Raw genomic sequence first — 55,345 nt, forward strand, 5'->3', positions numbered from 1 at the left:
ACGCTCGCACACCGCGATCGCCGCGACCTCGAACTCGCCCCGCACCTCGTCGGGCAGCCCGGTTCCCGCTTTGACGACCGCGTCGACGTGGTCGCGGGTGATCCGCCGCTCCTGCCACGCGGAGAACACGGTCGGGTAGTCGTCGACGACCGTCAGCGCATGGTCGATGTCGGCCTGCAGGCGCCTGTCGGTCCGCCGGGCAAGCCCTGCGGCTTCGGCTGCGACCGACCGCAGCTCCATGTCCGACGCCATCCCACGAACCCCGTCACGACGCGCCTCACGAAGCGCCGACCGCCCGAGCTCGGCCAAAGCGCGCACCGACGCGACCTCCGCGTCATGCACCAGCACCAACGTCTCGCCGTAAGCCGCGATCGCGTGGGCGTGCGGCGAGACCTCCACCCCGCCCGAGCCACCACCTGCGTTCGCTGACATGTTCCCATTGTGGCAGCGGGGTCAGACACTCGCATCGAACAAACATACGATACGCGAAACTCGTCAGAGCGCACCCTGGGGAGGAATCGCCGACCGGCTCAGCCGCCCGCCCGACCGCACCCGTCGATCTCGGAACAACGGTGTTCGACAGCACGAGCGACGTCGTTCACCGCGCGCCACAGCGTCGTCGATGCCTCCGTCGGCGACGGGCTCGCATCCCCGCCGAGACGGCGCTTCAGGAGTTCCTTCGCTTCAGCGCGTTCGATGTCGGCGGGAAGCGCGAAAGCGAGAACGTCTAAGTCGCGCTCGGCATATCCATCGACGGTCGCTCGTACTCTGCCCAGCTGCGCATCGTCGCTCTCGAGGTGCAGGTGAGTGCGGAGCGCGGGGTCGTACGGCGTCGCACCGACGTAGGTGATGTCGCCTGTCGCCGCGTCGGCCCAGACGTAGATCCATGAGCCGGACGGCTGCACGCGCCCGCGGCGGACCGCGACGATCCACGGCTGCCCGATCGTCATAGGGAGTCCTCGGTTCTGCCCGCCTGTCCGGTCGCGGTCGGGCTCATGTCGGCATCCGAGGGCTCGTCTGCCGCCGGGGCGGCCGGCCGCGCGGTGAGGCGCAGTTCGAAGGTGGTCGAGCCGGGCTCGCTCTGCACGGTGAGCGAGCCTCCGTGCGCGGCGACGATCGCGCGTGCGATCGACAGGCCCAGCCCCGTGCCGCCGGTCTGACGCGCGCGGGAGCGATCACCGCGTGAGAAGCGTTCGAAGATCTCGTCCGCCACCGCGGGGTCGATACCCGGGCCGTCGTCGTGCACCGACAGGATCGCCGTGCCGTCCGCAACGCGGACCGAGGTGGTGACGGTGGTCCCCGCCGGGGTGTGCACGCGGGCGTTCGCCAAGAGGTTCGCGACGACCTGCGTGATGCGGGTGGCATCCGCCGCCACGATGACCGGCTCGTCGCCCACGTCCAGTCGCCACTCGTGATCCTGACCCGCGGCCTGCGCATCGGCGACAGCGTCGACCGCAAGCGCGGTCAGGTCGACGGTGCCGTAGACGAGTTCCTGGCCTTCATCGAGTCGCGCGAGCAGCAGTAGATCCTCGACGAGGCTGGTCATGCGGAGTGACTGCGCCTGGATGCGCTCGAGGGCGGCCGTCGTCGTCTCTTCGACCCCGGGCATGCCCTGGCGCATCGCGCGCAACGAGAGCTCCGAGTATCCGCGGATCGACGCGAGCGGGGTGCGCAGCTCGTGGCTGGCGTCGGCGACGAACGACCGCATGCGCTCCTCGTTGCGCTGGCGTGCGATGAGGGATGCGTCGACGTGGTCGAGCAGCGTGTTGAGGGCAGCGCCCACGCGGCCGATCTCATCGTGGTCGTCGGTCTCCTCTGCGGGCACGCGCTCGGTGATGGAGACAGCGCCCTGCGCGAGGGGGAGCGACGCGACCCTCGTCGCGGTATCAGCCACCACACGCAACGGCCGGAGTGAGCGCTGGATGACAACCGCGATCGCGGCGCTGAGAAGCAGCAGACCGCCGATCGTGACGATCGCGATCGTCGTGACGACGGTGGCGACGCTCTTGTCGACCTGCGCCAGCGGCAGGGCGCCCAGCCCCGTGATGTCGCCCGCCTTGAACGACACGACGCGGAAGGCGCCGAGATCGCCGATCGCGATCGTCGCCGGGAGGGCGCTGAGGTCGGTCGAAGCCAGATCGTTCAGCTCCGCGGCGCTGAGGCTGCGCACGCCCTCGTCGCCGTCGAAGGTCGCGCCGGTGACCGGACCGCGCGGGTCCTGCACGAGCAGCGTGTAACCGTAGGGGAGTCCCGGTGTGCCCGCGATCGTCTCTTCCGCGGACCGCGATCGCACGACGTACCCGCTGCTGTCGAACAGCTTGAGGCTTCGGGTGAGCGACTCGGTGTTCGTGTCGACGGTGGAGACCAGAACGGTCCCGATGGTGGTGGCGAGTCCGACCGCGCTCGCGATCAGCGTCAACGCGACGACGCTGACCACCGTGAGCATCAGCCGCGTCTGCAGTGTCCAGCGCTTGCGGGGGAGCCGATCGGCGCGCCCGCGCGCACCGGCGCTGTCCGAGCCGAAGGTCACTGCGGCGCTTTGATCATGTAGCCCACGCCCCGGACGGTGTGGATGAGCGGCTCGCGTCCCGCATCGATCTTCTTGCGCAGGTACGAGATATAGAGCTCGACGACCGAGGAGCGGCCGCCGAAGTCGTAGTTCCACACGCGGTCGAGAATCTGCGCCTTCGATACGACGCGTCGCTGGTTGCGCATGAGGTAGCGCAGGAGCTCGAACTCGGTGGCGGTGAGCTCGATGCTCGTCCCGCCGCGTTCGATCTCGTGCGAGTCCTCGTTGAGCGTGAGGTCCCCGACACGGAGCACGGGGTCGGCGCCACCGGCTGTCGCGGTTCCGGCGCGCCGCATGAGACCCCGCAGCCGTGCGACGACCTCCTCGAGACTGAAGGGCTTCGTGACGTAATCGTCGCCGCCCGCTGTGAGCCCAGCGACGCGGTCGCCCACGGAATCCTTCGCGGTGAGGAACAGCACGGGAACATCGTCGCCGGACTGACGAAGGCGCTGCAGCACCGACATCCCGTCGAGGTCGGGCATCATGATGTCGAGCACCATGGCGTCCGGCTCGAATTCCCGGGCGAGCGAGAGCGCCTCGAAGCCGGATGCCGCGGAGCGGACCTCCCAGCCCTCCATCTTCAGTGCCATCGAGAGCAGATCGGTGAGCATCTGCTCGTCGTCGACGACGAGGATGCGCAGCGGGGAGCCGTCGGGACGCTGCAGTGCCGTGGGAGCGGGAGTGGTCATGAGCCCATTGTGAGGCGTTCGCTATGGAGAAGCTATGGACGATACTATGTGCGCGCTGTGAGCTCGGGATGTGGCATACGGTGACGTCATGACGAACGTTGAGGCGGCGGTGTATGTCGACGGGTCGCGGATCGGCGACGGTCTCGCGTCGCGCGACGCCGCGGTGCTCGCGCGCGAACGGGGCGGCTTCGCGTGGGTGGCGTTGATCGACGTCGACGACGCGCAGATCGAGTATCACGCGGTCGAGCTGGGGGTACCTCCCATCGCGGTCAAGGAAGCCCTCCGCCCGCATCAGCGGTCGATCTTCGAGCGGTACGGCGACCACGCCTTCGTAGTGCTGCAGCCCGCGCATTACGACGATGCCTCCGAGACGGTCCGCTGCGACGAGATCGACGTGTTCCTCGCACCGCACCTCATCGTGACCGTGACGCGCTCGGATCGCATCGACCTCAGCGAGCTCCAGGGTCGTCTCGACAGCCACCCGGACCTGCTCCGCCGCGGCCCGGCATCCGTCATGTGGGTACTCGCGGAACTCGTCACGACCGGTTACCGCGCCGTGCTCGACGGCGTCGAGAACGACATCGACGAGATCGAGGATCAGCTGTTCGGCGACGACCCTGGAGTGTCGAGGCGCATCTTCGACCTGCAGCGGGAGGTGATCGACCTCGCTCACGCCACGACGCCACTGCCGGACGTCCTGACGCGGCTCGGTTCGACCCTCACGGATGCCGCGGCCGGCGCCGAACCGGCCGGATGGGACGACGTCCGCGGCCGCGCGCAGTACGTGGCGGAGCGCGTGCAGTCGATGCGACACACGCTCGACGACGCGTTGACGATCCACGCGACCCTCGTCAACCAGCGGCTGGACGAGAAGATGGCTGACCTCACCGTCGTCCAGGTGCGCCAGAACGAACAGGTCAAGAAGATCTCGTCGTGGGCGGCGATCGGATTCGCCCCGACGTTCGTCGCGAGCGTCTACGGCATGAACTTCAGATTCATGCCCGAGCTGGACCAGCCGTGGGGCTACCCGATGGCGCTCGGGCTGATGGTGCTCCTGAGCGCCGGTCTCTACGGGATCTTCAAGCGCAACGACTGGCTCTGACGTCTCGTCGTCGCGTACGGCGAAGGCCCCGCCGAGCGCAGATGCTCGACGGGGCCTCGTGACCTCAGGAGTGGGGTCAGTGCGTGTCTTCGGCCTCGACCTCGGAACGGTCTCCCGACCACAGCGTGTGGAAGGTGCCGTCCTTGTCGATGCGCTTGTAGGTGTGCGCACCGAAGAAGTCGCGCTGCCCCTGGATGAGGGCTGCCGGCAGGCGCTCCGCACGCAGGCCGTCGTAGTACGACAGCGACGAGCTGAAGGCGGGAGCGGGGATGCCGGCGCCGGCCGCGGCCTGCACGACGTGGCGCCACGCGTCCTGGGCGCGGCCGAGCGCCTCGACGAAGTACGGCGCGGTCAGCAGGACGGGGAGCTCGTCGCCGGTCGCGTACGCGTCGGCGATACGGTTGAGGAACTGCGCGCGGATGATGCAGCCGCCGCGCCAGATCTTCGACACCGCGCCGAGGTCGATGTTCCAGCCGTACTGGGCAGCGCCGGCACGGATCTCGTCGAAGCCCTGCGAGTAGGCGACGATCTTGGAGGCGTAGAGCGCGAGGCGCACCTGCTCGATGAAGGCGTCGGCGTCCTCGACCGTGAACGACGCGTCGTCAGGGCCGGGCAGCGAGCCGGACACGTCGCGCTGCTCGCGGTGGCTCGAGAGCGAACGCGCGAAGACGGCCTCCGCGATGCCCGAGACGGGCACGCCGAGGTCGAGCGCGGTCTGCACGGTCCACGCGCCGGTGCCCTTGGCACCGGCCTGGTCGACGATCACGTCGACGAGGGGCTGACCGGTGGCGGCATCCGTCTGACGCAGCACCTCGGCGGTGATCTCGATGAGGTACGACTCGAGCTCGCCGCGGTTCCACTCGGCGAAGATGTCGGCGATCTCAGCGGGCGATTTGCCGGTGCCGCGGCGGATGAGGTCGTAGGCCTCGGCGATGAGCTGCATGTCGGCGTACTCGATGCCGTTGTGCACCATCTTCACGAAGTGGCCGGCGCCGTCGTGGCCGACGTGCGTCACGCACGGCTCGCCCTCGGCGACCGCGGCGATCGACTTCAGGATGGGGCCGAGGGTCACCCACGACTCGTCGGGGCCTCCGGGCATGAGCGAGGGCCCGAGGAGGGCACCCTCCTCACCACCGGAGACGCCCATGCCGACGAAGTTGAAGCCGGCCTCGCGGACCGCCTTCTCACGACGGATGGTGTCGGTGAACAGCGAGTTGCCGCCGTCGACGATGATGTCGCCCGGCTCGAACACCCGCATGAGCTCGTCGATGACGGCGTCGGTGGGGCGACCCGCCTTGACCATGATGATCGCGGTGCGCGGCTTCTGCAGGTTCGCCGCGAACTCCTCGTACGAGAAGGCGGGGATGAAGCCCGCCTCGGGGTGGGTCTCGATGAGCTCGTCGGTCTTCGAACGCGACCGGTTGAACACGGCGACCGTGTTTCCTTCGCGGCTCGCGAGGTTCCGGGCCAGGTTCGAGCCCATGACGGCGAGTCCGACCACACCGATGTTCGCGGAGCCGGACCCGGCCTCGGCGGGAGCGCTGCTCTCGTCGGGGGTCGGGCGGTCGACCTCCTCGGGACGTGGGGCGCCCTCGTGGACCGTGGCCGCTTCGTGCGGCGCCTGATCCTGATCGGTCGAGGGTCCTGTCGGTGAGGGGGTCGACGCCATGCGTAGCTCCAGGTTCGCGTGCGGGTGGGGTGGCCAGGTGCTGCGAGAGAGCCCGGCTCTCTCGCCACTTTATCCGTTCGGCAGGCCGGCCGGAGCGGCTTGCGACGAGGCGTCGACACGTGCGACCGCTTCGGATGCGGTGCGGGCGATGGCGGCGGCATCGCGTGCTCGGACGGCGGTCCGCGGCAGCATCCACGAACCGCCGACGGCGGTCACCTGCGGGTGCGCGAGATAGGCGTCGAGGTTCGTGGCGTCGATGCCGCCGGTCGGCACGAACCGCAGGTCGCCGAAGGGGCCGGCGAGAGCACGCAGGGCGGGGAGGCCGCCCGAGGTCTCGGCGGGGAAGAACTTGACCGTGGTGATCCCGGCGGCGAGCGCCCCCATGATCTCGCTCGCGCTGACGGCTCCGGGAATGAGGGGAACCCCGAGGTCGGCGGCGCGGTCGGCGACCGCGGGGTGGAAGCCGGGGGAGACGAGGAAGCGCGCACCGGCGGCGACAGCGGTGTCGACCTGGGCGGGCGAGACGACCGTGCCCGCGCCGACGAGCACGTCGCCTCGTTCGGCGATGGCTTCGATGGCGGCCGGTGCTGCGGGGGTGCGGAAGGTGATCTCGGCCACCGGGAGCCCGCCCTCGGCGAGCGCAGCGGCGATGAACAGGCCCTCGTCGGCGGTGTCGGCCACGACGACCGGAACGAGGCGGTGGCGGGCGATCTGATCGAGAACAGCGACCATGATGTTTCTCCTCGGGGTGTCCATCGTCGGCCGAATGATCATATCATTGGGTCTCGGCGACGCTGCTGCCCGCCGGACACCCGACGATGGGCCCCTATGAAGATCCTCGCTCTCGAAGCCAGCACCACCTCGGCGAAGACCATGCTCTTCGACACGGACACCGGCGCGGTCGCCGTCCGCAGCCGCCGGTTCGAAGTCGATGGGCCCGATTCGGCCGTCCGAGATGCCGACGCGATCTACATCCAGCTCATGGCCCTCGGTCGCGAGGCCGCAGCCGGCCAGCGGATCGACCTCATCGTGCTCAGTGGCACGTGGCACGGCCTCACCCTTCGCTCCGACGACCTCTCGGCGGTCACCCCGGTGATGGAGTGGCCCTACACCGGCGCGCAGGACCTCAGCGCCGCCCTCCGTGCGGACGACGACTTCACGTGGTGGTTCTACGAGCGCACGGGCTGCATGGTCAATGCCATCTATCCCGTGTTCAAACTTCAGCACCTCCGTGCGCAGGGGCTCGACATCGACGGGCTGCTGGCCCTCGACCAGGCCAGCCTCATCTTCGCGCGGATGACGGGTGAGGTCTGGACGAACGACTCCCTGGCCTCAGGCAGCGGGCTGCTCTCCGCCACCGATGCGACGTGGGACAGCGAGGTCATCGACCGGTTCGATCTCGGTCGCGTCCGGCTGCCCGAGCTGCACGACACCACTGCCACGGCGCCCCTATCGGCCGAGGCCGCGGTGCTCCTCGGACTCGCCGCGGGCATCCCGGTGCTCACCCCCGGCCCGGACGGCGGCTTGAACCAGATCGGCGACCTCGCGACCGAGCCCGGCGAGATGACCTTCTCGATGGGGACGAGCGGCGCGCTCCGCGTCGCGTCGCGTCATCCGGCGTTCTCGCCCACGCTGAGCACCTGGTCGTACCGCTCGCCGCTCGGTGCGCTCAGTGGCGCAGCGACCTCGGGATGCGGCAACTGCGTCGACTGGGCGCGCGACCGCCTGTTCGGGGCTTCGACCGACTACCTCGACATCGAGCCGTCGCTGTCGACCGACCGGGTCGACCTGCCCGTCTTCCTGCCCTTCCTGTTCGGCGAGCGGAGCCCGGGCTGGCAGGACCAGCGCCGCGGCGGCTTCGTCGATCTCGCGCCGGCACACTCGCGCGTGGACATGTACCAGTCGGTGCTCGAGGGCATCGTGTACTCGCTCTACCACTGCTACAAGGAGCTCACCGCCCTCGGCGGGACGCCTCGTCGCATCGTCCTCTCCGGCGGCGTCCTGTCGTCGCCGTTCTGGACGCAGCTCACGGCCGACGTGTTCGGGGTCGAGATGCAGGTCTCGGCGCAGCAGCACACCTCGATCGTCGGTGCGGTGCGGATGGGGATGCTCGCGAGCGGGCTCGACCTGCGGCATCCGGCCTTCGACGACGTCGAGGTGCGGACGATCACGCCTCGTGAGCAGCACCGAGATCGATACGACGAGGGGTTCGCCCGGTACCTCGATCAGTATCAGCGCACGGTGCCCGGGTCGCAGGGAGCCGCGCGATGAGAGTCCTGGTGACACCGACCTCCCTGTGCCGCGATCCGGAGGGCGCGTCGCTCCGCAGGCTCCGTGACGAGGTCGGCGAGGTCGTCCTCAATCCCCACGGACGCCCGCTCACCGCGGCGGAGCTCGTCCCGCTCGTCGCCGACGTCGACGGCATCATCGCCGGGCTCGACGACTATGACGCCGCCGTGTTCGAGGCTGCGCCCCGTCTGCGCGTCCTCGCGCGCTACGGCGTCGGCGTGGACCGGGTCGACCTGGACGCCGCGGCGGCGCGGGGCGTCGTCGTGACGCGGACGCCCGGCGCCAACGCGATCGCGGTAGCCGAGCTCGCGATCGGCCTCGTGCTCGCCGCAGCGCGGGGCATCCCGCGGCTCGACGAGGCGGTGCGTGCGGGGGAGTGGCCGCGCCTCGAGGGCAAGGAGCTCACGGGCGGCACCGCCGGGGTCGTGGGCTTCGGGGCGATCGGCCGCCTGGTCGCCGAGCGTGCGCGGGGCCTCGGCATGACGGCGATCGCGTACGACCCGATGCTGCCCGACGAGGCGTTCGCGCAGGCCGGGGTCGAGCGGGTCGGCATCGACGAGCTGTGCCGCCGCAGCGATGTGGTGAGCCTGCACGTCCCGCTGCTGCCCGAGACCCGTCATCTGCTCGATGCGCGCCGACTGACCCTGCTGCCGCCGGGAGCGATCGTCGTCAACACCGCGCGTGGCGGCCTGCTCGACGAAGCCGCGGCGCGCCGCGCACTCGACGAGGGGCGCCTCCACGGGGTCGCCGTGGATGTCTACGAGACCGAGCCGCCGTCCAGTTCGCCGCTCGTCGGGCATCCCGGCGTGGTGGCGACGCCGCATGCGGGCGGGCACACGAGCGGTGCGGTGCAGCGGATGACGGATCAGTCGATCGATGCGCTGCTGGCCGCGCTGCGCGGCGAGCAGCCCGACGGCCTGGTCACACCAGCGCCCGGACCTCGCTGAGGACCGCGTCGACGTAGCCACGGGTGTGGCGCTCCGCACCGTCGGCGTCGCCGCGCGCGATCGCCGCGGCGGTGCGCACGTGGTTGTCGAGCGCCGCTTCGTAGGGGATCGCGGGAGTGAGTCCCACGTCGGAGCGCCCGGCGATGACGGCGGCGATCGCCGCCTTGTTCGCGGCGAGCATGAGGTTGCCGCTCATGTCGAGGATGAGGTCGTGGAACTGGATGTCGACCTCGAGGTACTCCGGCGATGCGCCCTCGCCGCTGCGACCGAGCTCCTCGAGACGCGCCGCGAGGCCGAGGAGCTGCGAGCGCTGCACGTCGGTGCCGCGCTGGGCGGCCAGTCGTGCGGCGATCGGCTCAACGGCGGACCGCAGCTCGTTCACCACGACGATCTGGTGGTCGCGGCGCGGTGATGCGAGCTGCCAGCCGATGAGGCGGGTATCGAGCGCGCTCCACTCGTTCGTCGGCGTCACGGTGAGACCGACGCGCCGGCGCGACGAGAGCATCCCCATCGCCTCCAGCACCCGAACCGCTTCGCGGATGACGGTGCGAGAGACCCCGAACTCGGCTTCGAGGTCGGCCAGAGTGCACACCGATCCGGGGGCGAGCTCGCCCGAGGCGATGCGCAGGCCGAGCGAGTCGAGCACGGATCCGTGGGATGCCTGCGCCATGACGCCTCCGATAAATACGATCAGTGGTTGTAAAAAATACGATCATTGTGCGAGGATCGCTCTGCTCCGCTGCCGTGGCACGGGGCAGCTCGAATCCTAACGCGGGACGATCCGCGGGGCTCAGCCCGCGGTCGTCCGCTTCCCGACATCAACGGAGATACCGATGGAAGACTGGACCCAGACCCTGGGCGCCGGACCGCTGCTGCTCATCGCAGTCGGCGCGATCGCCCTCATCCTGTTCCTGATCATCGTCTGCAAGGTCCACGCCTTCCTGACGCTGATCATCGTCTCGCTGGTCACCGCGTTCGTCGCGCAGGTGCCGGTCTCGGCGATCGCGAAGACGCTCACCGACGGATTCGGTGGGACACTCGCCGGAGTCGCCCTCCTCGTCGCCCTCGGCGCGATGCTGGGCAGGCTCATCGAGCACTCCGGCGGCGCCAAGGCGCTCGCCGACAAGTTCGTCGAGGTCTTCGGCGAGAAGCGAGCACCCTTCGCGCTCGGCATCGCGTCGCTCATCCTCGGCTTCCCGATGTTCTTCGACGCGGGCCTGGTGATGATGCTCCCGATCATCTTCGCGATCGCCCGCCGCGTCTCGAAGGCGAACGTCCTGCTCTTCGGCATCCCCGCCGCCGCGGCGTTCTCCGTCATGCACGTCTTCCTGCCGCCGCACCCCGGCCCCGTCACGGCGACCGAGGCGTACGGAGCCAACCTCGGTCTCGTCCTTCTCCTCGGCCTCGTCGTCGTCTTCCCCGTCTGGTACGTCTCCGGTTACCTGTGGGGCAAGTTCATCGCCGCGCGCATCCCGCTGCCGGTGCCGGCTCTCTTCGGCGAGAAGGATGACGACCAGCCGGCGAACCCGCCGCGTCCGCTGACGATCGTCCTGCTCCTGCTCCTGCCGATGTTCCTCATCTTCATGAACACGGGGCTCACGACCCTCGCCTCCGCCGGCGCCGTGTCGACGGACGACCTGTGGGTCCAGGTGCTGGTGCTCCTCGGCAACTCCTTCGTGGCTCTGCTCATCACCGTCATCGTCGCGACCTTCGTGCTGGGCACGCGCCGCGGTGAGAACGGCACGGCGCTCGAGAAGGTCGTCGACTCGGCCCTCGGCCCGGTGTCCTCGGTCATCCTCATCACCGGCGCCGGCGGCATGTTCGGCGGCGTCCTGCGCGCCTCGGGCATCGGTGACGCGCTCGCCGACACGCTGTCCGACCTCGGCCTGCCGATCATCGTGGCCGCATACGTCATCGCCGTCATCATCCGCCTCGCGCAGGGGTCGGCCACCGTCGCTCTGGTGACGGCAGCAGGCCTCGCGGCGCCGGCTGTCGCTGCGGGTGACTTCAACCCGCTCCAGGTGGCCGCCATCGTCCTGGCCACCGCGGCCGGCTCGGTGTTCGCCGGACACGTCAACGACTCGGGCTTCTGGCTCGTGGGCCGCCTCATGGGCATGGACGTGAAGACGACCCTGAAGACGTGGACCGTGCAGCAGGCCATCGAGTCCGTGACCGCGTTCGTGCTCGTGCTCGGTCTGTTCGGGCTCGCGTCCCTCATCTGAGCCGCTGCTGACGGCTCTGCCCTGACGACAAGGAGTTCCGATGTCCTCTCTGTTCGATGTGACCGGACGCGTCGCCCTCGTGACGGGCTCGTCGCGCGGGCTCGGGCGCTCCCTCGCGCTCGCGCTCGCCCGCGAAGGCGCACGTGTCGTCGTGCACGGCCGTGATGCCGAGGCGGTCGAGCGCACGCGGCGTGAGGCCGCCGAAGCCGGTTCGCCGGAACCGGTGGCGGCGGTCTTCGACGTCACGGATGCCGCTGCCGTCGAGGCGGGCGTCGCGGCCATCGTCGCCGAGGTCGGGGTGCCCGACATCCTCGTCAACAACGCGGGGATTCAGCGGCGCGCCCCCTTCGCGGAGTTCTCGGTGTCCGACTGGGACGAGATCGTCGCGGCCAACCTCAACGGCGTCTTCTACGTCGCGCGTTTCGTGGCGCCAGGAATGGTCGAGCGCGGGTCGGGGAAGATCGTCAACATCGCCTCTGTGCAGTCGGCGCTGGCGCGCCAGACGATCGCGCCGTACTCGGCGACGAAGGGCGCGGTAGCGCAGCTCACGAAGGGGATGGCGGCCGACCTCGCTCGGCACAACGTGCAGGTGAACGCGCTGTCACCCGGCTACTTCGCAACCGAGATGAACCGCGCCCTCGTCGACGACGCCGATTTCAGTGCGTGGCTCACGCAGCGCACCCCGGCACAGCGCTGGGGCGACTTCAGCGAGCTCGACGGGGCCCTGCTCTTCCTCTGCTCGGATGCCTCGAGCTTCGTGTCGGGGCAGAACATCTTCGTCGACGGCGGCATGACCGCCGTCGTCTGATCCGGAAGGACCGCCATGCACGCAGCGCACATCCATGGAAAACAGCACATCGAGATCTCGGACGTCCCCGCGCCGTCGCCCGGCGAGGGGGAGGTGCGGATCCGCGTCGACTACGTCGGCATCTGCGGGTCGGACCTGCACTACTACTACGAGGGCGCCAATGGAGCCTTCGTCGTGCGAGAGCCCCTCATCCCCGGGCACGAGCTCAGCGGCCGCATCGATCTCGACCCCACGGGGCAGTGGGAGCCCGGCACGCCGGTGACGCTTCACCCCGCCACCTTCGGGCGGAAGGTCGAGGCGATCGCCGACGACCCGCACCTCTGGCCGGGCGGAGCGTATCTGGGCAGCGCCTCGACGACGCCGCACACGCAGGGCGCCCTCGCCGAGCTCATCGTCGCGGACCGCGCCATGGTGCGGCCGCTTCCGTCGACGCTGCCGACCCGGCGGGCGGTGCTGGCCGAGCCGCTCGCGGTCGCCCTGCACGGGCTGGGGAAAGCGGGCGAGATCTCGGGTGCGCGGGTTCTCGTGACCGGGGCCGGGCCCATCGGGCTGCTGGCGGTGGCCGCCGCGATCGCCGCAGGTGCGGGGGAGGTGCACGCGACGGACGTGCTCGCCGGCCCGCTCGAGCGCGCACGACGACTCGGTGCGACGACGACGTTCGACGTGACGACCGAGCAGCCGCCGGCAGACGCCTACGACGTCGTGCTGGAGTGCTCGGGCGTCGCGGCGTCGGTGTCCGCCGCGTTGCGCGCGGTGCGGCCGGCGGGGCGCGTCGTGCAGGTGGGCATGGTCCCCAACGAGCCGCGACCGGTCAACCTGGCGCCCTTCATCTCAAAGGAGGTCGTCTACGTCGGCACGTTCCGCTTCAAGGACGAGATCGACGAGGCGGTGCGCCTCCTCGACGAGCGACCCGAGATCGAGCAGGTGATCACCCACGTCGTCGACGCCGCCGACATCGTCGAGGCGTTCGCGACGGCGAAGGACTCGGAGGCGTCCGGCAAGGTCGTCGTCGCGGTCTGGCCCGCCTGAGCCGACACGAAAGCGCGAGGCTGACGGAGACGATCGACCCGAGCGTCATCGCTCCGATGACCCACAGAAGCACGTGAGAGAACCAGCCGTATTCCATTTTTCCTCCGGGCGTAGACGACGTCTCACCCACCCTACCCAGCGCTGGTAGAGTAGGGGTGTACTTCGGCGAGGGATGCCGCGTGCCCGCTGTGCGGGAACCGGGATCCGTGATCGACGAGGGTGTGTGCAGGACGTTTCCTCTCCACGCGCTCGCGTTCGCGTCGAACCCGCATACCGCTGAGCAGGGCCCCGGGCCCACAAGGAGAAACGCATGTCCACCGAGACCGACACCAAGGTCGTTGCAGAGACGCGCACCAACTTCGGCAAGGGCTTCGCCCGCCGTCTGCGTGCCGCCGGTCAGATCCCCGCCGTCATCTACGGGCACGGCACCGACCCCGTGCACGTCGCCCTGCCGGGCCACCAGATGCTGCTGCTCGTCCGCCGCGCGAACGCCGTCATCGAGCTGACCATCGACGGCAAGGAGCAGCTGGTCCTCGTCAAGGACGTCCAGCGCGACCCCGTGCGCCAGATCATCGAGCACATCGACCTCCTCGTCGTGAAGAAGGGCGAGAAGGTCCAGGTCGACGTTCCCGTCGTCGTGACCGGCGAGCCGTTCTCGGGCACCATCGCGACGCAGGACGCGTCGTCGATCACGCTCGAGGCCGAGGCCACCCACATCCCCACCAACGTCGAGGTCGACGTCGAAGGCCTCGAGGACGGCGCGCGCATCACGGCCGCGGACCTGACGCTGCCCCGCGGCGCCACGCTGGTGACCGACCCCGAGACGCTCGTCGTCGCCGTGTCGGTCCCCGCAGCGACGCTCGCCGCCGTCGACGAGATCGAGGCCGCCGACGAGGCGACCGCCGCCGAGCAGTCCGACGAGGCTGAGGGCGACGAGAAGTCCGAGTAATACTCACCCCTGCGGAGCCCGTTCTCACCTCGTGAGGACGGGCTCCGTCGTTCGAAAGGCGCGCCATGGCGGATACCTGGCTCATCATCGGTCTCGGCAATCCGGGGCCGCGCTACGAGGCGACCCGGCACAACATCGGCCAGATGGTCATCGACGAACTGGCGAGCCGACGCGGTGAGACGCTTCGTTCGCACAAGGCCAACGCCTGGGCAGCCGAGTCCTGGCTCCGGCCCGGTGCTGCCAAGATGGTGCTGGCCAAGCCGAAGACGTTCATGAACGTCTCGGGAGGCCCCGCGGCTGCGCTGGCCTCCTTCTACGGCGTCGACCCGGACCACGTCGTCGTGGTCCATGACGAGCTCGACATCCCCTTCGACACCATCAAGCTCAAGACGGGCGGCGGCCACGGCGGCCACAACGGCGTCCGTGACATCGCCAAGGCGCTCGGCACCCCCGAGTTCGCGCGTGTCCGCGTCGGGATCGGGCGGCCCACGGGGTCCCAGGATCCGGCCGACTGGGTGCTCGACCCGTTCTCGGCGGCCGAGCGCAAGACGCTCGGCATCCTCGTCTCGGATGCTGCCGACGCGGTCGAGGCGGTCGTGGGTGAGGGGCTCCTCGCCGCGCAGCAGCGCTTTCACGCACCGCGCTGAGCACGCTGCCCGGGCACGGCGAGGCGCCCGTGTCGGCGGCCGGCGGTAGGCTTCTGTGGTGACAGTTCCCGGGATCGTGCGCGCCCTTTCGCAGGCTGACTCCTTCCGGGAGGCGGTGACATCCGGTGCGGTCGGCAGCGTCGACTACTCGCTGGCCGACGGCCTCGACGCCCCGCTCCTCGCCGCGCTGCTCGAGCAGCGCCGGAGCGAGGGCCGACCCGCTGTCGTCCTCGCCGTCGCGCCCACCGGTCGTCGCGCCGAGACGCTCGGTGCTGCGCTGCAGTGTCTCGTCCCCGAGGCCGAGATCGTTCACTTCCCCGCCTGGGAGACCCTGCCGCACGAACGTCTGAGCCCGAGCCCCGAGACGGTGGGGCGTCGGCTCGCCGTGCTCCGCCGTGCAGCGGCCCATGATGGCGGCACGCCGTTGATCATCACCGCCTCGGTGCGCGCCGCTCTGCAGCCGCTTGCCGCGGGCCTGACCGACGCCGAGCCGATCTCGCTCACGGTGGGCACACGCGGGAGCGACCTCGAGCATGTCGTCCGCCGTCTCGTCGAACTCGCCTATCACCGTGTCGACATGGTCTCCCGCCGCGGCGAGTTCGCCGTGCGCGGCGGCATCCTCGACGTCTTTCCGGCCGCGGCCGACCACCCGCTGCGCATCGACTTCTTCGGTGACGAGGTCGACCAGATCCGCGCGTTCTCCATCGCCGACCAGCGGTCGCTCCCGGGCGAGGTCGAGAAGGCCGAGCTGCTTCCGGCCCGCGAGCTGCTCCTGACGCCGGCCGTTCGCGAGCGCGCCGCGGCGATGGCACCGACGTTCCCCAGCCTGACCGGCATGCTCGAGAAGATGTCGCAGGGCATCCCCGTCGAGGGGATGGAGTCGCTCCTGCCCGCGCTCGCGGAGGGGGTCGTGCCGCTCGTCGACTACCTGCCCCGAGGCTCCGCGATCGCGCTGGTCGATCCCGAGCGCTCGCGCACCCGGGCGCGCACGCTCGGCGAGACGAACCGTGAGTTCCTCGAGGCGGCCTGGAGCGCGGCCACCGCCGGGGCGGACAGCCCGGTCGATCTCGGCGCGGGCGACTTCCTGACGCTCCCCGCGCTGCGCGAGGCGATGCGTGAACGCTCCGGCGTGTGGTGGACGCTCAGCGCGTTCGACTCGGGAGCAGCGGATGCCGCGGACGAGGGGCTGACCGACACGGGCGACGACCTGCGCATCGACGGCAGTGCGGTGCCTTCTTTCCAGGGCAACGTCGACGGCGCCACTGCTCATATCGGTGACCTCCTCTCGCGTGGCTGGCGCGTCGTGGTGTGCGCGTCCGGTCCCGGGCTCGTCGACCGTGCCCGCGACGTGCTCGCCGAGCGCGGCATCGCCGCACGCACGAGCGAGGGGATCGCCGAGATCGCCGACGAGGCCGTCGCGGTCTGCGTCGTGGCGTCGCTCGAGCGGGGCTTCGAGTCCGCCGAGGCGAAGCTCGCCGTCCTCACCGAGAGCGAGTTCTACGGGCGCACGATCGGCAATGACGGCCGCGTGGTGAAGAAGCTCGCGACGCGACGGCGCAACGTCGTCGATCCGTTGCAGCTCAAGCCCGGCGACGTCGTCGTCCACTCGACCCACGGCATCGGAAAGTTCGTCGAGCTCGTGCAGCGCGAGGTCTCGAGCGGCGGACGCAACGCGGTGAAGACGCAGCGCGAGTACCTCGTGCTCGAGTACGCGCCCGCCAAACGCGGCTATCCCGGCGACAAGCTCTTCGTGCCGACCGATCAGCTCGACCAGCTCTCGCGCTACGTCGGTGGTGAGGCACCGGTGCTCTCGAAGATGGGCGGCAGCGACTGGGCGGCCGCGAAGGGCAAGGCGCGCAAGGCCGTCCGTGACATCGCCGTCGAGCTCGTCAAGCTGTACTCGGCCCGCATGGCGTCGAAGGGTCACGCGTTCGGGCCCGACACCCCGTGGCAGCGCGAGCTCGAAGAGGCGTTCCCGTTCGCGGAGACGCCCGACCAGCTGCAGACGATCGACGAGATCAAGGCCGACATGGAGAAGCCGATCCCGATGGATCGCCTGCTCTCGGGCGACGTCGGGTTCGGCAAGACCGAGGTCGCCGTCCGCGCCGCCTTCAAGGCGATCCAGGAGGGGAAGCAGGTCGCGATGCTGGTCCCGACCACGCTTCTCGCGAAGCAGCACCTCGAGACATTCACCGAGCGCTTCGCCGGATTCCCGGTCAAGGTGCGCCCCCTGTCGCGGTTCCAGACCGCGAAGCAGGCCCGCGAGACGGTCGACGGGCTCGCCGACGGCACCGTCGACATGGTCATCGGCACTCACCGCATCCTGACCGAAAAGGTCGCCTTCAAGGATCTCGGGCTCCTCATCATCGACGAGGAGCAGCGGTTCGGCGTCGAACACAAGGACTCACTGAAGAAGCTGAAGACCGGCGTCGACATCCTCGCGATGAGCGCGACGCCGATCCCGCGCACGCTCGAGATGGCGGTGACCGGCATCCGCGAGATGTCGACTCTGGCGACCCCGCCCGAGGAGCGGCATCCGATCCTGACCTATGTCGGACCCCGCAGCGACAAGCAGATCGCGGCGGCCATCCGACGCGAGCTGCTGCGCGAGGGCCAGGTGTTCTTCGTGCACAACCGCGTGCAGTCGATCCAGCGGGTCGCGGCGCAGCTCGGTGAGCTGGTGCCCGAGGCGCGCATCGCCGTCGCGCACGGCCAGATGGGGGAGCACCAGCTCGAGCAGGTCGTGGACGATTTCTGGGAGCGGCGTGCCGACGTCCTCGTCTCGACGACGATCGTCGAGACCGGACTCGACATCTCGAACGCCAACACCATCATCATCGACCGTGCCGACAAGTACGGGCTGAGCCAGCTGCACCAGCTGCGCGGCCGGGTCGGGCGCGGGCGCGAGCGCGCTTACGCGTACTTCCTGTACGACGAGAACAAGCCGCTGAGCGAGACCGCCGCCGACCGGCTCGAGACGATCGCGGTCAACAACGACCTCGGCTCGGGCATGCAGGTCGCGCTGAAAGACCTCGAGCTGCGTGGCGCGGGCAACCTGCTGGGCGCCGAGCAGGCCGGTCACATCGCCGGTGTCGGATTCGACCTCTACCTGCGGATGATCGGCGAGGCCGTCTCGACCTTCCGGGGCGAGGAGGTCGACGGGCCGGCCGAGCTGCGGCTCGAGCTCCCCGTGGCGGCGCGCATCCCCGAGGACTACATCGACAGCGAGCGCCTGCGCCTCGAGGCCTATCAGAAGCTGTCGGCTGCGGCAGCGGTCAGCGCGAAGGACGACGCGATCGATCTCGTCGTCGAGGAGCTGACCGACCGGTACGGCCGCCCGCCGGCCGAAGTGGAGGGACTGCTCGCGGTCGCTCGTCTGCGTCGACGGGCCGCCCAGTCGGGGCTCACCGACGTCGTCGCGATGGGGCCGAACCTGCGGGTCGCGCCGGCGCGCCTGCCCGAGTCGATGCGCATCCGACTGCAGCGGCTGTACCCCAAGGCCAAGCTCCTCGCCGGCGGCGAAGCCCTCGTGGTCCCGCTGCCGACGGCAGGCGGCACCGTGCTCGGCGATGCGGATCTCATCGCCTGGACGGGTCAGCTGCTCGAGCAGCTCTTCCCCGTCGCCGCGCCGACGACGCCCGCCGCGACGTCCTGACGCGTCTCGGCCTCCTCGTCGGGGGCGCGCGTCAGAGGGTGATGCGGCCCGTCGCCAGCAGCACGACGGCGCACACGGCACCGAGCACAGACGCGCCGAAGATCACCCATTCGATGCGCGTGAAGACGCGAGCTCCAGCGCGCCGACGCGCCGCGGCGAAGAGTGCTGTGCCCGGCACGATGATCAGCAGCGAGAGCAGGAGGTAGTGCGCGCCGGCAGCGATCAAGAGGAACGTCGTGTACGCCGTCGCGATCACGGCGACGACGAGGTCGCGCATCCGCGCACGATCGCCCGGGCGGTAGGTCTCGCCGGTGACGGTGAGCTTGAGTGCATACCCAGCCGAGAGGACGAACGGGATCAGCACGAGGACACTCGTCAGATCGAGTGCCACCGAGAACGCGTTCTCGGCGAAGAGGACCACGACCAGCAGCACCTGCACCAGCGTCGTCGACAGGAGGAGCGCACCGACCGGCGTGTCGTCGGCATTGGTCCGCGAGAGGAATCTCGGGAGATCGCCCGACCGCGACGCCTCCAGCAGGACCTCCGCGGCCATCAGGGTCCACGACAGGTACGCGCCGAGCACGGCGACGATGAGGGATGCGCCGATGAAGACCGCACCGGCCGGGCCGACGATCGTCTCCAGGACTCCGCCCAGCGACGGCTCGGGCAGAGCGGCGATCTCCTCCCGCGGCAGCACGCCGAACGAGACGATGGTCACCGACGCGAACACCGCGAGCACGCTGAGGAAGCCGAGGAGGGTCGCGCGGCCCACGTCGCGGCGCGACCGGGCGTGCCGCGAGTTGACGCTCGCGCCCTCGAGACCGATGAAGACGAAGACGGTGACGAGCATCGTGGCGCGGATCTGGTCCCACAGCGGAGCGCCCGACGGGCCCGCCCAGTTGGCGGCGAACACCGCGGGATCGAAGACGGTGGCGCAGAGGATGACGAACACGACGATCGGCAGCGTCTTCGCGATGCTGACGACGCGGTTGACGGCGGCCGCCGATCGCACTCCGCGGCGGATCAGGATGAAGAACAGCCAGAGCCCCGCCGACGACACGGCCACGGCTGCCACCGTGTCGCCTGCGCCGAGGGCCGGGAACACCGCTCCGAGGGTGGAGGTGATGAACACCCAGTAGAAGACGTTGCCCGCGCACGCGCTGGCCCAGTAGCCGAACGCCGAGAAGTATCCGAGGTACCTCCCGAAACCGGCTCGCGCGTAGCTGTAGACGCCCGCGTCGAGATCCGGCCGACGATTGGCCAGAAGCTGGAACGCGAAGGCGAGCGCGAGCATGCCCCCGCCCGCGACCGCCCACGCGATGAGCGTCCCGGCGACCCCGGTCTCGGCCGCGAAACCAGCGGGGAGCGAGAACACGCCCGCTCCCACCATCGACCCGATGACGAACGTCGACAGGGTGAGCATCGACACGGTCGCCGGACGGGCTCCGGGGCGCGTGAGAGCGGACTCCATGGGGGAGGAGGGATCGGAAGGCACGGGGTGAAAGCCTAACCCGGCTCGCGCCCCGCCCGGCCCCGCGGCAGCGTCAGATGACGCCCTGGGCGAGCATCGCGCGTGCCACGCGCTCGAACCCGGCCGCATTCGCCCCGACGACGTAGTCGCCCGGGTGGCCGTAGCGCTCCGCGGCCGCGAATGCGGCGTCATGGACGTTCTTCATGATCTCGCGGAGCTTGTTCTCGCTGTCGGCGAAGCCCCACCGCTGGCGCGACGCATTCTGGCTCATCTCCAGCGCGGATGTCGCGACACCGCCCGCGTTCGCCGCCTTACCGGGGCCGAAGAGCACTCCGGCCGCACGGAACGCGTCGACAGCCTCGGGGGTCGAGGGCATGTTGGCTCCCTCGACGACGACCCGGACGCCGCTGTCGACGAGCGCGCGGGCGTCGTCTCCGTCGAGCTCGTTCTGCGTCGCGGACGGGATGGCGACGTCGACCGCGGTGCGCCACGGGCGGCCACCTTCGATGAACGTCGCGCGGGGCCGGTGATCCAGGTACGCCGAGATGCGTCGGCGGTCGATCTCCTTGACCTGCTTGAGCACGGCGAGGTCGATCCCGTCCTCGTCGACGATGGTGCCCGACGAGTCGGATGCCGTGATCGGGGTCGCACCGAGCTGGTACGCCTTCTCGATGGCGTACGTCGCGACGTTGCCCGAGCCCGACACCGCGACGCGCTTGCCCTCGAGCGAGTCGCCCGCGACGGCGAGCATCTCCTGCGCGAAGAAGACCGCGCCGTAGCCCGTCGCCTCGGTGCGGACCTCGGCCCCGCCCCACTGCACGCCCTTGCCCGTGAACATGCCCGACTCGTGGCGGTTGGTGATCTTGCGGTACTGCCCGAAGAGATACCCGATCTCGCGCGCACCCACGCCGATGTCGCCGGCAGGGACGTCGGTGTGCTCGCCGAGGTGGCGGTACAGCTCGTTCATGAACGACTGGCAGAAGCGCATGATCTCGGCATCCGAGCGACCGTGCGGGTCGAAGTCGCTGCCGCCCTTGGCGCCGCCGATGCCCTGACCGGTGAGGGCGTTCTTGAAGATCTGCTCGAAGCCGAGGAACTTCACGATCGACAGGTTCACGGTCGGGTGGAAGCGCAGCCCGCCCTTGTACGGTCCGAGCACTGACGAGAACTGCACGCGATAGCCGCGGTTGACGCGAACGGTGCCGGCGTCGTCGAGCCACGGCACGCGGAACATGATCTGTCGCTCGGGCTCGACCAGACGTTCGAGGATGCCGTCGCGCGCGAGCTCGGGCTGGACCTCCACGACCGGCGCGATCGCCTCGAGCACCTCGTGCACGGCCTGCTGGAACTCGGGCTCGTGCGGATTGCGCTGGAGGACGGTGTCGAAGACCGGCTGAACGGAGGAGGGCAGGGGAGCGTGGTGTTCGGTCATGGTGGAGCTTTCTGGCCGAGCGGGCGGGACCCGATCCACGCTAGCGGGCACGACGGTGCCCGCCCGGCCATATGACGATCACCCGGTGTTCTGGAGGCCAGCCGCGACGCCGTTGACGGTGATGAGCAGCAGGCGCTGCCACTCGGGCGGGATGGGTGCGTCCTGCTCGGTCGAGCGGAGCACACGCAGCGCCCGCAGCTGCAGGAGCGAGAGGGCGTCGACGTACGGGCTGCGCATCTTCACTGCGCGCTGGAGCACGGGCTTGTTGGCGAGCAGACCGTCGCCTCCCGCGATGCGCACGACCCAGTCGCGGGTGAGCAGCATCTCGTCGACGACGAGCTGTGCGAGATCATCGCGGTCGGCGAGCGCGAGGTGTCGACGAGCCATGCGCGGGTCGGCCTTCGCGAGGCTCATCGCCACGTTGTCGATGACCGTGCGCAGCAGGGGCCACTGCTGGTACGCCTCACGCAACAGCGCTTCGTCCCCGACCGCCTCGAGCGCGGTTCCGAGCCCGAACCAGCCCGCGAGGTTGATACGCGCCTGCGTCCAGGCGAAGACCCACGGGATCGCGCGCAGGTCTTCGAGCGACTCGACGGACAACCCGCGGCGCGCCGGGCGCGAGCCCAGGGCGAGGAGGCCGATCTCCTCCATCGGCGTGACGGCGGCGAACCACGGGGCGAACCCGGGTGCCTTCACGAGGGAGAAGAAGCGCTGGCGCGAGGCGGCATCCATCGTCGCCGCCACGTCGGCATACCGCTCGGCGGCTCGGCTGTTGCGCTCTTCGATCGACGGCGCGGAAGCGAGCAGGATCGCGGCGGCCACCTGATCGATGTGGCGCAGGGCGATGTCGGGGTCGCCGTAGCGGGCGAAGATGACCTCACCCTGCTCGGTGAGCTTGAAGCGGCCGTCGACGGAGTGCGGCGGCTGCGCGAGGATGGCGGAGTTGGCGGGCCCGCCGCCGCGGCCGAGAGCGCCGCCGCGGCCGTGGAAGAGAGTGAGCTCGATGCGCTGCTCCTGCGCCCATGCCGCGATGCGTGCCTGCGCCTCGTAGAGGGCGAGGTTGGCTGCGACCGGTCCGACGTCCTTCGACGAGTCGGAGTAGCCCAGCATGACCTCCAGACGCCGGGCGGTCGCGTCGAGGCGCGCGGCGAACGCCGGGTGGTCGACGATCTCGGCGAGAATTCCGGGCGCCGCCTGCAGATCGGCGAAGGTCTCGAACAGCGGGATGACGTCGAGTACCGGCGGGGTCCCGTCGGGACCGACGGCGTGACGCGCGAGGGCGTGCACGTTCGCGAGATCGTCCGCCGACTGCGTGAACGACACGATGTAGCGTCCCGCGGCCCGCGGGCCGAAGCGCTTCTGCACCTGCGAGATGGTGCGGAAGACCTCCAGGACCTCGTTCGCGAGATCGCTCAGCTCGCCGCCCGCCTCGCACTCGGCGAGGACCTTGGCGTGGACGGCGGAGTGCTGCCTGACCTCGAGCTCCGCGAGGTGGAAGCCGAAGGTCTCGACGGCCCAGATCAGCTGCTGGAGCGCGCCGAAGGCCTGGCGCTTGGCGCCGGCCTCGTCGAGCGAGCTCTGCACGACACGCAGGTCGGCGAGGAACTCCTCGGGGTCGCTGTAGGCGAGGTCGGCGTTGCGCGCACGGGTGGCGCGGATGCGGCGTGCGAGCAGCATCATGACGCGCTTGTGGTGCTCCCCGGGGGCGCGCTTCACGGCGTTGGCGGCGCCCTCGTCGTCGGACGCGGCGAGGCGATCCCACAGTGCTCGCAGCGCGGGACTCGGGGGCGTCGTGTCTCCCGACATAGTCAATCCGCGGCCGACGCGCTCGGTGCTGCGCTCAAGGCCGAGGAGCACGTGCTCGGCGGCGATGCCGGCGGCCTTTTTCGTGACCGACGCGGTGACGAAGGGGTTCCCGTCACGGTCGCCGCCGACCCATGTACCCAGACGCACGAACGGCGCCACCACCGGGGGACGGCTGCCGGCGACCTCGCCCTGCAGGGCGTCGTCGAGACGACGGTAGACCAGCGGGATCGTCGTGTAGAGGGTGTCGTCGAACACGGCCATGACGGCGCGGACCTCGTCGGTCGGCGTCGGCTTCTCGGCGCGCAGCGGCGACGTGCGCCAGAGCGTGTCGATCTCCTCGAGCATGCGGCGGCGGGCCCGTCGGTGCTCGGCGCCACCGGCAGCGGAGTTCTCGAGCGTCTCGAGCAGGGTCACGAGCCTCCGGATGCTCTGCGAGACCGCGCGGCGACGTGCCTCCGTGGGGTGCGCCGTGAAGACGGGGTGGAAGCGCAGTTCGCGCAGCCGGCGCGCCGCTTCGTCCTCGCCCACCTCGGACGACAGCTGCGCGTATGCGGCGGGGATGGAGTCGCTCGCGCTGTCCTGGTCGGAGATGCCCGCGCGCTCGCGCAGCAGACGGACACGCTGGTGTTCCTCGGCGAGGTTCACGAGGTGGAAGTACACGGTGAAGGCGCGCGCGACTTCGTCCGCACGCGAGACGCTGAACGACTCGGCGATCGCCGCCGCGCGCTCGAACGCTTCGGGCGAGTCATCGGTGTACGCCTGGATCGTGGCGCCTCGCAGGCGCTCGACGTCGTCGAAGAGGCCGGGCGAGCCGCTCTCTCGCAGCACCTGGCCCAGCATCGAGCCGAGCATCCGGACATCGGCGCGCATCGCCTCGGGAATCTCTTGCTCGGCCTCGTATCGGCCGACGAGATCGATGGCTTCGGTTCGGGTCAGCTCGCGCATGCCTCCAAAGTACTGGCACGCGCGACCGCGCTTTGACACGGGCGTCATACACGCGGCGTCGGGCGCCGCTGTGTTACGGCGGGGCTAGCCTGGGACCGCCCCGTACGAAGGAGCCCGATGTCCGATCCGCTGCGTGACGCCGCCGAGACGATGCGCGCCGTGCGCGAGCGATGCGTGTGGACGGCGCAAATCTCTCATCGCGATCTCGTCCCGTACCTCATCGAGGAGTCGGCAGAGGTGGTGGATGCCGTCGAAGCGGGCACCGCGGCTGACCTTCGCGAAGAGCTCGGCGACCTTCTGTGGCAGGTGCTCTTCCACGCTGAGATCGCGTCGCGGTCGGCATCCGACCCGTTCGACATCGACGACGTCGCCCGGGGTCTGACCGAGAAGATGGTGCGGCGGCATCCCCACGTTTTCGGCGACGCGACGGCCGAGACTCCCGAGCAGGTGCTCGTGCTCTGGAACGCCGCGAAGTCGGCCGAGAAGCGCGCGCGCACGAGTGTGCTCGACGGAGTGTCCGCCCACATGCCGACGCTCGCCCTGGCCCAGAAGATGCTCGCCAAGTCGGAGTCCATCCTGTCGGCCGCACCGGCGCCACCCGCGGAACCGCCCGCCGACGAAGCCGGGCTCGGTGACGCACTGCTCGCGCTCGTCGCTCACGGCCGCGCCCAGGGCTGGGATGCCGAGCGCGCCCTCCGCGAACGACTGCGCACCCTGGGCGCCGACATCCGCGAGGCCGAGGGCACCAGTGGCGCCGCCGCCGACCTGGAAGGATAGGACGGTGCCCACCGTGAACCCGCCGCGCGGCATGCGCGACTTCCTTCCCGCCGACAAAGCCCGCCGCGAGCGCGTTCTCGCCGTCGTCCGCGAGCGCTACCGAGCGCACGGCTTCGACGAGATCGAGACACCCGTCATGGAGGAGTACGGACGTCTGCACGCCGGAATCGGCGGCGACAACGAGAAGCTCGCTTACAACGTGCTCGCGCGCGGACTCGACGCCGACGGCATCCGCGCCGCGGCGGACGACCCTGCCGCGCTCACCGATCTGGGGCTGCGCTACGACCTGACGGTGCCGCTCGCCCGCTTCTACGCCTCGCACCGTGCCGAGCTGCCCACGGTGTTCCGCGCAATCCAGATCGCGCCGGTGTGGCGCGCCGAGCGGCCGCAGAAGGGTCGCTACCGGCAGTTCGTGCAGTGCGACATCGACATCATCGGCGACGCGACCTCGCGAGCGGAGGCCGAGCTGATGACGGCGAGCCTCGACGCTCTCGACGCGCTCGGGCTGACCGGTGCGTCGGTGCGCATCAACGACCGGCGCGTGCTCGATGCGATGCTCGCGACGTTCGGGTTCGCCGAGTCCGAGCGCCCGGGAGTGCTCATCACGATCGACAAGCTCGACAAGCTCGGGACGGACGGCGTCGTAGCCGAGCTGCGCGAGCGTGGTGCCACCCCGGCCGCCGCGGACGCGTTCGAGGCGTTCCTCCGCCGCCCGCAGTCGGATGCCGCGGCCTTCGACGCCGACGGCATCCGCTCGCGACTTCCCGAGGGCGTCGGCGACGACGTGATCTCGCACCTCGTCGGCATCGGCGAGGCCGTGCGGTCGGCGCGGGGCGGGTCGACCGAGGTGCCGCTCGTCTTCGACCCGTTCCTCGTGCGGGGCATGGGCTATTACACCGGCACGATCTTCGAGCTGGCGCACCCCTCGGTGTCGTACTCGCTCGGCGGGGGCGGCCGCTACGACGGCATGATCGGCCGGTTCCTCGGCTCGGACGTGCCGGCCGTGGGCTTCTCGCTGGGGTTCGAGCGGCTCGTCGACCTGCTGGGCTCGTCGGCGGGCGATGACCGCACCGGCGTCGTGCTCGTCCACGATCGTGACGTGCCGCTGCCCGAACTCCTCGCCGCGAAGGCACACCTTCTCGCGACCGGTTCGCGAGTGCGGCTCGAGCAGCGCCCGAAGAACCTCAAGGCGCTGCTCGAGCGCGCCGCTGCCGACGGCTACGCCGCCTTCGTCGCGCTGCGTGCGGGGGAGGACGTCGGATCGGTCGAGCCACGCCCCATCGACTGAGGGACTCCCGACGTCGTTCGCGCGAGCGTCGGACACTCTTCCGCGCCCGTTCACTCGACGGTGTTGTGCTGGCGTCATGACCACACCTGTCGTGCGCATCGCCGCGGCCGTCGGCGGCGCCGTTCTCTCGGCTGGAGCAGTCGCGCTCGCCTCGGGCGTCGTGCTGGCGCGGCAGGCCGCGCTCGCGCGGGAGCGGATCGGCAAGCCCCTGGGTGAGTTCGCCCTCGACGCCGACCGGCTGTGGCGCCGCTCCTATGCGGGCGAGCCGGTGCGTCTGGTCATGCTCGGCGACTCGCTCGCCGCGGGCCTCGGGGCCGAGCGTCGGAAAGACACTCTCGGCGGACGGCTCGCGCGCGGACTGGCGAAGCGGGCGCGCCGCCCCGTGCGGCTCCGGACCGGCGCCGTCGTGGGCGCGGAGTCATCGACGCTGCCGGACCAGATCGCAGCCCTCGGCGACGATGCCGCAGCCGATGTCGCGGTGATCGTGGTCGGCGGCAACGACGTCACGCACCGCATCCCCGCCGCTGACGCGGCTCGCAGCCTCGCCGACGCCGTCGAGACGTTGCGCGCTCGGGGGTGTGCGGTCGTGGTGGGCACCTGTCCGGACCTCGGGGCCCTCCGACCGGTCCCGCAGCCGCTGCGGAGCTTCGCATCGCGCGCGTCGCGGGCGCTCGCGCAGGCTCAGGAGACCGCGGCGCGGGCAGCCGGCGCGCGGGTCGTCTCACTCCGCCGCGCTGTGGGACCGGTGTTCGTCGACAATCCGGACGAGATGTTCTCCCTCGACCGATTCCACCCGAGCGCACTCGGGTACCGGCGCACCGCTGACGCGCTGCTCCCGGCGGTCGCCGCCGCCCTCGACGAGGTGATGACGGAGCGGATGCTGGCGCGCGCGGACGCCGTGCGGTTGGCTGAGAGCATGACGACCGACCCCACTCCCGACAGCTGGCGGCGTACCGACGCGTACCTGACGGCGACTCTCGTGACGCCCGATCCGGATCTGGATGCCGCCCTCACCGATCAACGCGAGGCCGGGCTTCCCGCCATCGAGGTCTCACCGCTCAGTGCCAAGCTCCTGCAGCTGCTCATCCGGATCGGTGGCGTTCGCCGGGTCCTCGAGATCGGCACGCTCGGCGGCTTCTCGACGATCGCGATGGCGCGCGTCCTGCCGGCGGACGGACGGCTGCTGACCATCGAGGCCGAGCCCCGGAACGCGGAGGTCGCCCGAGCGAGCATCGCGCGCGCCGGCGTCGACGACCGCGTCGAGGTGCGCGTCGGACGCGGCGCGGACGTGCTCCCCGACGTCGACGAGGAGTTCGATCTGGTCTTCATCGACGCCGACAAGGAATCCAACACGATCTACCTCGATCACGCCGCGCGGCTGACCCGGCCCGGCGCGATCGTCGTCGTCGACAACGTCGTGCGTGCGGGCCGCGTCAGCGACCCGGCGACGGAGGACGAGCAGGTGGCCGGCACCCGCCGAGGACTCGAGATGCTCGCCCGTGATCCGCGCTTCGAGGCGACCGCGCTGCAGACGCTCGATCTCAAGGGTTGGGACGGGCTCGCGATCGCACTGCGGGTCGACCCCGCGTCATAGTCCCGGCAGACCCGGTGGCGGCGGCTCCGGTCATCACTAGACTCAGAGTGGACCGACGACGCTCCACGACTCACCCTCCACAAGCAAGGAGTACCCCTGTGGCACTGATCGAGGCTGTAGGCGCACGCGAGATTCTGGATTCGCGTGGCAACCCGACCGTCGAAGTGGAGGTGCTCCTCGACGACGGCATCGTCCAGCGCGCGGCCGTCCCCTCCGGCGCATCCACCGGCGCGTTCGAGGCGTACGAGCTCCGCGACGGCGACAAGAGCCGCTACGGCGGCAAGGGCGTGCTCAAGGCCGTCACCGCCGTCATCGACGAGCTCGGCCCCGCCATCGAGGGCGTCGACGCGAGCGAGCAGCGCATCATCGACGAGATCCTCATCGAGACCGACGGCACCGAGAACAAGTCGCGCACCGGCGCGAACGCCATCCTCGGCGTCTCGCTCGCCGTGGCCAAGGCGGCCGCCGATTCGGCCGACCTGCCGCTGTTCCGCTACCTCGGTGGCCCGAACGCGCACGTCCTGCCCGTGCCGCTGTTCAACGTCATCAACGGCGGCGAGCACGCCGACAACGGCATCGACATGCAGGAGTTCTTCCTCGCGCCGATCGGCGCCGAGACCTTCAGCGAGTCGCTGCGCTGGGGTACCGAGGTCTACCACGTCCTCAAGGGCGAGCTGAAGGCCGCCGGCTACGCCACCGGTCTCGGCGACGAGGGCGGCTTCGCGCCCGACCTGCCCAGCAACCGCGAGGGCCTCGAGTTCCTCGTCAAGGCGATCGAGAAGGCCGGTTTCAAGCCCGGCTCCGAGATCGCCCTCGGCCTCGATGTCGCGGCGACCGAGTTCTTCAACGACGGCGTCTACCGCCTCGACAACAAGGACTGGAACGCCGAGCAGCTGACGGACTACTACGTGCAGCTCGTCAACGACTTCCCGATCGTCACGATCGAGGACGCCCTCGCCGAGGACGACTGGGACAACTGGACCGCCCTCACCGAGAAGCTCGGCGACAAGGTGCAGCTGGTCGGCGACGACCTCTTCGTCACCAACCCGGCGCGCCTGGCCGACGGCATCCGCCGCAAGGCCGCCAACTCGCTGCTCGTGAAGGTCAACCAGATCGGCACGCTGTCCGAGACGCTCGACGCGATCGCGGTCGCTCACCGTGCGGGCTACACGACGATGCTCTCGCACCGTTCGGGTGAGACCGAGGACACGACCATCGCCGACCTGTCCGTGGCGGTCAACGCCGGTCAGATCAAGAGCGGCGCGCCCGCGCGATCGGAGCGTGTGGCGAAGTACAATCAGCTTCTGCGCATCGAGGAGGAGCTGGGTGACGCCGCGGAGTTCATCGGCCGCGCTGCGTTCCCGCGATTCCAGGGCTGATCTGCGCTGAAACGTGACGAGAGGGGGAGCCGTGGTCAAGACGACGGCTCCCTCTCCTCGTTCCCGGCGGCGGGTGGACGTCCGCGAGTGGATGGGCGGCATCCGCGTGTCGGGCTTCGCCTTCATCATGCTCGGGCTCGTCGTGCTGGCCGCGTGCGTGCTCGTCCCCTCGGTCAGCACCTACCTCGATCAGCGCGCTCAGATCGCAGCGCTGGAGGAATCGGTCCGCGTCAGCCAGGAAGAGGTCGACGCCCTCTCCGCGGAGCGCGAGCAGTGGCGTGATCCGGCCTTCATCATGACGCAGGCGCGCGAGCGCCTGTACTACGTCCGTCCCGGCGAGGTCGTCTACCTCATCGACGACGATCTGCCGGCATCCGCCCTGCCCGATGATCCGGCCGCAGTCTCGAGCGACGTCGAACGCACCCGCACCGACTGGATGTCGCAGTTCGTGCGCTCGGTCGTGACCAGCGGATCCGCTCGAACGGCAGCCACCGGCCCCTGAGGACCGCTGCCGTGCCGCCCCAGGAGTCGGCCAGCGGCGGACGGTAGCCTGTCAGAGTGACTGCTCCCGCTCTGACGCCCGCGACCGACGCCGACCTCGAGGTCATGCGCGAGCAGCTGGGACGCCCGATGCGCGGCGTGGTGGGGATCGCGGCGCGTTGCGTGTGCGGCAACCCGACGGTCGTGTCGACGGAGCCGCGGCTGCCCGATGGCACGCCGTTCCCGACGTTCTACTACCTGACCCACCCCGGTGCCACCGCCGCGATGTCGGCCCTCGAGGCGACCCACGTCATGCGCGAGCTCTCCGACCTGCTGGCCGACGACTCCGACATCGCCGCGGCCTATCAGCGTGCCCACGAGAAGTACCTCGCCGACCGCACCACGTACGGTGAGGTCGAAGAGATCGCGGGGATCTCCGCCGGGGGCATGCCGACGCGCGTCAAGTGCCTGCATGCCGTCGCAGCCCACGCCCTCGCGGCGGGGCCGGGGGTCAACCCCATCGGCGACCTCGCGCTGGAGCGATCCACCTGGTCGCCCGAGCGGTGCACGTGCGCGAACCCCCGGGTGGCCGCGTGACGCGGCGCGTCGGGCGGCTTCTGCGCGCGGCCGTCGTCGGCGTGCTCGTCGTCACCACGGCGACGGCCGGTGCGGTGGTGCCTCCGACAGACCCCGCGCGTCAGGCGGAGTACTGGCTCGACGACTACGGCATCCGCACGGCGTGGCAGACCACGCGCGGTGCAGGTACGACGATCGCGGTCATCGACACCGGCATCGGACGCGGACCGGCCGAGTTCGAGGGGGCGGTCACCGCCGGAGCGGACTTCTCGGGCTCGGGCAGCGCCGACGGCCGCACTCCTGTGGGAGGCGACGACCGCGACCACGGCAGCTGGGTCGCCTCGCTCGCGGCATCCCGCGGCACCGGCCCGGACACCGGGATGATCGGCGTGGCTCCCGAGGCGAAGCTGCTGTCGCTCTCGATCGGCTTCGGCGGCAGCTCCGACATCCCGTTCGCCACGCAGGTCGCCGATGCCATGACGTGGGCCGTCGATCACGGGGCCGACATCATCAACCTGTCGTTCACGACGAACCTGCTCGAATGGGATCCGTCGTGGGACACGGCCTTCCAGTACGCCTACGACCACGACGTCGTGGTCGTCGTGGCCGCGGGCAACCGGGGGACCGGAACCGACCGCGTCGGAGCGCCGGCGACGATTCCGGGTGTGCTCACGGTGGGCGGCGTCGACCGAGGCGGGGTCGCGAGCCAGGAGGCCTCGACGCAGGGCATCACGATCGGCATCTCCGCGCCGAGTGAGGGACTGCTCGGGGTTTCCGCCGACGGACGCATCGTCGTATGGGACGGCACCAGTGGCGCAGCCCCCATCGTCGCGGGCGTCGCGGCCCTGGTGCGCTCGGCGCACCCCGGGCTCGACGCGAACAACGTCATCAACCGCATCATCAAGACCGCGCGCGCGGTGCCCGGCGTCTCGGCGAAGCCCGACCCGCTCTACGGCTACGGACTGTTGGATGCCGCTGCCGCGGTGAACACCGCCGTTCCGGCGGTTTCGGAGAACCCGATGGGTGATCTCGCCGAGTGGGTGCGCATCTACCGTCGGGCAGAGCAGGCGCCGGCGCCGCAACCCTCGACATCGCCGGTCGCGCTTCCGGAGCTCCCGGCCGCGGATCCGCCGTCCGAGGCCGGTTCGCCGCTGCTGCCGAGCCTGAACACGCTCCTGTACGGGACCGTCCCGCTCGTGGGTGTGACCATCGCCGCTATACTGGTGGCGCTCGGCGTCACTGCTGCTGTCCGGCGCATCCGATCGGCCCGCGCGTCGCGCTAGCCGAGCCCCCGATCAAGGAGTTCTTCCGAACGTGTCCACATCTGTGCCCCAGATCCTCGTCGTCGGTGGCGGCTACGCCGGCTTCTACACTGCGTGGAAGCTCGAGAAGCACCTCCGCAAGGGTGAGGCCGAGGTCACCATCGTCGACCCGCTGCCGTACATGACCTACCAGCCGTTCCTCCCCGAGGTCGCGGCCGGTGAGATCGAAGGCCGCCACGTCGTCGTCGGCCTCCGTCGTCATCTCAAGCGCACGAACGTCGTCAACGCGAAGGTCACGAAGATCGACCACGCGAACAAGGTCGCCACGATCACCCCCGCTCAGGGCGAGCCGTGGGAGCACCGTTACGACCAGATCGTCGTGACCGCCGGTGCTGTCTCGCGCACGTTCCCGATCCCGGGCATCGCGGACAACGCGATCGGCCTGAAGACGGTCGAAGAGGCCATGGCCATCCGCGACCGCATCCTCACGAACTTCGACCGCGCCGCGAACCTGCCCGCCGGTCCCGAGCGCGACCGCCTGCTGACCGTCGTCGTGGTCGGCGGCGGCTTCGCGGGCATCGAGGTGTTCGCCGAGCTGCGCGCGATGGCGTCGTCGCTTCTCAAGAGCTACCCCCAGCTCCGTTTCGAGGACACGCACTTCCACCTCATCGAGGCGATGGGCCGCATCATGCCCGAGGTCTCCCTCGAGACCAGCCAGTGGGTCCTCAAGGACCTCGCGAAGAAGGGTGCCAACGTGCACCTCGACACGCAGGTGCAGGGCGCCGAGGGCGGCAACGTCGCGCTGTCGACGGGTGAGGTCATTCCCACCGACGTCATCATCTGGACCGCCGGCGTCATGGCGAACCCGACGGTCGTCCGCGGCAGCGACCTTCCCGTCGAGGAGCGCGGCCGCATCCGCACGCGCGCCGACCTGCGCGTCGGGACGCCCGAGGAGATCGTCGAGGGCGCCTGGGCTGCCGGTGACATCTCGGCCGTTCCCGACCTCACCGGCGGCGGCGTGGGCGGGTACTGCGTGCCCAATGCGCAGCACGCCGTACGCCAGGCAAAGCTGCTCGCGAAGAACCTCGTCGCGGTTCTCCGCGGTGAGACGCCTCGCGAGTACTTCCACAAGAACCTCGGCGCAGTCGCCGGTCTCGGCCTCGGCAACGGTGTCTTCCAGTCCGGCAAGATCGCGATCAAGGGCTTCTTCGCCTGGGTCGCGCACCGCGGCTACCACGGCCTCGCGATGCCGTCGTGGGAGCGCAAGTGGCGCGTCGTCGGCGACTGGTGGATGAACTTCTGGCTCGGCCGCGACAACGTCGCGCTCCAGGGCACGCTCACCCCGCGCGCCGCGTTCGAGGAGTTCGCCGCGCGTCCGCGTCCCGCTCAGCCGGCCGCGGAGAACCCGCAGCCGCCGATCGACCCGAAGAGCGTCGCGAAGGACGAGGGCGCCGCAGCGGTCGCTCCCGCCGAGAAGGACAACAAGGTCGACGCGAACTGATTTCTCCCGTCACGACGAGGCCCCCGCACCGCACGGTGACGGGGGCCTCGTCGTTTCTGCGCAGTGCGCTCAGTTGGCAGGTTGCGCCGCTTCGTGGGGTGCGAGTGGGCGTGTGCTGCCAGGTGAAGGGTCACCCCTGGGCCCGAGCGGCCACCCGGGGGCCGGTAACGTGGGACCGGGCCCCCGTAGCCCAATGGCAGAGGCAGGCGACTTAAAATCGCTTCAGTGTGGGTTCGAGTCCCACCGGGGGTACGTCGGGGATCTTCGGGCCCCGCTGTGCGACGGCGGCGGTCACCGACGCGAGCACCGTGACGAGGCCGGCGGTTTGGAGGGCGCTCAGCGTCTCGCCGGCGACGAGCAGCCCGAGCAGGACCGCCACGACGGGGCTCAACAGCCCCAGGAACGCCGGAAGGCGCGTCGGCAGCGCCCGCACGCCGCGGAACCACAGCACGTAGGCGAGCGCCGTGCCGATGAGCGTGAGGTACGCGCAGGCCCCGAGTTCGGGCGCGGTGGGAAGCGCGTCCGGCAGCGGCTCGAGGAACGCCGTGAGCACCGCGAGCAGGATCCCGCCCGTGACGAGCTGCCACGCTGTGATCGTGAGCGGCGGCTGCCCCGCGCCCCAGCGCTTCGTCAGGACTGTGCCGACGGCCATCGAGACTGCGCCGCCGAGCGCCGCGGCGATACCGATCGGGTCGAGGTCGGCGCCTCCGGGCGCGACGATCATCCCGACGCCGATGACACCGGCGACTCCGGCGATCGACGTCAGCACGGTCAGCCGCTCGAAGAGGATCCACCAGCCGAGCATCGCGACGATGAGCGGCTGGATCCCGCCGACGACGGCGGCGACGCCGCCGGGTAGCCGGTCGGCGGCGACGAAGAGGCACCCGAAGAAAACCGTGAAGTTGAGGGCGCCGAGGATCCAGGCGCGCCACCACCACGACCCGGTTGGCAGCCGCCGGGCCACGAGGAGCAGGATCAGCCCGGCCGGCAGCGCGCGCACGGTCGCGACGAGCAGCGGATGCCCCGGCGGAAGGAACGTCGTCGTGGTCAGGTACGTGGTTCCCCAGACCAGGGGCGCGATGGCGGTCAGGGGAACGAATGCGATCCGATTGCTAAGCACTTAGTCAATATAGCTCAGTGCTTAGCCAGTAGGATCGAGAGCATGGACCGCGTGGATCGGATTCTGGAACAGTGGGCGCGTGAGAGGCCCGGCCTCGACGTGACCCCGATGGCGGTGATCGGGCGCCTCGGGCGGGCGGCGGCCGCCGTCGATGCGCGCCTCGCGGCCACGTTCGCGCGTCACGGTATCGACGCGGCGACCTTCGATGTGCTTGCGACGCTCACCCGGCAGGGGAAGCCCTATGAGCTGACGCCCGCTGAGCTCGCGGCGGATGCCATGATCACCTCGAGCGCCGTCGCCCAGCGGCTGAACCGGCTCGAGGGCCTGGGCTACGTCAGCCGCCATCCTGACCCCGCGGACGGACGGGGGAAGATCGTGCGCCTGACCCCGAAGGGGCTCCAGGTGGTCGAGCGCGTCCTCCCGGACCATCTGGAGACCGAGCGTGCGGTGCTCGCGCCGCTCACCGAGAGCGAACGGTCTCAACTCGCCGTGCTCCTGTCCCGGCTCGCCCCGGGTGGGTAAGACCTGCGAGTTCGCGTGCGTGGCCGGTTCGGCCGGATACGCCCTGGTTAGACTGGTCGCGGAGAAGGGGGACATGCAATGGAGTGGCTGATCCCGGTCATCGTCATCGTCGCACTGCTTGCCGTGATCGGCATCTACCTGTGGGCGACCTACAACTCGCTCGTGGCGTTGAACGTCCGCGTCGACGAGGCCTGGAGCGACATCACCGTGCAACTGAAGCGGCGCGCGGACCTTCTCCCGAACCTCATCGACACGGTGCGCGGCTATGCCGCGCACGAGAAGGCGGTCTTCGAGAACGTCACCCGCGCTCGTGCCGAGATCCTGTCTGCGAACGGGCCGGCTGAGGCAGGAGTGGCCGAGGGGCACGTCCAGCAGGCGTTGAAGTCGCTGTTCGCGGTCGCCGAGGCGTATCCACAGCTCCAGGCGAGCCAGAACTTCCTGCAGCTGCAGCAGGCGATCGTCGACACCGAGGACAAGATCCAGGCGTCGCGTCGCTTCTACAACGGCGGCGTGCGAGAACTGAACACGAAGATCAAGGTGTTCCCCAACAACCTCTTCGCGCGCAGCCTCGGGTTCTCCGAACGAGAGTTCTTCGAGGTTCAGAACGGCGCGGCGATCGCGGAGCCGCCGCGCGTGCAGTTCTGAGCGCACGCTCTGAGACCGCCCCCGGCGGTCGGACGCGCCCGCGGCGCAGTCTTAGACTGGCCGGATGAGCGACGACAAGGTCGGGCGGTCCTTCTTCGACGCCCTGCGCACCCGAACCGTTGCCACCGAGACGTCGACGGGAATTCCCCGGGGCCTGCGTTTGGCCACGGCGTACTCCTGGCGGCTGCTCGTGGTCGCTGCCGCCGCGGGAGTGGCCATCTGGATCATCATCCAGCTCAAGCTGCTCGTCATCCCGCTGCTCATCGCGATCCTGATCGCGGCACTGCTCTGGCCGGGTCTGCTCTGGATGCTGGAGCACCGTGTGCCGCGCTGGGCGGCGATCGTGGTGAGTGTGCTCGCGACCATCGCCGTCATCTCGGGCCTCCTCTGGCTCGCGATCTGGCAGATCAGCCGGCAGTGGTCTTCGGTTCAGGCGAGAACGGTCGAAGCCGTCGGCCAACTTCGTCAGTACCTCATCGACGGTCCGCTCCATCTCACTTCGACGGAGATCGACGGTCTGCTCCAGCAGGGCTGGGGCTTCCTCGAACAGCAGGCGTCACTTCTGTGGTCGGGCGCGCTCGCCATCGGCTCCACCGTGGGGCACGTCGCGACCGGAGCGCTGCTCGTGCTCTTCATCCTGCTGTGCATCCTCGCCGACGGCGGGCGCATCTGGCGTTGGGTCGTCCGGCTCTTTCCCCGTCAGGCTCGTCCGGCGGTCGACGGCGCCGGCCGGACGGGGTGGCGCACCGTCGTGACCTACGCGCGCACCCAGCTGCTCGTCGCGACGATCGACGCGACCGGTATCGGTCTGGGCGCCCTCTTCCTCGGCGTGCCGCTCGCGGCCCCCATCGCTGTGCTCGTGTTCCTCGGTGCCTTCATCCCCTTCGTGGGGGCCGTGGTCACGGGCGCCCTCGCCGTCTTCCTCGCGCTCGTCTACAACGGCCCCTGGATCGCGCTGTGGATGCTCGTCATCGTGCTCGGCGTGCAGCAGCTCGAGGGGCACATCCTGCAGCCGCTCCTCATGGGCTCGGCGGTGAAAGTCCACCCGCTCGCCGTCGTCATCGTCGTCGCCGGCGGTGCGATGATCGCCGGCATTCCCGGGGCCCTGTTCGCGGTTCCGCTGGCCGCATTCGTCAACGTCGTCGTGCTCTACGTGTCGCGACGTTCGTGGGAGACCGGGGTCGCCCCGCGGCCCGATGAGATGATCTGGAGCACCGTGCCCCGAGACCGGAGGAAGAACGCATGACCGGACCCACTCCGGCCGACCTCGACGCCGCAGCGGCCGTGCTCGACGGCGTCGTCACCCGCACGCCGATGGAGTACTCCGAGCACCTCTCGGATCTCCTGGGCGTGCCCGTGCACCTGAAGCTCGAGAACCTGCAGCGCACCGGCTCGTTCAAGATCCGCGGAGCGACCTACCGCCTCTCCCGCCTCACCGAGGAAGAACGCGCGCGCGGCGTCGTCGCGGCGTCGGCCGGCAACCACGCCCAGGGCGTCGCGCTCGCAGCGCAGAAGCTCGGCATCCGGGCGACGATCTTCATGCCGCTCGGCGTCCCCGTCCCCAAGCTCCTCGCCACCCGCGGTTACGGCGCCGATGTCGTGCTCGAGGGCGCGACGGTCGAGACGCCCCTGCGCCTGGCCGCCGAATTCGCCGAGCGCACCGGTGCCGTGCTGATCCATCCGTTCGACCACCCCGACGTCATCACGGGCCAGGGGACTCTCGGACTCGAGCTCGTCGACCAGGTGCCCGACATCGAAACACTCCTGATCCCGATCGGGGGAGGCGGTCTCATCGCCGGCGTCGCCGCCGCAGTGAAGGGCCGCGCCGCCGCCGAGGGGCGCCGCGTGCGCGTGATCGGGGTGCAGGCGGAGAACGCGGCTGCGTATCCATCGTCGCTGGCTGCAGGGATGCCGCTCGCGGTCGAGACGACCCCGACGATCGCAGACGGCATCGCGGTCGCCCGCCCGGGCGACGAGACGTTCGCGGTCATCCGCGAGCTCGTCGACGAGGTCGTCACGGTCTCGGACGACGACATCGCCCGTGCGCTTCTGGTGCTGCTCGAGCGCGCGAAGCAGGTCGTCGAGCCCGCCGGCGCAGTGGGTGTCGCAGCCATCCTCGCGGGCAAGGTGAGGGCGTCGGGCCCAACGGTCGCGGTGCTCTCGGGCGGCAACATCGACCCTCTGCTGCTGCAGCGCGTCGTCGCCCACGGCCTCGCAGCATCCGGTCGGTACATGACGCTGCAAATCCCGCTTCCCGATCGCCCCGGCCAGCTGGCTCGCGTCTCGGAGCTCCTGTCGGTCGCGGGCGCGAACGTCATCGAGGTGCTGCACACCCGCCACGGGCAGGGGCTGCAGATCAGCGAGGTGATCCTCCAGCTGAGCGTCGAGACGCGGGGCGAGGAGCACCGCGCTCAGGTCATCGCGATCCTCGAGGATGCCGGCTTCGCGCCGACGGTCGTCGCCGATTGACAGACGCCGGCGCGAAGCTCGCGGGTCACTGGCCCGAGTAGGTCTCGACCTTGACGATCTCGACGGAGATGTCGCGCCCGTTCGGCGCGGTGTACGAGGTCTTGTCGCCCTCCTTGAGGCCGAGGATGGCCTCGCCGAGCGGTGACGCCTCGCTGTAGACATCGAGCTCTGAGCCGGCCGCGATCTCCCGGCTGCCGAGGAGGAAGACCTCCTCGCCGCCGGCGACGAGCGCGGTGACGACGGTGCCCGAGAGCACGGTGCCGTCGGATTCGGGAGCCTCTCCGACGGTCGCGTCCTTGAGCAGCTGCTGCAGCGTGCGGATGCGCGCCTCCTGCTTGCCCTGCTCATCCTTCGCGGCGTGGTAGCCGCCGTTCTCCTTCAGGTCGCCCTCCTCGCGCGCGGCCTCGATGCGCTTGGCGATCTCCTCGCGGCCCGTCGTCGAGAGGTGTTCGAGCTCCGCGACGAGACGGTCGTAGGCGTCCTGCGTGAGGAAGGTGACGGGAGCGTCGTTCGACATGTGATCTCCTTGGACTGGCGCGGCGCACAGCCGCCTATGGCGAACGCCCCGGCATCCGACCGGGGCGCGCAAGAAATGCCTAGACTACGGGATCCAGCAAGAGGTCACCAAACCATTGGTCGCCAGCGCCACGGTCGGGATGGTCTCGGTGAACGCTCGTGAGACACCGTCAGCGGCCGGATACTCGACGACCCGCCACCCGACGACGCCGTGCTCGGTGTCCTGGGCCTCGAGGGCGCACGCGAGCGGCTTGTCCCGCGCGCCGCTGACCTGGAACGAGACGACCACCGAGTGCTCGTCGATCACCTGGAATCCGGTCGCGTCGGTGTCGACGGAGTCGATGGCGCCGGTCACGGTCGTCCAGGCCACGAGTCCGAGAACGCTTGCCCCCACCACCGCGGCGGCACCGATCAGAATCCGCCGGGACCGCTTCTCACGCGTCCGACCGTAGCGCTGGTCGAGCTTGAGCTGCGTGGTCATGATGACGGTCTCCGGGGTGGTTCTGACGGGATTAGGCTGGTGGTTCCAGGCTAAGCGCTTCTCGCGCAGATCGAGGAACCATGAACTCCCTCCTGTGGCTCACGTCGGCGGCGACACCGCTCCCCGAGATCACGGTTGACCCCACGTCGGTCACGCCTGGCCCGTGGGGCTTCGGAGCGATCGTGATCCTGACGATCGCCGTCGTGCTCCTCCTGCTCGACATGCTGCGACGGGTACGTCGGGGCCGATACCGTGCCGAGGTGCGCGAGCAGCTCGACGAAGAGGATGCCGCAGCTCGCGGCGAACGGGACGCCGACACGCGCTGACCTACGGGGCCGTCGGCCTCGCCCCTCCGCGACCTCAGCCCGCGTGATACGCGGGCTCGAGCGCGATGAGGAGGCACGCCGTCCAGTGGCAGAGGAATGCCAGGACCGTGCAGACGTGGAAGATCTCGTGGAAGCCGAAGTGGCCCGGCCACGGGTTCGGCTTCTTCAGCGCGTAGACCACCGCGCCGCCGCTGTAGAGCAGGCCGCCGATGATCACCAGGATCATCATGGCGGCGTTGGCCTGGAACAGCGGAACGATGTACATCACCGCGGCCCAGCCCAGCGCGAGATAGAGCGCGACATAGAGCCAGCGCGGTGCGTGTATCCAGAACACGCGGAAGAAGATGCCCGCGATTGCTCCGCCCCACACCAGCGACAGCAGCAGCACCGTCTGCTCGGTGGGAAGGGCCAGCACCGCCAGCGGCGTGTACGTTCCGGCGATCAGGAGAAGGATGTTCGCGTGGTCGATCCGCTTGAGGATCGCCTTGGTGCGCGTCTTCCAGTCGAACCGGTGGTAGAGCGCGGAGTTGCCGAACAGCAGCAGCGAGGTGGTCATGAACACGGCGCTCGCCCACTTGGCCGGCGCACCCTGTGCGAGCACGATCAGAACGATGCCTGCGGCGATCGCGACGGGGAAGGTCGCCGCGTGGATCCAGCCCCGCCACGACGGGCGCAGCTCGACCTGAGCGCTGACGGCAGCGGCGTCCAATAGGGGAAGCTGGGGCATCTCGACGCCCTCATCGGGTGCGGGTCGGGTCACAACACGAGCGTACGCTCTGGCATATGCCAGCGTTCACATGAGGGCGAGGAGTAACGTAGGGGAGTGGCTGCGAACCGCGGACGAGGACCCCTCTATCGCCTGTATGCGTCCCGGCTGCGCCGGCACCTGACGCCGGAGACCGTTCCGCATCACGTCGCGATGATGATCGACGGCAACCGTCGGTGGGCGCGCCAGGCGGGTTACCCCACGCCCGCCGAGGGCCACCGCGCCGGAGCCGCGAAGATGCACGAGTTCCTACGCTGGTGCGACGAGCTCGGCATCCGCGTCGTCTCGCTCTATCTGCTCTCGCACGACAACCTCGCCAAGCGCGACTCGCGCGAACTCGCCGACCTGCTCGAGATCATCGCCGAGCTGGCCGAGACGCTCTCGAGCGAGCCGGGGTGGCGCGTGCAGCACGTGGGCCGCGCGGGCCAGCTGCCCGAGGATCTCGCCCGCGTGCTCGCCAAGGCGGAGGACCGCACGCGCGAGAACACCGGTCTGCACGTCAACCTCGCCGTGGGTTACGGCGGGCGGGGCGAGATCGTGGATGCGGTGCGGAGCATCATCACGAGCCACCACGAGCGCGGCGGATCTATGGAGGAGCTCGCGGAGAGTCTGACGCCCGAGCAGATCGGCGAGCACCTCTACACCGGTGGCCAGGCCGACCCCGATCTCGTCATCCGCACCTCCGGCGAGCAGCGCCTCAGCGACTTCTTGCTCTGGCAATCGGCGCACAGCGAGTTCTACTTCGTCGAGGCGCTCGGACCCGACCTGCGTGAAGTGGACTTCCTGCGCGCGATTCGCGACTTCGCGACGCGCGACCGCCGCTTCGGCGGCTGACGCGCCAAGCACGGCACGCAGAGTTCACGTTGGCGAAACCTTCGCGGGCGTGTCGCGCTGGCGGGCTGCCGGTCGCCCGTCGTACTGTCATCGCAACGGGCACGGCGCCCGTTCGAGTCGGCCTTCTCACGACTCGTGACCCCTGGTCGACTCGTGTGAATCGGGTGAGACACCCGAGGCGGGGAGTGGGTTGTGGCCGCACGAGCAACAGAGCAGCAGCGTCGCGTCATCCACGGCGGAGGTGACGAGCTCGACCAGGAGCTGCGCACCTACGTGCTGGACACGTCGGTCCTGCTGAGTGATCCGCGAGCATTGTTCCGCTTCGCCGAGCACTCGGTCGTCGTCCCCGTCGTGGTCGTCACCGAGCTCGAGGGCAAGCGGCACGATCCCGAGATCGGCTATTTCGCCCGCCAGGCGCTGCGCCACCTCGACGACCTGCGGGTCGAGCACGGTCGGCTCGACTTCCCCGTTCCCGTCGGCGAGGGCGGCACCCTGCGGGTGGAGCTGACGAACACCGACCCCTCGGTGCTCCCCGCCGGGATGCGGCTGGGTGACAACGACACGCGCATCCTCGCCGTCGCGATGCACCTCGCTCAGGAGGGGCAGCCGGTCACGGTCGTCTCGAAAGACCTGCCGATGCGGGTCAAGGCGGCTTCGCTGGGCATCAGCGCGGAGGAGTACCTCGCCGAGCAGGCCGTGGACTCCGGATGGACCGGCATCGCGAACATCGACCTCTCCGGCGATGAGATGAGCGATCTCTACGAGAGCGAGGTCGCCACGAGTGACGAGGTGCGCGGCGTCCCGGTCAACACCGGGCTGGTCATCCACTCCGAGCGGGGGTCTGCCCTCGGGCGCGTGACGGGGCCGGGCTCGTTCCGCCTCGTGCGGGGCGATCGTGACGTGTTCGGACTGCACGGACGCTCGGCGGAGCAGCGGATCGCGATCGACCTCCTGCTCGACCCGGATGTCGGCATCGTCTCGCTCGGCGGTCGCGCGGGCACGGGAAAGTCCGCGCTCGCGCTGTGCGCTGCCCTCGAGTCGGTGCTCGAACGGCAGCAGCAGCGCAAGATCATCGTCTTCCGCCCGCTCTTCGCCGTCGGCGGACAGGAGCTCGGGTACCTTCCCGGCGACGCCCAGGAGAAGATGAACCCCTGGGGTCAGGCCATCTTCGACACTCTGGGCTCGGTCGTGTCGGGCAACGTGGTCGAGGAGATCATCGCGCGCGGGCTGCTCGAGGTGCTGCCGCTGACGCACATCCGCGGTCGCTCGTTGCACGATGCCTTCGTCATCGTCGACGAGGCCCAGTCGCTCGAGCGCAACGTGCTGCTGACGGTCCTCAGCCGCATCGGTCAGAACTCCCGCGTCGTCCTCACCCACGACGTCGGCCAGCGCGACAACCTGCGGGTCGGCCGGCACGACGGCATCGCCTCCGTGATCGAGACGCTCAAGGGCCACGACCTGTTCGGCCACGTGACGCTCACGCGCTCGGAGCGGTCGGCGATCGCGGCGCTCGTGACGGATCTGCTCGAGGCAGGCGAACTCAGCTGATCCCGGATGAGGTCGGCCTCCGGAACAACGGGGCCGACCTCAATCCCAGCGGTACCCCTCGCCGCGTACCGTGACGATGCGCGAGGCGCCGACCTTGCCCCGCAGGTAGCGCACGTAGACGTCGACGACGTTCGACCCCGGGTCGAAGTCGAGCTCCCAGACGCGGCTCAGCAGTGTCTCGCGGCTGAGCACCTCGCCGGCATGGCGGAGGAACTGCTCAGCGAGCGCGAACTCTCGTGCGGAGAGGTCGATGTCGCGACCGTCGACGGTCGCGCGTCGGGTCAGCATGTCGAGGCTGACGCCGTCGCGGGTGATCACGGTCGTCGGGCCCGCGCTCTCGCGCAGCCGCGAGCGTACCCGGGCGAGGAGTTCGGCGACGACGAACGGCTTGGACACGTAGTCGCTCGCCCCCGCATCCAACCCTTCGACGGTGTCGTTCGTTCCGCTCCGAGCGGTGAGCATGATGACGGGCACGGCCGATCCAGACGCGCGGAGGCGGCGCAGCACCTCGAACCCATCGATTCCCGGAAGCCCGACGTCGAGGATGACGAGGTCGACCTCCTCGCCCTCAAGCAGGTCGAGCGCCGTCTCACCGTCCTCGGCGACGAGCGGCTCCATGTCGGCGGTGCGTACCGCACGCTCCAGGAGGCCGATGATGTGGGGCTCGTCGTCGACGAGCAGGATGCGGGTCATCCGATCTCCTTGCGCTGGAGGACGACCTCGTCGGCCCGCACCGGCGCGGGGAGGCGCCGGGCCGAGCGGAGCGGGATCGTGATGGTGAAGGTAGCGCCGCCGCCCGCGGTCTCCGTGACCGTGCACGAACCGCCGTGGCCCTTCGCGATCGCATCGACGATGGCGAGGCCGAGACCCGAGCCGCCGACCGACCGCCGGCGACCGCCGCGATCGAATCTGCGGAAGATGCGATGCCGGGCCGCGGGCGGGATGCCGGGGCCGTGGTCGCGCACCCAGAGGTGGAAGGCGCCCGCGTAAATGCCGCTGCCGAGCTCGATCGCGGTTCCCACCGGGGTGTGCTTGGCGGCGTTGTCGGCCAGCTGCAGCCATGCCTGGAGCAGGCGGTCGGCGTCGCCGTGGATGATCCCGCGCTGCGTCGATTCGACGGCCCAATCGTGCCCGGGGATGACGGTGACGAGGTCGACCACGCGCTGGGTCAGGCTCTCGATGTCGACCTCGTCGAGGGCGAACCGCTCGCCCTCGACCGAGGCCAAGAGATCGATGTCACCGATGAGGCGGGTCATGCGGTCGAGTTCGCCGATCGAGATCTCGCGGACGGCGTCGACATCCGCCGGGTCATCGGCATCGACGAGTTCGAGGTGCCCCCTCACGATGGCGATCGGTGTCTTGAGCTCGTGACGCACGTCGTCGAGCAGACGTCGTTGGGCCTCGACCGCCGCGTCGAAGGCGTCCTGAGCCGCCGCCTCGCGCGGCGGGGTGGCCAGGAGCGGCCAGCCGACGAGCCATACCGTCACAAGAGTGCCGGCGCCGGCCACGGCGAAGACCAGAACAGCCGCCCAGGGGAGCTCGACTCCGAGCAGCAGGAACACCAGCAGCGAGCCGATCGCGGCGACGACGAAGCCGGCGCACACGATCGCGAGGACGATCCCCAGGATGCGTGCGCGCCGGGCTTCCGACCGCGACGGGTTCACCCTCCGATTATCAACCAGGGTGCGTCATCGAGAGCAGGTCGAGCTTCTCGTCGAGCTGCGCCTCGGTCAGCTCGCCCCGCTCGACGTATCCGAGGTCGATCACGGCCTCGCGGACCGTGATGCCCTTGGCGACGGAGTGCTTGGCGATCTTCGCCGCGGCCTCGTACCCGATGAGCTTGTTCAGCGGGGTGACGATCGACGGCGACATGCCTGCGAACGCGGCGGCGCGTTCGACGTTGGCCTGCAGACCGGCCACCGTCTTGTCGGCGAGCACGCGCACGGCGTTCGAGAGCAGGCGGATCGACTCGAGCAGCGCCGTGCCCATCACCGGGATGGCGACGTTCAGCTCGAACGAGCCGGATGCCCCGGCCCACGCGACCGTCGCGTCGTTGCCGATGACCCGGGCCGACACCATCAGCACGGCTTCGGGAACGACCGGGTTGACCTTGCCGGGCATGATGGACGAGCCGGGCTGGAGGTCGGGGATGTGGAGCTCACCGAGACCGGTGTTCGGGCCCGAACCCATCCAGCGGATGTCGTTGTTGATCTTCGTCAGCGATACCGCGATCGTGCGCAGGGCGCCGGACGCCTCGACGAGGCCGTCTCGGTTGGCCTGCGCCTCGAAGTGGTCCTTCGCCTCGGTGATCGGAAGCTCGGTCTCGGCCGCGAGCAGCTCGATGACCTTCTGCGGGAAGCCGAGGGGCGTGTTGATGCCCGTCCCGACGGCGGTGCCGCCGAGGGGGACCTCGCCGACGCGGGGCAGCACGGCCTGGACGCGCTCGATGCCGAGGCGCATCTGGCGTGCGTAGCCGCCGAACTCCTGACCGAGGGTTACGGGCGTGGCATCCATGAGGTGCGTACGACCGGACTTCACGACGTCCTTCCACTCGTCGGCCTTCGTCTCGAAGGCGACCGCCAGGTGGTCGAGGGAGGGGATGAGGTCGTCGATGAGCGCCTGGGTCACGGCGATGTGCACCGACGTCGGGAAGACGTCGTTCGACGACTGCGACGCGTTGACGTGGTCGTTCGGGTGCACCGTGCTGCCGAGCGCGCGGGTCGCGAGGGTGGCCAGCACCTCGTTCATGTTCATGTTCGACGACGTGCCGGAACCGGTCTGGTACGTGTCGACGGGGAAGTGCGCGTCGTAGCGCCCGGTGACGACCTCATCGGCTGCTCCGGCGATCGCATCGGCGACGGCGGGGTCGAGCGTGCCGAGCTCCTTGTTGGCGAGCGCGGCGGCCTTCTTGATCCGCGCGAGTGCGGCGATCTGGCTCGACTCGAGCCCCGAGCCCGAGATCGGGAAGTTCTCGACCGCGCGCTGGGTCTGCGCGGCGTAGAGGGCGTCCTTCGGGACGCGGACCTCTCCCATGGTGTCGTGCTCGATGCGGTACTCGATGTCGGTCACGTCGTTGTTCCTCTCTCGGTGGGATGTCGTCAGGATGCGGCGTCGTCGTGGACGTCGCCGAGGATGATGGAAGCCTCAGCGGCGCCTTCGCCGAGGCGGTAGTTCGCTCCGATGATGGCCAGTCGGCCCTCGGCGACGGCGGTGCTGATGAGCTCGGACGCGTGGAGCAGCTGACCGACCGTGTCGCGCAGGTGCTCCCGGCCTACGACCTCGGCGTCCACGTTCTCGGCGGTGACGCCGTGGTCGGCTCCTGCCCGCAGGACGCGGCGCACGGCGGGCACGATGGGGGAGATCTGACGCCAGATGAGCGGCGGCAGCGGGGGAGCGTCGATGCCCGTGCTGTCGATCGCGGCACGCACCGCGCCGCAGGCGTCGTGCGCGAGGACGACGATCAGCGGCACGTTCAACACGGCGACGGCGTACTCGAGGCTGCCGACGACCGAGTCGGAGATGACCTGACCGGCGTTGCGGATCACGAAGAGGTCGCCGAGGCCCTCGTCGAAGATGATCTCGGCCGCGAGGCGCGAGTCGGAGCAGCCGAAGAGCGCGGCGCGCGGAGTCTGCGAGCCGGCGATCTCGTGGCGGCGCTCGACGTCCTGCCGGGGGTGGCGCGGAGTGCCTTCGACGAATCGGATGTTTCCCGCGCGCATCTCGTCCCAGGCTTCCTGGGGCGTGGGGGATGCCGGAGCGGCCGCGGTCGACGTCATGGTGTCTCCTCCTGCAGTTCGACGATCTGGGTCGCGAGGCCGCGCGCAGCGGTGCGCACGGTCTCGGCGTCGATGGCCCCGCCGCCGTAGACGAGGATGGTGTCGGCTCCCGCCTGGGTCGTCAGGGCATACGAGATGTTCCCGGCGCGCGCGGGATCGGGGATCTCGAAGACCTCCCACGACACGCCGTCGATGGTCTCGGTCGACGTCGTGCGCGAGCCGCTGACCTGCCGCGACGCCCAGCCGGCATCGGCGTCGAACGCCTGCTGCACGTTGACGTATCCGCTGGCGGGCGCGTAGACGATCTCCCAGGTCTGGACGTCGTCGCCGGCGAGCTCCGCCTTGTTCACGCGCCACGCTTCCGGCACCTCGGGAGCCACGAGCTGGCGACCGATGCCGGAGCCGACATCCGTCGCGACCGCGGCGACGTCGATGCCGGGCTGTTCGGGGACCGAGCCGCGCGGCACGGCGAACACGATGACCGCGACGACGGCCACCGTGACGATGAGGGCGGCGAGCAGGTTCCGCACGTTCTGGCTCGAGCGGTAGACCTGCGACGACGCCGCCTTGCGGGCGGCGGTCTCGTCGGGCGTCTCGGGGCGGCCGAGCTCCGCGACGACGCGGGGCCCCTTGGACATCACGCGTCGGCCGCGCGCGTGGCGCGCGCTTCGTCGAGCCGGCGCTTGGCGCCGAGCAGCCATTCCTCGCATCGTGCGGCGAGCTGCTCGCCGCGCGTCCACAGGGCGAGCGACTGCTCGAGAGTCGGCGCACCTTGTTCGAGCTCGGCCACGACGCGCACGAGCTCGTCGCGCGCCTGTTCGAAGCTGAGGGTCTCGACGTCGGCGGAGAGCCCTTCGGCCGGCGGAGTCATGTCAGCCATTCTAGGACGGGTCCGCCGGTGCGCCCGCCGCCTCAGCGGGCGCGGCCTCGTCGTCGACGACGCCTTCGGAGCGCGCCGCGAACGCGCCGCGGCCGACGGTGACGGTGACGCGCGAGCCCGCCGGGGCCTGCGCGGCGTCTCGAATGATGACTCCCGCATCGAGATGAGCGATGGCGTAGCCACGGTCGAGTGTGGCGCCCGGCGAGAGCGCCCGGAGTGTGGCGCGGAGCCGGGCGATGTCGTGGCCCGCGGCATCCATGCGGCGCGTCACGACGTCTCGACCGCGCGCCGTGAGGACGTGCAGTTCGTGCGCGCGGGTTGTCATGAGCGACTCCGGATTGCGCAGCACCGGCCGCGATCGCAGTTGCTCGAGCTGCGCGAGATCGTGCGAGACGCGCTGCGTGAGGCGCGTACGGGCGCGGCTGCGCAGCTGCTCGACAAGCGCGCGCTGCTCCACGACGTCGGGCACGACCCGCTTGGCGGCATCCGTCGGTGTCGACGCGCGGAGGTCGGCGACGTCGTCGAGGAGCGGATGGTCGTTCTCGTGGCCGATCGCCGACACCACCGGCGTCGTCGCCGCGGCCACGGCCCGCAGCAGCCTCTCGTCGCTGAAACCGAGGAGCGTCTGCGGGTCGCCGCCGCCGCGCGCGATGACGATCACATCGACCTCCGGGTCGGCGTCGAGGGTGCGCAGAGCCGCGATCGTCTCGGGAACGCACCGATCGCCCTGCACCGCCGCGTGCACCGTGCGGAAGGCGACGTGCGGCCAGCGCAGCTCGGCGTTGCGGTGCACGTCGCGTTCCGCGTCGCTGCGCTCACCCGTGATCAGGCCGATCATGTGGGGGAGGAACGGCAGGCTCCGCTTGCGGGACGGATCGAACAGACCTTCCGCCCGCAGCTTCGCGCGTAGACGCTCGAGCTGGACGAGCTGATCGCCGAGACCTGTCGGTCGCATGGCCGACACCGTGAACGAGAAGTCGCCGGACTTCACGAAGTAGTCGCTCTTGACGCACGCGACGACGCGGTCGCCGACCTGCGGGCTCGAGCCGAGGCGCTGCAGGGTGCTCGACCAGAGGCGGAACGAGAGCGCGGCATCCGCTTCGGCGTCCTTCAGGCGGCCGAAGACATGACCGCCGCGGAGGTTCCAGGAGGTGATCTCGCCCTCGACCCACACGGCGTTCCACCGCTGCACGAAGTCGCGGATGGTCTCGTTGAGCCGCGAGATCGAGGTCGGCGTCTGCGGCGACGAATCGCGAGGATGAACGGCATCCGGCGGCGGCGTCTGATCGGGCGCGGTCTCGAACGACGGCATGGGGCTCCTCACGGCCGGTTCCGAGCGGCTGGCAGGATGCGCCTCGTAGAATCGAGGAGTGAGCACTCCCGCCGTCCGGCTGCCCGTTCCCCGCGTGCCGGGGCGTCACGGCCGTCTCCAGGATATCCCTGTGGGCGCCGCCAAGCGGGTGCTCCTGGCAGCTCCGCGAGGATACTGCGCCGGAGTAGACCGCGCCGTCGTCGCGGTCGAGAAGGCGCTGGAACGCTTCGGTGCGCCCGTCTACGTGCGCAAGCAGATCGTGCACAACATCCACGTCGTGCGCGAGCTCGAGGAGCGCGGCGCCGTCTTCGTCGACGAGGTCGACGCGGTGCCCGAGGGCGCGCATGTCGTCTTCAGCGCGCACGGGGTGTCTCCCGCGGTGCTCTCGGCGGCGTCCGATCGGGGGCTGCAGGCGATCGACGCGACCTGCCCGCTCGTGACCAAGGTGCACCGTGAGGCCGTGCGGTTCGCGCGCGACGACCGCGAGATCCTGCTGATCGGCCACGAGGGGCACGAGGAGGTCGAGGGGACCGCCGGCGAGGCGCCCGAGCACATCACGATCGTGACGTCGCCCGAACACGCAGACACCGTCGAGGTGCGCGACCCGTCGCGGGTCGTCTGGCTCTCGCAGACCACGCTCTCCGTCGACGAGACGATGGAGACCGTTCGGCGGCTGCGCGTGCGGTTCCCCGAACTGCAGGACCCGCCGTCGGACGACATCTGCTACGCGACCCAGAACCGCCAGGTCGCCATCAAGAAGATCGCCGCCGAAACGGACCTGGTGATCGTCGTGGGGTCGGCGAACTCCTCGAACAGCGTGAGGCTCGTCGAGGTCGCGCTCGAGTACGGCGCTCGCGCCGCGTACCGCGTCGACTATGCCGATGAGATCCGCCAGGAGTGGCTCGACGGCGTCCGGACGGTCGGGGTCACGAGCGGCGCTTCGGTGCCCGAGGTGCTCGTGCAGCAGGTGCTCTCCAGTCTCGCGGATGCCGGTTACGCCGACGTCGACGAGATCCGAACGGCCGAGGAAGACCTCATGTTCTCCCTGCCGAAGGAGCTGCGGACGGATGCCGCCGGCAAGCAGGACGCCCGCGCACGCGGCGGACGGGGGCGGTCATGAGCGAGCAGGAACGTCCGCGCCCGCAGTACGGCGAGTACGCCACCCCCGAGGAGCAACGCGCCCGCATCGCGGCCCTCGGCGGGGAAGCACCGCACCCCGATGTGGTCGAGACGGCTCAGGTGCCGGCCGGCTCAGCGGCACCCCGTCCCCATGAGTCCGCACGACAGCAGCTTCCCTCGCCGCGCCCGACCACGTCGGCTGCGCGCCCCACTCGGCTCGCCGACCGGATCATCACGGTCGCGCTGCTCGCGTACGGCCTGGTGACGGTGCTCGGAGCCATCCCGCAGCTGGTCGACTTCACGGGCTTCGCGCAGACGTGGATGGACATGGCTGGTATCGACGGAACGCTCGCGGACCCGGCGGGCGGACGGGCGTGGGGCATCGCCGCCGCCGTCGTCTACGGCGCGGGGTGGCTGCTGACCGCGGTGCTGTCGTGGTGGTCGCTGTCGCTGCGGCGGCTGTCGTGGTGGATCCCGCTCGTCGGCGCGATCGTGACATTCATCATCGTGAGCCTGCTGCTGGCGGTGCCGCTGCTGTCCGACCCGGCTGTGCTCGACGGGTTCTCGACCAGCCGCTGACGCGCACCCGAGAACGACAGAACGGCGCCCCGCGAACGAATCCGCGGGGCGCCGTTCCGTGTGGCCGGCGGTCAGCTCTGGGACTGGCCGAACGAGCCGAGCTGGCGGGTCGCCTCGACGACGCGAGCGGCCATCGCCGACTCGGCCTTCTTGCCCCAGGCGCGAGGGTCGTAAGCCTTCTTGTTGCCGACCTCGCCGTCGACCTTCAGGACGCCGTCGTAGTTCTGGAACATGAACCCGGCCACCGAGCGCGTGAACGCGTACTGCGTGTCGGTGTCGATGTTCATCTTCACGACACCGTTCGCGACGGCGAGGGCGATCTCCTCGTCGGTCGAGCCGCTGCCGCCGTGGAAGACGAGGTCGAGGGGCTTCTCGCCGGTGCCGAACTTCGACGCGATGCCGGCCTGGATCTCGCCGAGCAGCTCGGGCTTGAGCTTGACGTTGCCCGGCTTGTAGACGCCGTGGACGTTGCCGAAGGTGAGAGCGGCGATCCAGCGGCCCTGGTCACCGAGTCCGAGAGCCTCGACGACCTGCGAGACGTCACCGGTCGTGGTGTAGAGGGCGTCGTTCGAGCCCTCGTGCTGCACGCCGTCCTCTTCGCCGCCGACGACGCCGATCTCGACCTCGAGGATCGCGCGGATCGCCTTGATGCGGGGGAGCAGGTCCTTGGCGATCTCGATGTTCTCGGCGAGCGGCACGGCCGAGCCGTCCCACATGTGCGACTGGAAGATCGGCTGACCGCCGTCGGCGACGGCCTCCTCGGATGCCGAGATGAGCGGCAGCAGGAAGTCATCAAGGGCGGGCTTCGGGCAGTGGTCGGTGTGGAGCGCGACCGTGACGGGGTAGTTCTTGGCGACCTCGTGGGCGAACTTCGCGAAGGCGAGCGCACCGGTCGCGCGGCCCGTGACGGTGTGTCCGGCGAAGTAGTCGGCGCCACCGGTCGTGACCTGGATGATGCCGTCGGAGCCGGCCTCGGTCAGGCCCTGGAGAACTGCGTTGATGGACTGCGAGCTGGCGGCGTTGATGGCGGGGTAGGCGAAACCACCGGCCTTCGCGCGATCCAGCATCTCTGCGTACTGTTCGGGGGTGGCGATGGGCATGAGAGCTCCTCAAATCGGCGGTGTTACCGAGCCCACTTTATCGAAGGCCGCCCTCGCCGTCCGCGGGGCGGCCGGAGAAACGACGCTGCTTGTTGTCACGTGTTCGCGACGCGGCTGGATCTACGGATTCGTTAAGAATCCCGATTCCTTCGTGGGCGCGCGGCCGAAAGCGGCGGATCCTCGCGCCTGCCCGCACCTATGCTGTGGCGCATGGTGAGTTTGACCGCCGACATGAGTCCGCTGCATCCCGATCGAAACCTCGCGCTCGAGCTCGTGCGCGCGACAGAGGCGGCGGCGATCCGTTCGGTGCCGTTCATCGGCCGCGGGCAGAAGGAGCTCGCCGATGGGGCGGCCGTCGACGCCATGCGCGCGTTCCTCACGACGGTCAACTTCGACGGCGTGATCGTCATCGGCGAGGGTGAGAAGGATGCCGCACCCATGCTCTTCAACGGCGAGAAGGTCGGCACCGGTCGCGGGCCCCAGGCCGACATCGCCGTGGATCCGATCGACGGCACGACCCTCACCGCGGAGGGCCGCAACAACGCGCTCTCGGTCATCGCGGTCGCCGACCGGGGCGCGATGCTCGACGCCTCGTCGGTGTTCTACATGGACAAGCTCGTCACCGGCCCCGCGGGTGTCGGCGTCGTCGACATTCGACTGCCCATCGCCGAGAACATCCGGCGGCTCGCGAAGGCTCTCGGCAAGCCTGTCGATGAACTGGTGGTCTCGGTCCTCAACCGTCCGCGTCACGCGCAGCTGATCCAGGAGATCCGGGACGCCGGCGCGGGTACGCGGCTGATGAGCGACGGCGATGTCGCGGGTGGGATCAACGCGGCGCGGCACAACGCGCGCACCGACATGTGCGTCGGTATCGGCGGCAGCCCGGAGGGCATCGTCACGGCATGCGCGATCAAGGCCCTCGGTGGCCACATCCAGGGACGGCTCTGGGCGCGCGACGACGACGAGAAGCAGCGCGGCATCGACGCCGGGCTCAGCCTCGACGGTCACGTCTACGAGGCCGACGATCTCGTCCGCGGCAAGAACACGATCTTCGTCGCGACCGGTGTGACCAACGGCGAGCTCGTCGGGGGCGTTCGGCGCGAAGGCGACTACGTGTACACGGAGAGCGTGGTGCTGCGCGGGGCGTCGGGGACGCTGCGCCGGATCACCTCGGAGCACCTCACATCCAAGTGGCTCTGAACTCGGGCGGGTAACTATCACGACACGACTGCGTGTCAACCACTGATGCTCCCAGCAAGGCTCTGTCAGAATGGCAGCGGTATCAACGGCGATGACCACCCTTACGTCAGCACCCGGGAGAACCATGTCGATGACAGCAAACAACCCGCCGACCGGCCAGGTCGCGGTGACGATCGACCCCGCCCGACGTCCGGACGTGCTGCTGCGCCGGCGCCACCCCGAGGGACATCAGATGAGCGCGTGGTGGATGATCGGCGCCTTCCTCGCCGTCTCCGTCGCCGTCGTCGGCCTCGTCAACATGTTCCCGGCCTGACCGGACAGCTCGCGCCCCTTCCCCTGCACCGCCGCGTCACAGCCGTTCGCGAAGCTCGCCGACGTCCGCGCTGAGCAACTCGGGGGCCGTCGTCATCCGCGTCGGCGTCTCGATCGGGCTCGGCGCGCTCGTTGCTTCGAGCCGCGTCTCGTCGATGCCCGGGAACTTCCGCGCCGTCACGAGCACCCTGCTCTCGAGCGTGCCCACGAACTTGTTGTAGGACTCGACCGTCCGCTCGATCGCACGCCGCAGGTCGTTCGCGTGCGACGCGAGGCCACCGAGCCGCTGGTACAGCTCGTTACCGAGGTCGAACAGGCGCCGGGCCTCGTCGGAGACGTCTTGCTGGGTCCACGTGTATGCCACGGTCTTCAGCACCGCCCACAGGTTGACCGGTGACGCGAGTGCGACGCGCCGGCTGAAGGCGTAGTCGAGCAGCGCGGGGTCTTCGTCGAGCGCCGCCGCGAGAAGCGATTCGCTCGGGATGAAGCAGACGACGAACTCGGGACTCGAGCTCAGGCCCTGCCAGTAGGCCTTCTTCGCGAGGGCGTCCACGTGGGCGCGCACCGCCTTGACGTGCGCCGTCAGCAGCGCTTTGCGGCGGCGAGCGTCCTCGCCCTGTGCCGTCACGGGAATAGCGCTCGCCTCGAGGTACGAGTCGAGGGGCACCTTCGCGTCGACCGCGAGCGCCTTGTCGCCGGGGAGACGGACGATCAGGTCGGGGCGCCCCGCGCCGCTGTCGGACGAGATGCTGGACTGCAGCTCGAAGTCGACGTAGCGGGTGAGGCCGGCGGACTCGACGATGCGTCGCAGCTGCGTCTCGCCCCAGACGCCACGGGCCGCGCTCGAGCGCAGGGCGCCGGCGAGCGACTCCGTCGTCGAACGCAGCGCCTCGTCGGTCTCGCGTCCGAGTCGCAGCTGCTCCGCGACCGAACCGAACTGCTCGCTGCGTTCACGCTCGAGGAGCTCGACCTTGGCCTGCATCGCCTGCAGCGACTCCTGCACGGGGGCGAGCGCCCGTAGCACCGCCTGCTCGCGCCGTTCACGTTCGTCGCGCGCCGCCTGGTCGAGCCGCGCCTGGGTCCCCAGCTCTCGTTGCAGCTCGCGCTGTCGTTCCAGTTGCTCGGCGTGGGCGTCGCGCTCGGCCTCCGCGACCGCAGCGCGAGCTTCGAGACGGACCCGGTCGGCTGCTCCGTCGCGTGAGGCGCGAGCAGAGCCCGCGAACCAGCCACCGGCGGCGGCGATCGCGGCGACGACGATGAGGATGAAGACGAGAGCGGCGTCCATGTGTCCAGGATGCCGGGTGCCTCCGACATCCCCCCCGGAGGCGGGGCGTCCGGCGCGGCACTCTCCGCGCCGGGACGGCCGGTTGCGCGAGGATGTCGGTATGAACGGCTACGTGCGTCCGGCCATCGACACGCCGGTGTTCCGCGATGCCGACGGTGAGGTGATCGAGTACGGCAGGCGCTGGCCGGGCTCGCCGCCCGAAGAGACGTACTCGGTCGACACGCATCCGGAGCGCTTCGCGCCGTTGCACGCCGTCGGCGACGCTCTCGTCTCGTACCTGCTCGAGACCTTCGAGGTCGGCGTCGAGGATGGTGTGCACGTCGCCGAAGATCTGAACAGGCCCAGCTCCTTCGATGTGCTCCGTGCAGTGCGCCTGCGCCCGGCCGATCCGCGGTGTGCGCCCGTCACTTTCGTGTTCGACGCGTATCCGGGGCTTTCGGTGCACTCGGGGCTGCTGTTCGACGCTCACTACCCGCTCTGCGGTTGCGATGCGTGCGACGAGGAATGGCAGACGGTCGCAAGCGAACTCGAGCAGCACGTCTTCGCGGTCGTGACCGGCAACTTCCGCGAGGCCGTCGTGCCTGACGTCGAGCTTCCGGTGCAGCACGCGTTGACCTTCCCAGAGGGAGGCGCATCCGGCCAATCGCGTGCGGAGGGCTTTCCGCCAGAACGGCTCGCCCGAGCCCGTGAGGTGCTCGGCGACGTGCCGAACGGGTGGGTGGCATGGCCGCACGCGCGGCCGTCGCCGGGTGACGGCGCGTAGTTCCGCCCCCACGCGCGCGGCGCCGACGCGGAGCCACGAACTGACCGAGCCGGCAGTCGAACCGGCGACCAGCGCCGGCCGGACCGGCGACCCGTCAGAACGGCGGAGCCCCCGGTCGGGTTTGTCTGTGCACGCCGAACCGGCGACCCTCACTGGCGAAGCGACGACCCGCGCACGCCCGAGACCGCGAGCAAGCGCACACCGAACCTGCGGCCCGTGCAAGCTGATCCCGCGACCAGCGCCTACCGAACGGCGGACTCGTCAGAACGGCGGCGGACCCGGGTCGGGTGGCTCGGCGACGGTGAAGGCGACGAGCGGCGGTGGTGCGTCTTCGCGGTAGATCCGGCCGGTGGGTGAGGTCCATACGAGCCGGCCACCCGGGAGTTGTCGGACTCGCCATCGGGTGTGGTGTTTGACGTCGTGGTGTCTCTTGCAGAGGTTGGCGAGGTTGCACACGTGCGTCGCGCCACCGTCGGATGCGGCGACGGTGTGGTCGAGTTCGCAGCGGATGGCGGGTTGGCGGCATCCGGGGAACCGGCAGTGCCGGTCCCGTGCCCGTAGGAGTCGCACCATGGCGGCGGTGGGGCGGTAGCTGTCGCATTCGAGCACCGTCCCGGTGACGGGGTGGGTAAGCAACCGGTCCCACGAGGTGGCGTTGCCCGCGAGTTCGCGTGCGGTGTTCGCGTCGATGGGGGAGCGCCCCGCG

52 protein-coding genes, 1 tRNA gene and 2 pseudogenes are annotated in these 55,345 nt (G+C 70.0%); 31 read left to right on the plus strand and 24 right to left on the minus strand.

The genetic code is table 11. The features are described from left to right. From DO944_RS15740 to DO944_RS15235, 4 genes and pseudogenes are all read right to left on the minus strand, one after another. Positions 1 to 432, minus strand: a pseudogene (locus tag DO944_RS15740) (HNH endonuclease); the annotation flags it as partial. Positions 433 to 530: 98 nt separating this feature from the next. After that, positions 531 to 950: a hypothetical protein gene (locus DO944_RS15225; protein ID WP_112617999.1), complete on the minus strand. Its 420-nt coding sequence runs from the start codon at positions 948 to 950 to the stop codon at positions 531 to 533. Further along, positions 947 to 2,530, minus strand: coding sequence for an ATP-binding protein (locus DO944_RS15230; protein ID WP_309300117.1), 1,584 nt, complete (start codon positions 2,528 to 2,530; stop codon positions 947 to 949). Before DO944_RS15230 ends, DO944_RS15225 begins: the two co-directional genes overlap by 4 nt. Next, on the minus strand, positions 2,527 to 3,258 hold the full coding sequence (locus DO944_RS15235) for a response regulator transcription factor (protein WP_112618000.1): 732 nt from the start codon (positions 3,256 to 3,258) through the stop codon (positions 2,527 to 2,529). Before DO944_RS15235 ends, DO944_RS15230 begins: the two co-directional genes overlap by 4 nt. A gap of 88 nt (positions 3,259 to 3,346) precedes the next feature. Here DO944_RS15235 and DO944_RS15240 point away from each other — a divergent pair, with 88 nt between their 5' ends. Beyond that, on the plus strand, positions 3,347 to 4,360 hold the full coding sequence (locus DO944_RS15240) for a magnesium and cobalt transport protein CorA (protein ID WP_112618043.1): 1,014 nt from the start codon (positions 3,347 to 3,349) through the stop codon (positions 4,358 to 4,360). A gap of 76 nt (positions 4,361 to 4,436) precedes the next feature. Here DO944_RS15240 and gndA read toward each other — a convergent pair whose 3' ends face one another. Together gndA and eda are read right to left on the minus strand one after the other, a co-directional pair. Continuing rightward, positions 4,437 to 6,029 (minus strand): NADP-dependent phosphogluconate dehydrogenase, encoded by a 1,593-nt coding sequence (gene gndA, locus DO944_RS15245; protein WP_112618001.1) that lies wholly within the window; start codon positions 6,027 to 6,029, stop codon positions 4,437 to 4,439. A gap of 69 nt (positions 6,030 to 6,098) precedes the next feature. Next, the gene (eda, locus tag DO944_RS15250) at positions 6,099 to 6,761 is read right to left on the minus strand and encodes a bifunctional 4-hydroxy-2-oxoglutarate aldolase/2-dehydro-3-deoxy-phosphogluconate aldolase (protein ID WP_112618002.1); all 663 of its coding nucleotides are present in this window, start codon (positions 6,759 to 6,761) and stop codon (positions 6,099 to 6,101) included. Positions 6,762 to 6,857: 96 nt separating this feature from the next. Here eda and DO944_RS15255 point away from each other — a divergent pair, with 96 nt between their 5' ends. Both DO944_RS15255 and DO944_RS15260 read left to right on the plus strand, forming a co-directional pair. Continuing rightward, entirely contained in the window at positions 6,858 to 8,300 is a 1,443-nt protein-coding gene (locus DO944_RS15255) for a gluconokinase (protein ID WP_112618003.1), read from the plus strand. Positions 8,301 to 8,308: 8 nt separating this feature from the next. Beyond that, positions 8,309 to 9,265: a phosphoglycerate dehydrogenase gene (locus tag DO944_RS15260; RefSeq protein WP_181574276.1), complete on the plus strand. Its 957-nt coding sequence runs from the start codon at positions 8,309 to 8,311 to the stop codon at positions 9,263 to 9,265. Here the strand turns inward: DO944_RS15260 and DO944_RS15265 are convergent. After that, the gene (locus DO944_RS15265) at positions 9,240 to 9,935 is read right to left on the minus strand and encodes a FadR/GntR family transcriptional regulator (protein WP_112618005.1); all 696 of its coding nucleotides are present in this window, start codon (positions 9,933 to 9,935) and stop codon (positions 9,240 to 9,242) included. The two genes, DO944_RS15260 and DO944_RS15265, sit on opposite strands and share 26 nt — an antisense overlap. Positions 9,936 to 10,098: 163 nt before the next feature. On the opposite strand from DO944_RS15265, the gene DO944_RS15270 reads away from it, so the two are divergent. The 6 genes from DO944_RS15270 (at position 10,099) to mfd (ending at position 18,575) form a co-directional block, all read left to right on the plus strand. After that, on the plus strand, positions 10,099 to 11,487 hold the full coding sequence (locus DO944_RS15270) for a GntP family permease (RefSeq protein ID WP_112618006.1): 1,389 nt from the start codon (positions 10,099 to 10,101) through the stop codon (positions 11,485 to 11,487). Positions 11,488 to 11,527: 40 nt separating this feature from the next. Next, entirely contained in the window at positions 11,528 to 12,295 is a 768-nt protein-coding gene (locus tag DO944_RS15275) for a glucose 1-dehydrogenase (protein ID WP_112618007.1), read from the plus strand. A 15-nt stretch (positions 12,296 to 12,310) separates the two neighbouring features. Continuing rightward, complete coding sequence (locus tag DO944_RS15280) at positions 12,311 to 13,324, plus strand: zinc-binding dehydrogenase (RefSeq protein WP_112618008.1); 1,014 nt, start codon at positions 12,311 to 12,313, stop codon at positions 13,322 to 13,324. A 310-nt stretch (positions 13,325 to 13,634) separates the two neighbouring features. Next, positions 13,635 to 14,273 carry a 50S ribosomal protein L25/general stress protein Ctc gene (locus DO944_RS15285; RefSeq protein WP_112618009.1) on the plus strand — a complete coding sequence of 213 codons (639 nt, stop codon included), beginning with the start codon at positions 13,635 to 13,637 and terminating at the stop codon, positions 14,271 to 14,273. 65 nt (positions 14,274 to 14,338) lie between these two features. Beyond that, complete coding sequence (pth, locus tag DO944_RS15290; protein ID WP_112618010.1) at positions 14,339 to 14,920, plus strand: aminoacyl-tRNA hydrolase; 582 nt, start codon at positions 14,339 to 14,341, stop codon at positions 14,918 to 14,920. A 58-nt stretch (positions 14,921 to 14,978) separates the two neighbouring features. Continuing rightward, positions 14,979 to 18,575, plus strand: coding sequence for a transcription-repair coupling factor (gene mfd, locus DO944_RS15295; protein ID WP_181574277.1), 3,597 nt, complete (start codon positions 14,979 to 14,981; stop codon positions 18,573 to 18,575). 31 nt (positions 18,576 to 18,606) lie between these two features. On the opposite strand, the gene DO944_RS15300 is transcribed toward mfd, so the two are convergent. From DO944_RS15300 to DO944_RS15310, 3 genes are all read right to left on the minus strand, one after another. Then, positions 18,607 to 20,046 (minus strand): basic amino acid/polyamine antiporter, encoded by a 1,440-nt coding sequence (locus DO944_RS15300; protein WP_112618011.1) that lies wholly within the window; start codon positions 20,044 to 20,046, stop codon positions 18,607 to 18,609. Between the two features lie 73 nt (positions 20,047 to 20,119). After that, positions 20,120 to 21,478 carry an NADP-specific glutamate dehydrogenase gene (gene gdhA / locus DO944_RS15305; RefSeq protein ID WP_112618012.1) on the minus strand — a complete coding sequence of 453 codons (1,359 nt, stop codon included), beginning with the start codon at positions 21,476 to 21,478 and terminating at the stop codon, positions 20,120 to 20,122. A gap of 78 nt (positions 21,479 to 21,556) precedes the next feature. Continuing rightward, positions 21,557 to 24,229 (minus strand): phosphoenolpyruvate carboxylase, encoded by a 2,673-nt coding sequence (locus DO944_RS15310; RefSeq protein ID WP_112618013.1) that lies wholly within the window; start codon positions 24,227 to 24,229, stop codon positions 21,557 to 21,559. A gap of 117 nt (positions 24,230 to 24,346) precedes the next feature. Between DO944_RS15310 and DO944_RS15315 the strand changes: the two genes are divergently transcribed. The 10 genes and pseudogenes from DO944_RS15315 (at position 24,347) to DO944_RS15360 (ending at position 33,338) form a co-directional block, all read left to right on the plus strand. Continuing rightward, on the plus strand, positions 24,347 to 25,006 hold the full coding sequence (locus tag DO944_RS15315; RefSeq protein ID WP_112618014.1) for a MazG family protein: 660 nt from the start codon (positions 24,347 to 24,349) through the stop codon (positions 25,004 to 25,006). 31 nt (positions 25,007 to 25,037) lie between these two features. Continuing rightward, entirely contained in the window at positions 25,038 to 26,294 is a 1,257-nt protein-coding gene (hisS, locus tag DO944_RS15320; RefSeq protein WP_220118382.1) for a histidine--tRNA ligase, read from the plus strand. 280 nt (positions 26,295 to 26,574) lie between these two features. Further along, positions 26,575 to 27,114 (plus strand): annotated as a pseudogene (locus DO944_RS15325) (SGNH/GDSL hydrolase family protein); the annotation flags it as partial. Between the two features lie 96 nt (positions 27,115 to 27,210). After that, positions 27,211 to 27,888 (plus strand): O-methyltransferase, encoded by a 678-nt coding sequence (locus DO944_RS15330; RefSeq protein ID WP_112618045.1) that lies wholly within the window; start codon positions 27,211 to 27,213, stop codon positions 27,886 to 27,888. Between the two features lie 98 nt (positions 27,889 to 27,986). Further along, positions 27,987 to 29,267 carry a phosphopyruvate hydratase gene (eno, locus tag DO944_RS15335; protein WP_023950384.1) on the plus strand — a complete coding sequence of 427 codons (1,281 nt, stop codon included), beginning with the start codon at positions 27,987 to 27,989 and terminating at the stop codon, positions 29,265 to 29,267. A gap of 31 nt (positions 29,268 to 29,298) precedes the next feature. After that, on the plus strand, positions 29,299 to 29,769 hold the full coding sequence (locus DO944_RS15340; protein WP_240309863.1) for a septum formation initiator family protein: 471 nt from the start codon (positions 29,299 to 29,301) through the stop codon (positions 29,767 to 29,769). A gap of 104 nt (positions 29,770 to 29,873) precedes the next feature. Continuing rightward, complete coding sequence (locus DO944_RS15345; protein ID WP_112618047.1) at positions 29,874 to 30,344, plus strand: DUF501 domain-containing protein; 471 nt, start codon at positions 29,874 to 29,876, stop codon at positions 30,342 to 30,344. Continuing rightward, positions 30,341 to 31,606: a S8 family serine peptidase gene (locus DO944_RS15350; RefSeq protein WP_240309862.1), complete on the plus strand. Its 1,266-nt coding sequence runs from the start codon at positions 30,341 to 30,343 to the stop codon at positions 31,604 to 31,606. The genes DO944_RS15345 and DO944_RS15350 overlap by 4 nt, the downstream gene beginning before the upstream one ends. A 43-nt stretch (positions 31,607 to 31,649) precedes the next feature. After that, on the plus strand, positions 31,650 to 33,086 hold the full coding sequence (locus DO944_RS15355) for an NAD(P)/FAD-dependent oxidoreductase (protein ID WP_112618016.1): 1,437 nt from the start codon (positions 31,650 to 31,652) through the stop codon (positions 33,084 to 33,086). 179 nt (positions 33,087 to 33,265) lie between these two features. Then, positions 33,266 to 33,338: transfer RNA gene (locus tag DO944_RS15360), tRNA-Leu, on the plus strand. On the opposite strand, the gene DO944_RS15365 is transcribed toward DO944_RS15360, so the two are convergent. Next, a complete protein-coding gene (locus tag DO944_RS15365) occupies positions 33,298 to 34,206 on the minus strand; it encodes an EamA family transporter (protein WP_258524808.1) in 909 nt (302 codons plus the stop codon). The two genes, DO944_RS15360 and DO944_RS15365, sit on opposite strands and share 41 nt — an antisense overlap. Before the next feature lie 42 nt (positions 34,207 to 34,248). Here DO944_RS15365 and DO944_RS15370 point away from each other — a divergent pair, with 42 nt between their 5' ends. The 4 genes from DO944_RS15370 to ilvA all read left to right on the plus strand — a co-directional run bounded on the left by DO944_RS15370 (position 34,249) and on the right by ilvA (position 37,842). After that, positions 34,249 to 34,728, plus strand: coding sequence for a MarR family winged helix-turn-helix transcriptional regulator (locus DO944_RS15370; RefSeq protein WP_112618017.1), 480 nt, complete (start codon positions 34,249 to 34,251; stop codon positions 34,726 to 34,728). Positions 34,729 to 34,806: 78 nt separating this feature from the next. Beyond that, positions 34,807 to 35,373: a LemA family protein gene (locus tag DO944_RS15375; protein WP_112618018.1), complete on the plus strand. Its 567-nt coding sequence runs from the start codon at positions 34,807 to 34,809 to the stop codon at positions 35,371 to 35,373. A gap of 64 nt (positions 35,374 to 35,437) precedes the next feature. After that, a complete protein-coding gene (locus DO944_RS15380) occupies positions 35,438 to 36,619 on the plus strand; it encodes an AI-2E family transporter (RefSeq protein ID WP_112618019.1) in 1,182 nt (393 codons plus the stop codon). Then, positions 36,616 to 37,842 (plus strand): threonine ammonia-lyase, encoded by a 1,227-nt coding sequence (gene ilvA, locus DO944_RS15385; RefSeq protein ID WP_112618020.1) that lies wholly within the window; start codon positions 36,616 to 36,618, stop codon positions 37,840 to 37,842. Before DO944_RS15380 ends, ilvA begins: the two co-directional genes overlap by 4 nt. 25 nt (positions 37,843 to 37,867) lie before the next feature. On the opposite strand, the gene greA is transcribed toward ilvA, so the two are convergent. After that, positions 37,868 to 38,359 carry a transcription elongation factor GreA gene (gene greA / locus DO944_RS15390; protein ID WP_112618021.1) on the minus strand — a complete coding sequence of 164 codons (492 nt, stop codon included), beginning with the start codon at positions 38,357 to 38,359 and terminating at the stop codon, positions 37,868 to 37,870. A gap of 84 nt (positions 38,360 to 38,443) precedes the next feature. Then, complete coding sequence (locus tag DO944_RS15395) at positions 38,444 to 38,839, minus strand: DUF4307 domain-containing protein (RefSeq protein WP_112618022.1); 396 nt, start codon at positions 38,837 to 38,839, stop codon at positions 38,444 to 38,446. A gap of 80 nt (positions 38,840 to 38,919) precedes the next feature. Between DO944_RS15395 and DO944_RS15400 the strand changes: the two genes are divergently transcribed. Beyond that, the gene (locus tag DO944_RS15400; RefSeq protein WP_112618023.1) at positions 38,920 to 39,165 is read left to right on the plus strand and encodes a hypothetical protein; all 246 of its coding nucleotides are present in this window, start codon (positions 38,920 to 38,922) and stop codon (positions 39,163 to 39,165) included. A gap of 34 nt (positions 39,166 to 39,199) precedes the next feature. On the opposite strand, the gene DO944_RS15405 is transcribed toward DO944_RS15400, so the two are convergent. Continuing rightward, the gene (locus DO944_RS15405) at positions 39,200 to 39,892 is read right to left on the minus strand and encodes a hemolysin III family protein (protein ID WP_112618050.1); all 693 of its coding nucleotides are present in this window, start codon (positions 39,890 to 39,892) and stop codon (positions 39,200 to 39,202) included. A gap of 96 nt (positions 39,893 to 39,988) precedes the next feature. Between DO944_RS15405 and DO944_RS15410 the strand changes: the two genes are divergently transcribed. Both DO944_RS15410 and DO944_RS15415 read left to right on the plus strand, forming a co-directional pair. Then, positions 39,989 to 40,765 (plus strand): isoprenyl transferase, encoded by a 777-nt coding sequence (locus tag DO944_RS15410; protein WP_112618024.1) that lies wholly within the window; start codon positions 39,989 to 39,991, stop codon positions 40,763 to 40,765. Between the two features lie 192 nt (positions 40,766 to 40,957). Then, entirely contained in the window at positions 40,958 to 42,313 is a 1,356-nt protein-coding gene (locus tag DO944_RS15415; RefSeq protein WP_378718814.1) for a PhoH family protein, read from the plus strand. A 39-nt stretch (positions 42,314 to 42,352) separates the two neighbouring features. On the opposite strand, the gene DO944_RS15420 is transcribed toward DO944_RS15415, so the two are convergent. Genes DO944_RS15420 through xseA form a run of 7 tightly spaced genes read right to left on the minus strand, consistent with a single transcriptional unit; the run spans position 42,353 to position 48,281 of the window. Beyond that, the gene (locus DO944_RS15420) at positions 42,353 to 43,006 is read right to left on the minus strand and encodes a response regulator transcription factor (protein ID WP_112618025.1); all 654 of its coding nucleotides are present in this window, start codon (positions 43,004 to 43,006) and stop codon (positions 42,353 to 42,355) included. After that, positions 43,003 to 43,977 carry a sensor histidine kinase KdpD gene (locus DO944_RS15425; protein ID WP_181574278.1) on the minus strand — a complete coding sequence of 325 codons (975 nt, stop codon included), beginning with the start codon at positions 43,975 to 43,977 and terminating at the stop codon, positions 43,003 to 43,005. Before DO944_RS15425 ends, DO944_RS15420 begins: the two co-directional genes overlap by 4 nt. Positions 43,978 to 43,987: 10 nt before the next feature. Then, entirely contained in the window at positions 43,988 to 45,382 is a 1,395-nt protein-coding gene (locus tag DO944_RS15430; RefSeq protein ID WP_112618026.1) for an aspartate ammonia-lyase, read from the minus strand. Between the two features lie 29 nt (positions 45,383 to 45,411). After that, the gene (locus tag DO944_RS15435; protein ID WP_112618027.1) at positions 45,412 to 46,089 is read right to left on the minus strand and encodes a carbonic anhydrase; all 678 of its coding nucleotides are present in this window, start codon (positions 46,087 to 46,089) and stop codon (positions 45,412 to 45,414) included. After that, entirely contained in the window at positions 46,086 to 46,727 is a 642-nt protein-coding gene (locus DO944_RS15440) for a DUF4245 family protein (protein WP_112618028.1), read from the minus strand. The genes DO944_RS15435 and DO944_RS15440 overlap by 4 nt, the downstream gene beginning before the upstream one ends. Next, positions 46,727 to 46,960, minus strand: coding sequence for an exodeoxyribonuclease VII small subunit (locus DO944_RS15445; protein ID WP_112618053.1), 234 nt, complete (start codon positions 46,958 to 46,960; stop codon positions 46,727 to 46,729). Before DO944_RS15445 ends, DO944_RS15440 begins: the two co-directional genes overlap by 1 nt. A 10-nt stretch (positions 46,961 to 46,970) precedes the next feature. Continuing rightward, positions 46,971 to 48,281, minus strand: a complete 1,311-nt coding sequence (gene xseA / locus DO944_RS15450; protein ID WP_112618029.1) for an exodeoxyribonuclease VII large subunit — start codon at positions 48,279 to 48,281, stop codon at positions 46,971 to 46,973. Positions 48,282 to 48,339: 58 nt separating this feature from the next. On the opposite strand from xseA, the gene DO944_RS15455 reads away from it, so the two are divergent. Together DO944_RS15455 and DO944_RS15460 are read left to right on the plus strand one after the other, a co-directional pair. Further along, entirely contained in the window at positions 48,340 to 49,401 is a 1,062-nt protein-coding gene (locus DO944_RS15455; RefSeq protein WP_181574279.1) for a 4-hydroxy-3-methylbut-2-enyl diphosphate reductase, read from the plus strand. Beyond that, positions 49,398 to 49,979 (plus strand): DUF6264 family protein, encoded by a 582-nt coding sequence (locus DO944_RS15460; protein ID WP_112618031.1) that lies wholly within the window; start codon positions 49,398 to 49,400, stop codon positions 49,977 to 49,979. Before DO944_RS15455 ends, DO944_RS15460 begins: the two co-directional genes overlap by 4 nt. 71 nt (positions 49,980 to 50,050) lie before the next feature. Here the strand turns inward: DO944_RS15460 and fbaA are convergent, their stop codons facing one another. Further along, positions 50,051 to 51,079 (minus strand): class II fructose-bisphosphate aldolase, encoded by a 1,029-nt coding sequence (fbaA, locus tag DO944_RS15465; protein ID WP_112618032.1) that lies wholly within the window; start codon positions 51,077 to 51,079, stop codon positions 50,051 to 50,053. A gap of 210 nt (positions 51,080 to 51,289) precedes the next feature. Between fbaA and glpX the strand changes: the two genes are divergently transcribed. Beyond that, entirely contained in the window at positions 51,290 to 52,279 is a 990-nt protein-coding gene (gene glpX, locus DO944_RS15470) for a class II fructose-bisphosphatase (protein ID WP_036304839.1), read from the plus strand. Between the two features lie 130 nt (positions 52,280 to 52,409). After that, the gene (locus tag DO944_RS15475) at positions 52,410 to 52,592 is read left to right on the plus strand and encodes a UDP-N-acetylmuramyl pentapeptide phosphotransferase (protein ID WP_240309861.1); all 183 of its coding nucleotides are present in this window, start codon (positions 52,410 to 52,412) and stop codon (positions 52,590 to 52,592) included. 36 nt (positions 52,593 to 52,628) lie between these two features. Here DO944_RS15475 and DO944_RS15480 read toward each other — a convergent pair whose 3' ends face one another. Further along, entirely contained in the window at positions 52,629 to 53,876 is a 1,248-nt protein-coding gene (locus DO944_RS15480) for a DNA recombination protein RmuC (protein ID WP_112618034.1), read from the minus strand. Positions 53,877 to 53,976: 100 nt separating this feature from the next. Between DO944_RS15480 and DO944_RS15485 the strand changes: the two genes are divergently transcribed. Beyond that, on the plus strand, positions 53,977 to 54,639 hold the full coding sequence (locus tag DO944_RS15485; protein WP_112618035.1) for a DUF6226 family protein: 663 nt from the start codon (positions 53,977 to 53,979) through the stop codon (positions 54,637 to 54,639). A gap of 261 nt (positions 54,640 to 54,900) precedes the next feature. On the opposite strand, the gene DO944_RS15745 is transcribed toward DO944_RS15485, so the two are convergent. Beyond that, the coding region (locus DO944_RS15745; RefSeq protein ID WP_181574280.1) for an HNH endonuclease signature motif containing protein at positions 54,901 to 55,345 on the minus strand (445 nt) is incomplete at its 5' end.

It is taken from the genome of Microbacterium sp. SMR1, assembly GCF_003289625.1.
Taxonomy (GTDB): domain Bacteria; phylum Actinomycetota; class Actinomycetes; order Actinomycetales; family Microbacteriaceae; genus Microbacterium; species Microbacterium plantarum.

Coding starts and splice junctions, on each gene's coding strand:
- greA (WP_112618021.1), bottom strand. CDS start 38,359: ATGTCGAACGACGCTCCCGTCACCTTCCTCACGCAGGACGCCTACGAC.
- DO944_RS15265 (WP_112618005.1), bottom strand. CDS start 9,935: ATGGCGCAGGCATCCCACGGATCCGTGCTCGACTCGCTCGGCCTGCGC.
- glpX (WP_036304839.1), top strand. CDS start 51,290: ATGGTGAGTTTGACCGCCGACATGAGTCCGCTGCATCCCGATCGAAAC.
- DO944_RS15270 (WP_112618006.1), top strand. CDS start 10,099: ATGGAAGACTGGACCCAGACCCTGGGCGCCGGACCGCTGCTGCTCATC.
- DO944_RS15375 (WP_112618018.1), top strand. CDS start 34,807: ATGGAGTGGCTGATCCCGGTCATCGTCATCGTCGCACTGCTTGCCGTG.
- DO944_RS15445 (WP_112618053.1), bottom strand. CDS start 46,960: ATGACTCCGCCGGCCGAAGGGCTCTCCGCCGACGTCGAGACCCTCAGC.
- gndA (WP_112618001.1), bottom strand. CDS start 6,029: ATGGCGTCGACCCCCTCACCGACAGGACCCTCGACCGATCAGGATCAG.
- eda (WP_112618002.1), bottom strand. CDS start 6,761: ATGGTCGCTGTTCTCGATCAGATCGCCCGCCACCGCCTCGTTCCGGTC.
- DO944_RS15420 (WP_112618025.1), bottom strand. CDS start 43,006: ATGACCCGCATCCTGCTCGTCGACGACGAGCCCCACATCATCGGCCTC.
- gdhA (WP_112618012.1), bottom strand. CDS start 21,478: ATGACCGAACACCACGCTCCCCTGCCCTCCTCCGTTCAGCCGGTCTTC.
- DO944_RS15280 (WP_112618008.1), top strand. CDS start 12,311: ATGCACGCAGCGCACATCCATGGAAAACAGCACATCGAGATCTCGGAC.
- DO944_RS15315 (WP_112618014.1), top strand. CDS start 24,347: ATGTCCGATCCGCTGCGTGACGCCGCCGAGACGATGCGCGCCGTGCGC.
- DO944_RS15285 (WP_112618009.1), top strand. CDS start 13,635: ATGTCCACCGAGACCGACACCAAGGTCGTTGCAGAGACGCGCACCAAC.
- DO944_RS15395 (WP_112618022.1), bottom strand. CDS start 38,839: ATGACCACGCAGCTCAAGCTCGACCAGCGCTACGGTCGGACGCGTGAG.
- DO944_RS15345 (WP_112618047.1), top strand. CDS start 29,874: ATGCGCGAGCAGCTGGGACGCCCGATGCGCGGCGTGGTGGGGATCGCG.
- DO944_RS15475 (WP_240309861.1), top strand. CDS start 52,410: ATGACAGCAAACAACCCGCCGACCGGCCAGGTCGCGGTGACGATCGAC.
- fbaA (WP_112618032.1), bottom strand. CDS start 51,079: ATGCCCATCGCCACCCCCGAACAGTACGCAGAGATGCTGGATCGCGCG.
- hisS (WP_220118382.1), top strand. CDS start 25,038: ATGCGCGACTTCCTTCCCGCCGACAAAGCCCGCCGCGAGCGCGTTCTC.
- DO944_RS15400 (WP_112618023.1), top strand. CDS start 38,920: ATGAACTCCCTCCTGTGGCTCACGTCGGCGGCGACACCGCTCCCCGAG.
- DO944_RS15240 (WP_112618043.1), top strand. CDS start 3,347: ATGACGAACGTTGAGGCGGCGGTGTATGTCGACGGGTCGCGGATCGGC.
- DO944_RS15380 (WP_112618019.1), top strand. CDS start 35,438: ATGAGCGACGACAAGGTCGGGCGGTCCTTCTTCGACGCCCTGCGCACC.
- DO944_RS15405 (WP_112618050.1), bottom strand. CDS start 39,892: ATGCCCCAGCTTCCCCTATTGGACGCCGCTGCCGTCAGCGCTCAGGTC.
- pth (WP_112618010.1), top strand. CDS start 14,339: ATGGCGGATACCTGGCTCATCATCGGTCTCGGCAATCCGGGGCCGCGC.
- DO944_RS15310 (WP_112618013.1), bottom strand. CDS start 24,229: ATGCGCGAGCTGACCCGAACCGAAGCCATCGATCTCGTCGGCCGATAC.
- DO944_RS15460 (WP_112618031.1), top strand. CDS start 49,398: ATGAGCGAGCAGGAACGTCCGCGCCCGCAGTACGGCGAGTACGCCACC.
- DO944_RS15370 (WP_112618017.1), top strand. CDS start 34,249: ATGGACCGCGTGGATCGGATTCTGGAACAGTGGGCGCGTGAGAGGCCC.
- xseA (WP_112618029.1), bottom strand. CDS start 48,281: ATGCCGTCGTTCGAGACCGCGCCCGATCAGACGCCGCCGCCGGATGCC.
- DO944_RS15225 (WP_112617999.1), bottom strand. CDS start 950: ATGACGATCGGGCAGCCGTGGATCGTCGCGGTCCGCCGCGGGCGCGTG.
- DO944_RS15480 (WP_112618034.1), bottom strand. CDS start 53,876: ATGGACGCCGCTCTCGTCTTCATCCTCATCGTCGTCGCCGCGATCGCC.
- DO944_RS15255 (WP_112618003.1), top strand. CDS start 6,858: ATGAAGATCCTCGCTCTCGAAGCCAGCACCACCTCGGCGAAGACCATG.
- DO944_RS15435 (WP_112618027.1), bottom strand. CDS start 46,089: ATGACGTCGACCGCGGCCGCTCCGGCATCCCCCACGCCCCAGGAAGCC.
- ilvA (WP_112618020.1), top strand. CDS start 36,616: ATGACCGGACCCACTCCGGCCGACCTCGACGCCGCAGCGGCCGTGCTC.
- DO944_RS15330 (WP_112618045.1), top strand. CDS start 27,211: ATGACGACCGACCCCACTCCCGACAGCTGGCGGCGTACCGACGCGTAC.
- DO944_RS15235 (WP_112618000.1), bottom strand. CDS start 3,258: ATGACCACTCCCGCTCCCACGGCACTGCAGCGTCCCGACGGCTCCCCG.
- DO944_RS15300 (WP_112618011.1), bottom strand. CDS start 20,046: ATGGAGTCCGCTCTCACGCGCCCCGGAGCCCGTCCGGCGACCGTGTCG.
- DO944_RS15485 (WP_112618035.1), top strand. CDS start 53,977: ATGAACGGCTACGTGCGTCCGGCCATCGACACGCCGGTGTTCCGCGAT.
- DO944_RS15440 (WP_112618028.1), bottom strand. CDS start 46,727: ATGTCCAAGGGGCCCCGCGTCGTCGCGGAGCTCGGCCGCCCCGAGACG.
- DO944_RS15275 (WP_112618007.1), top strand. CDS start 11,528: ATGTCCTCTCTGTTCGATGTGACCGGACGCGTCGCCCTCGTGACGGGC.